Origin of the sequence: Lysinibacillus sp. FSL L8-0312, from assembly GCF_038003285.1 — a bacterium.
GTDB lineage: Bacteria > Bacillota > Bacilli > Bacillales_A > Planococcaceae > Lysinibacillus > Lysinibacillus fusiformis_D.
Window position 1 is genome coordinate 2,822,919 of record NZ_JBBOOV010000001.1, and the last position, 57,671, is coordinate 2,880,589.

Below are 57,671 nucleotides of genomic sequence, written 5' to 3' on the forward strand. Positions count from 1 at the left end.
TTACATATTCCTTAGAATAATCAAAATAATAGTGTAGCTTCACGCGTACTTCCATCACTTGATAGAGCAACCAGAAAAACACTAGTACTGCTAATCCTCGACTAATGACCGAAGAAATAGCCGCTCCTTTTACACCAAGCTCTGGTAAACCTAAATTCCCAAAAATCAGACCATAGTTTAGCACAACATGCAAGATATTCATGCCAAGTGATACATACATCGTTTGCTTCGTCCAACCATGTACACGAATAATTGCAGCAAGTGCATTAATAATAGCCTGTAGAAAAATAAAACTCCCGATGATAACTAAATAACTTTGTGCATAGTGAAGTACTTCTCCCTGCAAGTTCATCATAGTCATTAAATGTTTTGCAAAGAAGAAAAATAGAATACTCATTAACAGTCCAACAACCAAATTCATTGTGACAGCTAAAGCAGATATTTTCGCTGCTTCAAAAAAACGTCTTGAACCTAAATACTGTGAAACGACAATGGATGCACCATTCCCTACCACTTCAAGAATCAAGATCGCAATATGGATATATTGATTGGCTGCACCTACTCCGGATACAGCATTATCTGATAAAGCACTGAGCATAAAAGTATCGGCTAATCCCATTAACATAAATAGAAATACTTCTAAGAAAATAGGCCATGTTAAATGGAATAGACTTAACTTATTTGTCTCTTTCATTGTCTCTGCCAATACTTTCACTTCTCCTATATTTTTCTTAAAAATCTATTGTATCTTATCATAAATTTTCAGACTGTAAAGAGGTTTATAGGAAGACAGCGCTTCCACATAAAAAATCCCTCTCACACAGATATGTGAAAGGGGTCATTGTTATGTTAAGCAATAAGCTTGCAATTGCTCTCGTCTAGCAATAGTTAGGCCAAACTCCTGCTCTAAAAACTTAGTCTTTGAGCCATAATGGTAATCCATAGCATCCAATGCTGCTTGTAAATAGTCTTCTCGAGCAGACATTAATGCATAGAATTGCTGTAATTCTTGCTCATTATATTGATGTTGAATAGCCTGTGCCATTCTGTCTACCATTGGACGTAAATGGATATTCGTGTTTAAATAGTCTTCCATAATCGTCTCCTCAGGTACATCTAAGGCTAGCAAAATAAGAGCTCCCCCTATACCTGTGCGATCCTTACCAACTGCACAATGGTGGACAAGACCCAAATTGTCAGGATTTTGTATGGTTTTCATTAACTCTTTAAAAGAAGGATTATTAAACGGCATCTGTGCATAAAAATCTCGGAACATTTCGGGGCTTACTGCTTTATAAAAATCTCTACCACCAGCATTTGTAGGCATTTCAAATGTATGATTGCCCTTCGCTGGTATTTGAATATATTGAGCGTGTGAGAACATAGGGTTAGGATTATGGTGTGCCTCATTATTATCACGATAATCAAAAATGGTTTTAATCCCTAATGTTTCAAATAGCTCTTTATCCGCCAACGTCATTTTCCCAAGAGCCGCTGAGCGGTAAAATAAACCGTTCTTGACAATGCGCCCATCCCTTGTCCTATATCCCCCCATATCTCGAAAATTATAAACTGCCTCAAATGGAATTATCTTTGTCTCTAACTGTTCCAATTACTACACCTCCTAAAATTATCGAGCACTCTTACTTTTATTTTATAGAACTAACTCAATTAATTCCAATTTTCACACTAGGAAATAACAACCCACATAAAAATGGCTAGCTGTCAGTATACAGCTAGCCTTGAATGGTTTCTTATTTAAATAACTCTGGATAGACAGCCTTTGCTACTAGTTCTACGGCTTCCCCAATACGTGGGCCAGGTCGATTAGAGATATCTGTATCAAGAGTCTGTACTGCTTTATTTTGAACTGCTGTCACTGTATTCCATCCATCACGTGCAAGTATTTCACCTATTGGATCCTCTGTGTAGTTTACTGTCGTTAAAATAACATCTGGGTTTTTCACTATGACATCTTCCTCAGAAACTTGTGCCCAGCTGCTCAAGTCAGAAAAAACATTCTTAACATTGGCTGCATCTAGTATTTCTTGCTGGAAAGTACCAGAGCCTGCTGTATAAATATCGGGTTTAGGACTAATTTCTAAATAAACATTTTTCGGTGCTTTTACTTCCTTCACCTTTGCTTTAACGTCAGCTAATTTCGCTTTAATCTCTTCGTTTACTTCACTTCCTTTATCTGCAACACCCATTACAGCTGCGATCTGTTCGATGTCACCATAAACATCATCGAATGTAGCTGCTGATTGAATAACAAACACTTTGATTCCAGCATCTTCAAGTGGTTTCATTGCTTCCTTATCACCAATCGTATAAGCTATAACAACATCTGGCTTCAACGCTATGATTCGTTCACTGTTAAAATTCACAGAATCAGAAACCCGTTCAATTTTCTGTGCTTCCTCTGGGTAAGTATCATACTCAGTTGCTCCTACGATTTTATCACCAACACCTAGAGCAAATAAAATTTCTGTATTACTTGGTTGCAATGATACAACTGTTTTTGGTACTTCTTTAAACTCTATTTCTACACCGCGATCATCTGTCACTTTGTAGTTTGTTTGCTCTGTTTGTTGTGTATCCTGTGAAGCGTCTTTATTTTTAGTATCTACCGAAGTACCACAACCTGCTAAAATCATTGCAAGGAAGAGTACTGTTAGCCATTGAACATTAAATAATTTCTTCATTATTATTCTCCTTTTTCTTTTTCATCGGATATGATTTACTAATAAATGGTATTTCAGCTATCCCTGCTTGTTGATTCATAAAGACAGCCATAACGAAGCAGACATTGGCTAATAGGCCTAAATAATCAAAAAGAATAGCTGGAACCTCTCGTTCATCCGATACTTTGTGTAATGTACGATATGATTTTTTTGCTTCACTACGGCAAAGATGTAGAGCAGCGGCAGCCTCTGTACCTTGAGGTAAGACAAAGTTTTGTATCTCTTCCTTCACATGACGAACATAAAAATCATAGCGCTCACTTAACCAAGCAAGATCCTCTTCTGTTACAGCTAGTTTTCCACGAACCGAGCCATTGACATGGTAGGCCATAGGTAAAATAATTATTAAATCTTCTACAACAGCTTGTACATCCTCTTTCTTAACTGCAGCTAAAGCAACTCCCAAATGCGTAGTCAGACTGTCTGTTCGAATCTCAAAATCAACCGTCGAAGCTTTTTCACGCATAAATGGATAACAAGAATAACGTGCATCTTTTTTCACTTGCGATCCCCCCACTTTTCATTATGAAAATTCTTGCATAAAAAAACGCCGCTCCTTTACGCAAAGGAACGACGAAAATAACATAATAATGGCCAAATTAACATGACATAGCCTATGTATTTGCCGTATATCCTCCTAGCTTCCGAGAAGTTTTTATACGTTCAAACAAAGGTCGGTCTCCTGGCTTGTACAGTTCATTACATAAAAAACGAATGTGTGATAAAGTACCTTCCCATCTCTGTTAAGACAGTGGTAAACCTTTATACTAGCTGTACTTACAGTTGCGGAAACAGCTTCGGTTTTTCACCGAATTCCCGATTATGCTTGTTAGCACCTTTATTCTGCAAGAATAATTCACTTGTAAAGCAGTTTATCATATATTAATAGGAAAAAATAGCTGTGCTTTGAATGGATCGTCACCATTTCTAAAGAATAAGATAAACAAAACTATTTTATAGTATAGTTTCAATTGCCTGTTCAATATCAAGTTGTGAATCTGTTGGTTCAAAGCGTGCAACGGTCTTGCCGTTAGCATCTACTAAAAACTTTGTAAAGTTCCAGCGAATATTACGACCATCTAAAAAGTTAGGGGCAAGTTGAACAATTGCCTCAGCAAGCATTTTTTCCTGCATGCTCGCCTTGCCAAACTCTCGAAAATCCACTTCATGTTTTAAATAATTGAATAATGGGTGGGTAGTCTCTCCATTTACTTGTACAAGCTCAAAAATTGGGAAGGTAACGCCATAATTCACTTTACAAAGATGCGTAGTCTCCTCGCCATCTTCAGGATTTTGATGACCAAATTGATCGCAAGGAAATCCTAGAACGACAAAATTATCTTTCCCATATTTATCATACATTTTTTGTAAGTCATCAAATTGATATGTAAATCGGCATTGATTCGCCGTATTGACAATTAGCATCGTTTTTCCACGATATGTTTCCATGGATAAAATTTCACCATTAGGTTTTCGTACTAAATAATTATAAATGCTCATGTCTTAACCCCTTTTATTTTTTCATTTATTATAGTTGACTATTCAATAATTTACCAAATAATTTGCACAAAAAACACCATCTCGTTACGTTGAACGGATGGCTGACTTATACTTCTGTTTAGATTTAACGTCCTGCTCTTCATTAATTAAACGATGGGCAATGTCTAATAACTTTATGTCACTTGTCTCGTCATATAGCTTTTTAAAAGATACAATAATATCATGGCGAATGTGAGTCGGATGCTTCTCATCTAAACAAGTTTGAAATCTCTTTGCTAAATAAGACACCACTAAGTCACTTTGTACTTGACCTGCTAGCCCAATTTTCCAAATAGCTTGTAATGCATTTCGAGCTGTAACGGATCGTTCATCATAAGTCACAGCCCAAATCTTTAAAAAATCCTCCAATACCCTTTCTTCTGGGTCACTTTTTGCGGCTAAGGCGCATAAAATTTGTGCAGCACGTGCACGTGCATGACCATCTTTGTATGTAAGTGCTTGTACAAGCTGTTCCCAGACTGCATATGTCCAATCTACGGGTTCCTGCAGAATTTTTATTAGTTCCTCGTAAGATTCAATATCGCGGTCATGCTCTGTTAGATTATTAAAAAGTTGCAAAATCTCTTTCTCCATAATTTATCCCTACCTTTATTGTTTCAGAACGTAATAAAATTTGATTTATGGTACACTTAACTTAATTTTTTTCTCAAAGAAGGTGAGTTTATGAATAAATTTAATGCTAGGAAAATGATTTTCCGATTGATTGTGATTCTTTCTCTACTTGTAGCTGCCTATTTTGTAATCCCTGTATCCATGCCTATAATACTTGCTGGTGTCAGTGCATTTTTCTTAGAACCCATTGTTATGTTCTTTAAAAGGCGATGGAAAATGTCAAGGAAAATTGTAGTTGCTTTTATATACATAGTGAGTGTTATTGTTATCTCTATTATTTGCTATATATCCATTACACAAATTATGTCGCAAATAATTATATTGTCAAAGCAAGCTCCCTATTATATTTCCAAGCTATCAGATATGTGGCTTCATATGCAAGAAAATATTTCTAAATACACAGAGGACTTTCCACCTGAAGTAAGTGCTTCGCTTCAAAAAACCACTATGGATTTCATAAAGAAAGTTGAAGAATCCTTTTTAAGCTTCTTTAATTATAACAAAGTTTCAGCATTCTTTTCAGAGATTCCAAGCCTATTTATCAGTCTTCTCGTTTATATGATTGCTTTATTCCTATTTATGCTTGATTTGCCCAAATTAAAGGAAATCACTTATAAATATTTAAAGCCTAACACAGCAAAGAAAATAAAAATCATCTTAAATCGTTTAAAAGATGCAACATTCGGTTATATGAAGGCACACTTATTTGTAAGCTTTATCATAGGTGGCGTCACACTTATTGGATTACTATTAATCCAACCGAAATATGCAGTTACGATGACCATTATTATTTGGTTAATAGATATCGTTCCTTTCCTAGGGTCCATTATTATATTAGCCCCATGGGGACTATACCATCTATTAATGGGAAACACAGCTATCGCTGTAAAATTATTCATCTTAGCTGCTATTTTACTTATTATTCGTCGTGTCGTCGAGCCTAAACTAATGGGCGACCACATTGGCTTATCCACTTTGCCAACATTAATTGCCATGTTCATTGGTCTACAGTTATTTGGTATCATCGGTTTACTCGTTGGCCCATTTGTTATCATTTTCTTTATTGCCTTAAAAGAGACAGGTGTCATTAAGCTAAATTTTAAAATTTAATGCAAAGTCATTACGCTTCGAGCTTACCTCTAATGCTCCTCTTAAACCACTGGAAATGCAAAATAAGTGTTCATCTCTCCTCGACAAAGGAGGTAGATGAACACTAAAGCAAAATAAAAAAGGTCATCTTTGTATATTTTTTCTCTACAAAGATGACCTTTTCATCATGTCAATCGTCTATTAAATATAGAGGCTTATTGAATACGACCAAAGCCTACTAAGTATTGATTCCACCAATCAAGTGATTCAATTACGATACCATTGTTTTGAGCATCGATCATTGTGTTGTTCCCTAAGTAAATACCTACGTGAGCTACACCAGAACCATAGCTGAAGAATACTAAGTCTCCAACACGTGCTTCACTTGCTGAGATACGTTGAGTTGCTAAATACTGCTGTGATGCTGTACGTGGTAAAGAAACACCTGCTTGTTTGTATGACCACTGTACAAGACCTGAACAGTCAAAGCCTGTCGATGGGTTACTACCACCCCAGACATATGGACGTCCTAGGAATTGTTTAGCTGTTGAAATAGCATCTCCTGAAGAAGCCGTACCAGCTCCTGAGCCCATAACAATTTTTTGTGGCACGCCGCCATCATTATTTTGAGTTGCTTGTACAACTGGAGTTGCTGCTTGTAGCGCACGTAAACGGGCTGCTTCTTCTTCAGCTGCTTTACGCTCTGCCTCTAAACGTTCTTCTTCTTGTTTCGTTGCAATTTGAGCTTTTAATGCAAGTGATTTCGCTTCATTTTCAGCCTTTTTCACTTCCATTTCGCTTTCCTTTTGTTGAAGCTCTTGGAATTGCTTTTGAAGCTCTTTTTGTTTTTCATCTAATGTAGCTTTTTGTTGCTCTAAGCTTGCTTTATCTGCTTCCTGTTGATCTACCAATTCTTGGTCAGCATCCATTAATGTTTTGACCGCTACGACACGATCCATTAAATCGGCAAAGCTTTTTGCTTCAAGAACGACATTTAAATAAACGCCTACAGTATTATCTTGTGCTTGGTATGCAGCCATACGCTCACTTAAAATTTTAGAACGTTGCTCGATACGTTTTTGTGTTTCAACAATACTAGCATCCACTTCTTTAATATCAGCTTGTACCTGTTTAAATATTTTCACCTTTGCGTCGATCTCTTGTTGTAACTTTGTTAATTCTTCTTGTAATTTTTTAACTTGTGCATCAATTTCAGCCTTTTTCTCAATCATTTGTTGAGAAGTTTCTTCGGCATGTACTTCTGTTGGTTGAATTGTATTAAATAATAAGCCGCCAGCTAGTGCTAATGCTAGCACCATCGACTTACGCCATTTATTGCGCTTACCCACTGATCTTCATTCCCCTTCATCTGTCAATTTCGCTCTAGATATTCTATGTAATCACTTGAACGATTCTATTTTAATCAAATGTTCTTATATTTATTTTAGCCTTTTAAAGTTTAGCATTTTCAGCATAACTTTTATACTATTTCATGTCTATTTAATACATTAGTAAAACTCGAAATATTTCTGTAATATTTGCAAGAAAGCTACTTTATTCTACAAAACGCCACTTTATTCTGCCTATCGCTACTATTAGCTGATTCGACATTAGACCTACACATCACTTTGTAATGTTTTTGTAATATTTTATTCAAATATTTCAATGAAAAAGGTAGGGAATCAATCCCTACCTACTAATGTTTGAAAAACAAAACCACCAATAGAATTTTCGCGAAAAGTGAAAATGGATTTCCGTTGCAGGCTACTTGCTTTCCTGTGGGCGAGCGCCGAGCCGCTTCCTCCGCTATCACTCTGTGCAGGGGCTCGCCTGACTCGCTATCCCACGGGAGTCAAGTAGCCTTCCACTCCAACCCATAAATTTAGTAAAGGTTTTCCAATAAAGTGAAGGGTATTCACTACTCTTTATGGAGGGGTGTTGTCACTCAGCACTTCTCCACATTGAAAATAAGAGCCTCTCCTTTCTCTAAGAAGACAAATAATGGGCTAATTTGTTCACTACGGCTCGTATGAAAGATAAGGAAAAGAAACTTTTGAACATGGTTAATTAGAGCGAACGCAGTGAGTAAAGCGGCTCATAAGACGCCCCCTGGAAAAGGCGCTGGCGGAACCCCCCACCCGTCTCTGCCGTTGACATCACCTTTTTCAACAACATGAGGTAGGGAATCAATCCCTACCTACTGCTTCATCGATCTCAGTGCTTGTATAGATAATCTCACTAACAAAATTGCACATAAAAATAAACCTAAATAAGCGGCTGTGTTTAAATATACCGCATACGAATCATGAATAAATTGTGAGATGGCTAAAAGAGCGACAGATATAATGCCAAATGTTATCCCTACTAGAAGCAGAACAAATCGAGAAAACAGATGTGTGATAAAACGTGCATTATGTTCATCCGAGAATATATCATGATGTAAAATGATTTTCCCACTTTCAACCCGTTGAATGAGTTGATCTACCCTTCTTGGCATTTTTCGCAAAGTGGGAATCAGCATGGATAGTTCCTCCTGCAGTCGCTCTTTTGTTGCCATCGGTTCTTTAAATGGCTTTAGGAAAGACGCACGCATATATGTAGCAGAAAAATCCTTTGCCTCTGTAAATATATCGAAACGTTGATCAATGACCCGTAATGTGCCATCTAGCGTCACCAAGGACCGGAGAGCCAATCCTACAGCAGGATAAAATGCAAGTCCAAAATCTCTTACCACTGTAAAGAGCGCATGGATCAATTCTTCAGTTGGTATGCGATCAACATAGGAGATTTTTAATAAAATTTGATCGATGGCCTGCTCCATTCTTGCGCGTTCTGCATGATCAGCATTTTCCACTAATAATGTTAGGCCATCATATAACACGCTTGAATCATTAAGCTGAATGCCCATCAAAAATAGCTTTAAGCCTTCTTGCTGTGTAGCTCCTAATCGTCCAACGGCTCCAAAATCGAGCAAAACGGGTGTGCCATCCGATTCATCGATATGAATATTACCTGGATGTGGGTCTGCATGAAAAATACCTGAGAATAGCATTTGCTCAAAGAAAGAATATAATACCGTTTTGGCAAAGTGCCTACGATCAATAGATAAACGTTTGAATTCTGATGCCCCATCCGCCACACTTTGTCCACGAATATATTCCATCACAATGATATTCTCATTACTATACGCTGTATAAATTTTAGGAATTCGCACCTTATAATCACTTTTGGCTAGCGCATTCTTTACCTGTAATGTGTTACGCACTTCAATATCTAAATGAATTTCCTCACGTAGTCCATCGGCAAACCCACCCGCTAACTCCCGAAAGCCTAATGACTCTGCCCAAGTCGATTTTGTTGAAAGCCAATTAGCAAATTCCTCTAAAATTTCAAGATCATCACGCATAATCCCTTTTACTTCTGGGCGCAATAGCTTGACGACAACCTCTTCATAATTTTTGAGTCGTGCCTTATGCACTTGGCCAATTGACGCTGCTGCAATGGGCTCCATTTGAAAATGACTAAAGATTTCATCCATAGGTTGTGGAAGTGAACTCTCTAAAATTTGTGTAACTTGCTCTGCTGGTAAAGGCTTCACACTATGTTGCAATCTTTCTAACTCATCAATAAAAATAGGTGAAAATAATTCTTTACGTGTAGAGAGGACCTGTCCAAATTTAATAAAAATCCCACCACACTGCTCTAAAGTTGCTCGTAGTGCAATCGCAAGCTCTTTTTCATTTTCCCGCTGCCTTGCATATTTAATTGTTTGCACAACACCGTTTGTAACAGCAATTTTTAACACCTGTCGCAAACGTTTCTGCTGTCGCCAATAGCTTCGCAGACGCAATAGCAAGGACTTTTGACCGTTACGACGATCTCCAGCCGTAATACCGCTTGGATCAAATAACTCAAAAACCAAATAAAGCAACATCGAGATAAGTAGCATACTACCAATCCAAATAAGTGTGCTAACCTCTGTCACTGTCTGCATCATCGTTTCAGACAAAAAATCTGTATGGCGTAAATAAGAATACCAGTAAACAAAAGAGGTTAGTGTCACACTAATGACGACCGATAGCACTCTGCGAACAAAATTAATATTTGAACCAATTAATCGTCCGCTCACAATATAAATCAAACCCGATACAATGAGGATTTGAATTAAAAATTTCAAAAAAATCAACAGTGTCACCCCCTGTGTCATTTCCAATTCCTACTACCGCTAGTATAGCAAATTTATGCCCTAACTTTCTTTTACAAGGAATATCTCTGAAATTTTATAATATGTACTGCTTGATAATATACCCTTATAGGTATATTATTGATTTATAGTATTCATCCTATATAAATTATCAATCATTAGAAATTAAACCCTTATTTAATAGTATCCAAATACCCTAATATGTATTTTGAAAAGGAGTGTTTACTTTGAGTAAAAAATTTATAGTAGTTGGTGGCGTTGCAGGTGGTGCATCAACAGCGGCACGTATACGTCGTCTTGATGAAAAAGCAGAAATTATTATGTTTGAGAAAGGTCCGAATGTTTCTTTCTCTAATTGTTCCCTACCGTTCCATTTGAGCGGGATTGTTGACAATAGCGATAAATTAATCTTAATGACACCTCAAGCCTTTCAAACAAAATACAATATTGAAGCTCGTGTTCAACAAGAAGTTATACGTATTAACCGCATGCAAAAAACCGTCACGATTACGGATTTGAAAACTGGTGCTGATTATGAGGAAAGTTACGATACGTTAGTTCTGTCGCCTGGTGCAAGTCCTATCGTTCCAAACTTAGAAGGTATTCATTCTGAACATGTCTTTACTATTCGAAATGTGGTGGATATTGACCGTTTAAACCGTTATCTACAAACGGATAATGTGCAAGATATTGCTGTAATTGGCGGAGGCTTCATTGGTGTAGAGGTAGCAGAAAATCTAAAGCTTGCAGGCTTTAATGTATCACTAGTCGAATTCGGTCAACAAATTATGGCACCGTTCGATTATGACATGGCTCAAATATTACACAAGGAAATGGCTGACAAAGGGGTTCAAGTCATTGTGAACGACGGCCTCGCACAAGTTGCACCCGATTATGTGGTATTAAATTCAGGCAAGCAATTAAAAGCACAAGCAGTTGTATTAGCCATTGGTGTTCGCCCTGAAACCAAATTAGCTAAAGAAGCTGGGCTAGCTATTGGTGAACTAGGGGGTATCCGAGTGGACGCTAATTATGTGACATCTGACCCTTCCATCTATGCTGTAGGAGATGCTATTGAAGTATTCCATCAGCTTACTCATAAACAAACGCGTCTAGCTTTAGCTGGTCCTGCTCAACGACAAGCACGCGCCGCAGCTAACCATATGTATAGTATCCCACAGCATAACAAAGGGGTTATTGGTTCTTCGAGCGTACAAATCTTCGACCTTGTATGTGCTGCAACAGGTTTGAACGAAAAAACAGCTCTAGCAAATGGCTTTCAAGCAAAAAGTGTTTATTTAATTGCACCAGACAAAGTAGGATTAATGCCAAATAGTAATCCGCTTCACTTTAAACTCATTTACGAAACACCAACTGGAAAGGTTCTTGGTGCACAGGCGGTTGGTAAAGGGAATGCAGATAAACGAATAGACGTTATAGCCACTCTTATCACAATGGGCGGTACTTTAGAAGATTTGAAGGAACTAGAATTATCCTATTCTCCAATGTTTAGCACTGCACGTGATATTGTAAATTTGGCAGCACTTGTAGCACAAAACCAATTACACGGGAACTTCAAACAAATAAAAGTGGATGAAGTTAGGCCACTCATTGAAAAGCAAGCCTTTTTCTTAGATGTACGTGAAAAGAACGAATTCGAATCTGGTCATCTCATTGGCGCCCACCATATACCTTTAAGCGAACTTCGAGAACGAATGAATGAGATACCAAAGGATCAGCCTGTTTATGTACATTGCCGATCTGGTCAACGAAGTTATAACGCGGTTATGACTCTACAAAATAATGGCTATTCTAATGTCATGAATGTCAGTGGATCATTCCTTGGTATTTGCTTATATGAATACTTTACAGATATAACAACTAACAGGGAAAAAATTGTAACTACCTATAACTTTAACTAATCTAAAAGGGATGCGGTGATGTCAATGGGAGAAGCAGCTATTTTGAAAGGTAAGGGGTTGATTTCCGTTCCGTCAGTGTCCTTTCCAAGGGGGGCGTCCGATGAGCCGCTTCACTCACTGCATTCGCTCCAAGGTCTCATCTGTGACGCTGGCTCCACTCCAATCAACCATGTGCAAAAGTGTCTTTTCCTTATCTTTCATACGAGCCGTAGTGAACAAATTAACCCATTATTTGTCTGATTAGAGAAAGGAAAGACTCCTATTTTCAATATAGAGAAGTGATGAGTGACAACACCTCTCCATAAAGAGTAGTGAATACCCTTCACTTTATTGGAAAACCTTTACTAAATTTATGGGTTGGAGTGGAAGGCTACTTGACTCCCGTGGGATAGCGAGACAGGCGAGCCTCTAAAAGAGGAAGCGGCTCGGCGCTCGCCCACAGGAAAGCAAGTAGCCTGCAACGGAAATCCATTTTCACCTTTCGCAAAAATTCTATGGATGGTTTTGTTTTACAACACAATAAGGGATGCTGTTTAACAGCATCCCTTATTGTTAATTTGTTGACAGTACTTTTTCCCAATCAATCGTACCGTTTTTAATTTGTTCACGTTTTTCTTTATCCATAATGTCATTTGGACGTCCGCCTTTTGGCCAGTCTTTATCATGGTTTGCCCATTCTGGACGATCTTGCGACAAAATAAAGGCAGCTAAATCAGAAGCTTCCTGGTCAGTTAAAGTACCCGCCGCACCTATCGGCATATTATTTTGAATATAACCTGCCATCTTCGACATACGCGCCATGCCAGCTCCATCATTAAAGGAATTTCCCCCCCATAACGCTGGACCAGTATTGGCATCAGTACCAGATCCGTCAGCAGCATGACAAGCAATACAAGACTGTGCATAAAGCTCCTCGCCATCAGCAACATTTGGAATCGGAACATTCTTCATATCACTAGTGCCTGCCCATTCACGTTTTGCACCGATAGGTACACCTTCAGAAATATAAGCAAAATACGCCACCATAGCCTCTAGCTCATCACTATTCATTTCAAATTTTTTACCATTCATACTACGAACCATACAACCATTAATACGTTCTTCAATCGTAACTATACTACCTGAGCGCCCGATATATTGTGGATAATTTGCCATTACTCCCACTAACGACGATGTTTGCTCATCATAGCCTGCACCTGCGTGGCAACTTGTGCAAGATAATTGGTTTCCTACATATTCATCTGCCGCTACATGCGTGTTATTGACAAGCTCATAACCGTATAAGATTGCCTCTTTCATAGGTCCATCTGGTACTTCTTCAATACTTGGCGGAGCATAGACCACTGACTGAGCAGCTGCTGTTGTTGGTAATTGCGTCTGCACTGTCGCTTCTTGCTCGCCAACATTCGAATCAACTGATATTTTATCGCTGACAATTGTTCCAACAAAAATTGCGCCTGCTAACAGTACTGTCCCTGCTACTCCTGCTACTATAGGTTTCATCTATAATACCCCCCTTTGTATCCTCTCTTATATTTTAGCAACATAGCAATTAATTGGATGTGATTTTTCTCACATCTCTTTAAAATAGCACCGTTAAGATGATAAAAATGGATATATTATACATTTATTTTTGTTCTATAACACAAAAAACTAGACTTAATACCTCTTGTAGTATATTGCTCATTCTGAATAAAAAAATGTCGAGCACCCAAGTACTCGACACTTTTTTATAGTTTACATACGTCATCATTACAGGCAGCTCCATCATTTCCCACCAACTTTATCGTCGGTTGATTTCCTGCTAATGCTGCCGCCTGATGTAAAGTTCGCACAAACACTTCATTTGGCTCTGCCCCTTTAATGCCATAACGGTTTTCAAACACGAAGAACGGGACACTTTGCACACCAAGTTGCTGTGCATCATAACGATCTCGATCTAAGGCCTCGCTAAAATCATTCGTTGCTAAAATAACCTTTGCCTCTTCTATATCTAAATCTAATTGTGCTATCACTTTTAATAAAAAAGCATCTTCGTTGACATCTTCTCCAGCTGTAAAATACCCTGCCATGAGAGCTTCAGTATAAGCCGCCGCCTTGCCAAACTGCTGAGTCCACTTCGCTAAACGATGAGCCTTTTCTGTATGGGCTGTTGTCATCTTATCAAAATCATAATGCAATCCAATCTCTGCTGCTCTCACGGCGATGCCCTTCGTCATGTCTTTCGCAGCTTCTAGCGAGATATCATATTTTTTAGCCATCCCCTCGTAAAAAGAGGGGGCATTCACTTTCGGCGTATCTGGCCCTATTTGGTATGCTTTATATTCTATTTCTACTTGCTCTGTATAGCCCGCAACATCAATAGCTCGCTCCAATTCACGCTTACCAATATAACAAAATGGACATGTGAAATCAGAAAAAACTTCAATTTTCATCGCTACACTCCCCCTATTATATCCGCCCAAATTTTAATAGCCGTTGCAACGATCAGCACCGCTAAAATGGCTTGTAACACTTTTGTATTCAATTTTTTCCCCGCTCTTGCACCAAGAGGAGCCGCTAGCAGACTAGCTACAATTAAGATGAAAGCTGGATAATATTCAACTTGTCCCGTTATTAATTTCCCAATGGTGCCTCCTATTGAAGAGAGAAAAGTAATGGCAAGGCTTGTCGCTATGGTCATACGTGTTGGAATTCCTAAGACAACTAGCATAATCGGTACTAATAAAAAGCCACCTGCTGCCCCCACAATTCCTGAACCAATACCAACAATCCAGGCCAAAATGATCGCCAGTGGTTTACGAAATGTCACTTCCTCCATCGGCTTATCATCAATTTGCTTTTTCGGGATAAACATCATGACAGCTGCAATCAATGCCAGGATACCATAGACAATGTTAATGCCTGATTCTGATAAGAACTTTGAACCGAAGCTCCCTACAAAGCTACCGATTAAAATAGCACTACCCATGTAGATAATAAGTGATTTATTTAAATACCCACCTTTCCGATATACCCATACACCAGCAAAGGAAGCAAAAAGCACTTGAATTGCGCTAATTCCTGAAACTGCATGCGCTGAAAAAGCCACAAAGCCTAATAATGACGGAACATACAGTAGCATCGGGAAATTAATAATAGCACCACCAATGCCGAGCATCCCCGAAACAAACGAACCGACAAAACCAATCAAAAATATGGTGAAAATCCATGCAATATCCATTTATTTTTCCTTCTTTCTAGCTCCCATCTATCAAGATAAAGAGAAAGAAGGTTGTGCTACGTTAATAGACAACCCTCAATAAGCTCTATGCTTTCTGAATTAAAAATGTAATGACACCAGCAACCTCGGATTGATCTAAAATCACATGCCCTCCCGCTTTAGCCCAAGCAGGAATATCCGCTAAAGCTCCTTTATCTGTTACTTGAACTTCTAAGATTTCCCCCGTAACTAATGTATCCATTGCCTTCTTTGTTTTCACAATAGGCATGGGACATGACAAGCCTTTTGCATCTAGTTGTAAATTTGACATCATAGTAATCTCCTTTGATCCGACAAAGGGTGTAAGCGATTTTGCCGGTTCCACTTTATTAACTTCAGGAAGGAAGAGTGCCTTCCATTCACGGAATTTACACGCTACAAGCATGCATGCGTACTCATTGCACTTTAGCATACGCTATCGGACAGCACAGCGATTTGGTCCAATTTCCATTTCTGTCTGTTCATCTGGTGCAGGTGTTATTTTCCCCATATTTACCTGACGAATCTCTTGATATGCATTTGGCTGTGGAGGTAATTGATCCGTGACAACACGTCTAAATTCCTCGTCACTTTGAATATTTAAACCATGGTTCTGCGCCAATAACTCTCCTAATCGTTTCGCAACCGTTCCATCTGCATTAAGCTCATCAATAATCATGAAATGTGCTGGTAGCACTATTAATTCTTCAGACAATTTGCGATAACGCTTATAAAGTGTTTCTCGTAAATCTCCAACCCAATCTTCAGCAAGTCCAGCTAAATCAGGTCGACCAATTGAATCAATAAATAAAATATCACCCGTTAATAAATAGCTGCCGTCGATGACAAAAGATGTAGAGCCAATTGTATGACCAGGTGAATAGATAGCACCTACATCTATTTTAGAAGCACCGATTTGAACAGTGGCTCCATCAACTAGAGGTGTATAAGGAAAGACAACCTCTTCAGCATCTTTTGGTGGTAAGTAGTAAGCTGCACCAGTTTCTTCTGCTATATGGCGTCCACCTGAAATATGGTCGGCATGTAAATGTGTATCAAAAACATATTTAATTGTAACGTTCTTCTGTTCAGCGAAGCTTGTAAATACATCTGTAAATCTCACAGCATCAATAATCGCTGCCTCACCTTCAGAAATGACCATATATGAAAGGCAGCCCTTTCCTAAACGGACGAATTGATACAGCTCTCCACCACCTGTTAAATCACCAACTTTAATCGGCTCTAAATATTCACTCCAAGATTTCATGCCTCCTGCTAAATAGGCAACATCACGACCTGCCTCAGACAACATTTCAGCGACCATCAATGATGAGCCTTCTTTGGCACAGACAACTAATACTGTTTGTTCAGCCGGAATTTTAGGTAAAATATCTTCAATCCCATCTAACAACTCAAAGTACGGGATATTTAGGTACTCAAATCGATGTCCCTCCATTTTCCAATCTTCAAATGCCTCTGCATTACGAACATCTAAAATAAACAGCGCTTCATTATTAATGACCTTTTTAGCAACTTGTGATGCACTCCACTTTTGAATAGACATACATTTTACCCCCATAGGTATGATTTCAATGTTTTTTATAGCGGAGAGCTATAGTCACTCCCCACTCTCAAGAACAAATTACTAGAAAGTTAGTGATGGCGCTGCATCTTTGGCAAACTCAAGGAAAGTTACAGCTCCACCTACTTCAATACCGTCAATAAAATCATCTGTTGATAAACCCATGACATCCATAGTCATTTGACAAGCAATAAATTTCACCCCTAGTTCTTGTGCCATTTCCACCAGTTGTGGGATGGCTGGTACATTTGCTTTTGAAAAACCTTTTGCATAATGCTCCGCGCCAGCAGGCATCGGTAGTACATGCATCCCTTGTTTATGAATGAGATTCAGCCCTTCAAACGTAAAGAAGATGGCTACCTCCTTCTCAGAAGCTGCCGCAGCCGTTGCGATATTAAACACTTTATATGCATCAAATAAACCACCATTACTTGCAATGATTGCTACCTTGTTTGACATCTTAAATTCCTCCTAATTAAATGCTTTTTGTTAAATTGCCCGTCCAGGATGTCATCCCCGGCAAGACATTAAATACCTTTGTAAAACCATGTGAAGCAAGCTTTTGTGCAGCCATATCACTGCGTGTTCCTGTACGACAGATGACATAAATCTCCTGCTCTTTATCAAGCTCCGTAAGTCGTGCCATTAGTTCACCCATCGGAATAGATTTTGCTCCCTCAATATGTCCAAAAGCGAATTCTGCCTCCTCACGTACATCAAGAATCAATCCCTCACGATTGGTAATCTGCTCTAGATCAATTATTTGACCAAATGTCATCTCTACTATTTGTTCATTTGTACATTTGCGAATATAATGCTTTAGCACACCATCTGCCTCTAACGTACCAATGTATTGATGACCGACCGTTTCAGCCCATGCAGCAATATCCGCTTTTAATCCTTTATCTGTCGCAGAAACTTCTAAAATTTGACCATCCAGTAAATCAGCCATCATCTTCTTCGTTTTCACTATCGGCATTGGACAAGATAGTCCTTTAGCATCTAGCTGAAAATCAGACTTCATACACCTAACAACCTCCATATACCTACATGGGTATTATTTTTACTAAAAAAATATAGCTATGCTCTATATTTTTACTGCACCCTCCCAAGCAAGCATACCACCAGCCATGTTGGATACAATAAAGCCATTACTTTCTAGTATTTGAGTAGCACGACCACTACGTCCACCTGATCGACAAACCATAATATACGGCTCATTCTTATTTAATTCATGTAGTCGAAACTCTAATAATCCGAGCGGGATATGAATAACACCTGGAATATGACCAGTCTCTACCTCATCTACCTCTCGTACATCAATAAGATTCAACTTGCTTCCCTGCTCCATAGCTTGTTGAACTTCTTTTGCTGTAATTTCCTTCATTTTTCCTCCTCCTAGTATGCACTCATTCCGCCACGAACATTGGTAACATGCTTAAAGCCTTGTTTTTTTAGTTTCTTACAAGCCTGGCTACTTCGCATTCCACTTTGACAAATGACAATAATTTCTTTGTCCTTTGGTAGTTTGTCAAAGCTTGATCCAAGCGGAACATTTTTAAATTGCGGAATGTTACGTCCCTTATACTCAGCTGGTGTACGCACATCAATAAATACCTTATCTTTATCATTAAGCATATTTTTTAATTGTGCAGCAGAAATTGAATGAACACCTTTAGTAGGCTTCATTCGCCAAATGAAAAACGCTGCGATAAGCGCAATAACAATCCATGTTTCCATGTGATCACTCTCCTTCTTTATACATTTTGGGGTATATCAAAACTATCGACTTTTCACAACTAAATCCATTGCCTCTTGAATAGCGAAATTCATTTTTTCTGTATCACCTTTAGCTGTTGATACACATTCCAATAAATTTTCACTAACAATAACACCTATCGTCTTATCAACCGCGGAACGTACGGCAGATAGCTGCGTTATCACATCCTTACAGTTTTGACCGTCTTCCATCATACGTAAAATACCCCGTAATTGGCCTTCCATACGTTTCACACGATTTGCTGTGTTAGAACCATAAGCCATGCTGTTTGCGCCCCCCTCCATAACGATTGATTGAACTTGCTTACGTGATTTATAATATACCCCATAAGGTATATTGTCAACGGGAAAGTCCCTACTTTTTTTCATAGTTTCGCTCTTTCCGTCATACCGCTTCACTCATCTCGTTTCAGATTTAATCCATCTCTCAGGATTGTCCGCAAAAAATCCCTGTTACGAGTTGTAACTCATAACAGGGACCTACACATTATATTATTTAGCTAATTGCATGGCTGGTCCGAAGAATTCATAGTGAATTTTTTCATCTTTCACGCCAATTTCCTGTAAGTTTTTAATAACAGCTTCCATAAAGCCTACAGGCCCACATACATAAACATCTGCATTATTAGCAACTTTTTCTGCTAATAACTCTTTTGTAATAAGCTTATCTTCTTCAGAGAATAAAGCTGTATAGGATGCATTCGGTAGTACCTTTACTTTCTCCTGAATGTCATCGCTGAACGCTACAACTTTCTCATTACGAGCACATTGGATAAAGTTTACTTCATTCACTGCATCATCATGTAAAGATTGCAACATACTGTTTAAAGGTGTTACACCGATACCACCACTTACAAATGTAATTGGTGCAGCCGTTTCTTCTAAAACAAATAACCCAGCTGGAGCACTTACATCAACTAAATCTCCTACTTGTAAGTCATCATGAATATAGTTTGAAACTTTACCATTTGGCGTATGATCGCTTTCTCGTTTTACAGAAATACGATAGCCGTCTTCTGCATTCGCTTGTGAAAGTGTGTATTGACGGTTCATCAAATACTCTTCGCCTGGCACTTTCACACGGATGCTAATATATTGACCTGGTTCATAAGCTGGCAGTGGTGAGCCATCTTCATTCACAAAGTAAACGGATGTAACTAAGTCACTTTCAACAACTTTCTTCGCCACTTTTAATGGTTTAAATAAACGCCATCCACCGTTATTCTCAGTTTTCTGGTATAACTCTTCTTCTACTTGAATGAAAATATCTGCTATAACGCCATATGCCTCAGCCCATGCATTAATAATGTCATCGGTTGCTGCGTCACCAAGTACTTCCTTAATAGCTTTTAATAAGTTTTCCCCAACGATTGGGTAATGTTCAGGTAAAATACCTAAACTACGGTGTTTATGTGCTATAAGCATTACTGCTGGTAAAATTGCTTCTAAATTTTCAATATGAACTGCAGCAGCATAAACAGTGTTAGCTAATGCTGTTTGCTGACGACCTTGTTCTTGGTTCGTGTGATTAAAAATATTTAATAATTCTGGATGAGCTTGAAACATATTTTTGTAAAACGTCTTCGTGATCTCAACACCGTGAACTTCTAATACAGGTACTGTTGCTTTAATAATTTGAATTGTTTCTTGTTTTAACATATCGCTTACCATCCTTTCGTGATTACAATATAACCCTTTCATTTTCTTAAAGCAATATTTTAAATACATCTTTAACAAAATGGACATAATTAATGTATTTTAAATACATCTTTAAAAATGGTTTGAAAATATTATACTTCAATGTAAAAATGCTATAATTATTTTGAATTATAGAAAGTAGGGTGTTCTGATGCGCTTAACTTTATACACAGACTACTCTCTGCGTACTCTTATTTATCTAGGTGCGAAGGAAGATGGTCAATTATCAACTATTCAAGAGATTTCAGATGCTTATAATATATCGAAAAACCATTTAATGAAGGTGACACATCAGCTTGGATTATTAGGGTATATCGAAACGATTCGTGGACGTGGTGGTGGCATTCGCTTAGCCATCGATCCAAAAACCATTACTATCGGTGAAATTGTTCGTCATACAGAAGAAGATTTTCATCTTGTAGAATGTTTCGATAAAGAAAATAATCTATGTAAAATAGCCCCAGAATGTCAGCTGAAAGGTGTTCTGTATGAAGCTTTACAAGCCTATTTGAACGTATTAGATCGCTATACATTAGACGATTTCTTACATTCCAAAGAAAAGTTAATGGCTCTTCTGCTTGGGAAATAAAAATACCCGCTCAACCTTTGTTGAACGGGTATTTCTTTATGAAGATACTTATAATGCCTTTGAAAAGAAAATCATATCTAATGCGCGAATGCCGTTTTCATAAATAGGCTCTGGATAATGGCGGAAGAAATCTTTTTCAATAGCCTCCATGCGAAAGCCTGCTTTTTGATAAAAGGCAATATTATCAATACTTGAGTTGGCTGTTCCAACAAGCACTGTTTGATAGCCTTCCTTCTGGCATATTTCAGTGAGTTGTCGTAATACCTCTTTGCCCATTCCCTTCCCCTGGTACTTTGGCACAATAGCAATATTCTTCAACTCGATCGTTGTATCAGATTGCGCAATGACTAACGCCACCCCCACCAGCAGCTCCCCACACTTAATTTCAAATAAAGTGCCTTTATCTAAGTATTCTCGAACTACCATTTCACTTTCATCAGCTAGCATTAATTGTGGTAAAAAATCTTCACGATTGCCATCTACCTTCTGTAGGGATATTCGATAACGGACAAAATCTTCACGTTCAAAGACATTTAACACACACGGTTGTTTTTCCTTCACCTCCAACCATGAATGCTCCTCTGGATATTTACTTTCCACACCTAATCGAATAAAAGGCAGTTTTTCTTGTGCTTTTTGTGATCGGATATTTACCTTCCGAGCCCCAGCAAAAACCCGTGCTAGTCCTAGCTCGAAAAATGCAATGTCTAAGATAGCTGTTTTGGCTTCAAGATTATAGTCTTTCCCCCAAAATTGGTGACCTAGCCAAGAGCCAATATGACAGCTCTTTTTATCATGATCTATAAACATTAGGGATGTTACACCAATCAGTTGCCCTTCCTCATTCAAAACTACACGAGGAACCGTCTTCCCCTCTTCCTCGTCCACACATTCACGTTTGATAAAATTAATGGTATCTTCTACCTTACCAGCAGGTAACCCGAGGGCATCTCGCACCTGCGGCATAGAAGATAACTCATGCATCGCCTCAGCATATTTAATATCATGCTTCACTAAAGTTACCGCCATCCTCAATTCCCCTTTTACTACTATTTTTTGTTTTCTTTTCATTATTTATATTCCTAATTCATCAATCATACGATAATTGCCAGGACATGCCAAAACGATCTTGAATCCATGCAAACTGTTTAGAAAAACCATAATGATTAAGTGGCATTAATGCTTGGCCGCCTTCTAGCATTTGGGCAACAAAACAGTTTATTTCCTCCTCCGAATCACACTCTATAAAGACTGATGTTGATGGAGTAAACGTAAACTCGTGTTGAATGGCACTATCATTCACCAGCAATTTTAATCCCTTTAAATGGAGGACTGCCATTGCTACCTGTTGTGAATTATCCATATACGCTAAGCTAACAACTTCTAAATCTGGAAACCACTTCTTATATTGTTCAATCGCCTCATTGGCCTGCCCTTGAAACATTAAAAATGGAGTCGCGCTTTTCATCTATTTTTTCACTCCTTCATAATGTGAAATCCATTGCGCAGGGGTTATTTTTGACACAAGCTCACTGATTAAATCAAATGGAATATTTTTGGCATTTGTAAATCGAATACAGCTTTTCCCCATATTTAATTTTGTGGGCACTCGCTTTGCATACTCCTCTTGGAACCAAGAAAGCAATGCTGGATCTGCATAAATACCCATGTGGTAGAGTGCAATATGACGCTTCTGTACAGCTAGGCTAATAAAAGGTAATGGCGTATTCGGTGTCACATGGTAACCCTCAGGATAGGATGTTAATGGTACCACATAACTGACCATTCCATATTGCATTGTTTGTTCAAATCCATCTGGTACATTCGTTTCTACGGCAGCAACAAGCTCACTAAAAGCATCACGCCATTTTTCTTCGACTTGCTCCATATATACATTTTTCATATTTTGCCTCACTTTTATCATGTAGTTTACTACCTTCACTCCTAGCGTAGTCCTCTTTAACACTTTTTGTAAATAATTTACCATCTCATCACTAGAGAACACAAATGAAATAATTCGATTAAATGGTGCTTTACCAGAACTTCTAACTAACAAATCACGAGGTTTATTGATTATAACAACTGCTAATTCAGCCTTCAGTTTAAATTCCTTTTGCCTAGCTTTAACACCATTTTACTGTACCTTTATCTCCTTTTTGGCAGCTAATAATGTACTGATACATTTTCATCTTAGTTTTGTTAGTATACTGAATTATTGAAAACTTGGGTATAAAAAATAAACGCCTGAAAAATTTCAAGCGTTTACGTTATTACCTATTATTTTATTTTGGCAGTCGCAATTATCCCTTTAATAATCGGAATAGCAGTTCCTAATAGGATGACAGGTAAGACCCACCAACCTAACGAATTTGTTTCACCAAGACCAATACGAACCATTTGGAATGATATAAATGCGAAGAAAATAAGACAGAGGTTTTTCACTTCATTTAGTATTTTTCTGCTATTTAAATAGAATGCTTCTACATTGTTTTCATTCAAGCGTGCTGGATAGTTATGCATATGTGGGGCCCTTTCTAGTAGTCCCATGACAATCCATAAAAATAAACCAATGAATGGAAGAATAAATAACTCTACCTTTGAGCCCCATCGATCTACCTCGCCTACACCATTAAAGTGCGCAGGAATTTCATTAGGTAATTCGAACCATGCAAATATAATATAGATGATGGATACAACAAATATACCTCCGCCAATATAATTCCATATTTTCTCTGATTTTGTTTTGGGTAATTTTAAAATTGGTCTATACATTTCCTTCACCCCTATTCATTTCCATTACTCCTTCTACGTAACTACTATAAATAAAGTTTCAAAATTTATGAAAATTGGCTTAATATTCAATAGATATCATTAACCATCTCTATTATTATTAATATTTTATCTATAAAATCTCCTTTTTTTATCACATCACATATAAATTGATATTATCTTCAAACTATTAATTACAGTAAAAATACTCATAATACTTTGTAAAATCCGTATAATCTGATATAAATGATATATATACATATTTCATTATTTTGTAACATTTCTACTAATTACTGAGAAAGGACATTTCAACTATGCGATTTACTATCTACAAGAAATTATTACTCGGTTTTTTTATAGTGATTTTAGTGCTTGTTACGACAATTGGTTTAAATATAAAACAGCTAGATTCTGTAAATAAGACCTATCGTACATTACTGGAGGAACAAACAACTAAATCAATCAGTATTCAGGAATTACGAGTTATTGCAAAACAAGAAATTGTTAGTATGCGTGGCTATTTACTGCTTGGAGACAAGCAAAATTATCAAAGCAATCAGGACTCTCGCGAGGAATTTAAGCAAAAATCTGAAGAGTTGATGGCTACTTTAGATTCTGATGAATCAATAAAATTCTTAGAGGCTATTAACAAAAGTGAGCAAAGTGTCCAACAATTCGCTGACCGTATGTTTGCGTTAAAGGCTGAAGGAGAAACTGAAAAGTATGAAAAACTTGATAGTACTCAAGGACGCCTAATCATTAAACAGTTTGATGAACGCGTTGAAAACCTTTCAAATTATCAAAGTGACTATATTGATAAAAAAATGGCTGCTACATCAAAACAAATTCAAGATATTAAACTCCAAATGCTTCTACTTGGGGTCTTTGCTGTTGTCATAAGTCTGATAATTGCAATGGTTGTAGGAAGCCTAATGGCCCGCCCTATTAATGGCATGGCTAAAGCTGCTAAAAAAATAGCGGAAGGCGACTTAACAGCCGAACAAATTCGTATTAAAAACCGTGATGAGGTGGGTGACTTAGCCCTTGCCTTTAATCAAATGGCTGCAAATTTAAAGGATTTAATTACAAATGTCCGTCAAAACACAGTGCAAGTTAGTGGCTCTGCTGCTGAGTTAACAGCAAGTGCAGACCAAACTATACAGGCTACAGAACAAATCACTTCTTCTATTCAAGAGGTTGCTAGTGGCTCTGAAGCCCAAGGAAAAAATGCCTCAGAAAGCTCTGAAGCGATGAAAAATATGACAAAGGGCATACAGCAATTAGCTTCTACGACGGCTGCGGTTTCTGAACTGGCAATCGAAACGAATTCAGAAGCTAAGAAAGGCAATGATTCATTACATCGTGTCATTTCTCAGATGACAACAATTAATACAGCCGTCTTAGAGTCGGCAAGTGTTGTGAAAAATTTAGATGAACATTCTATTGAAATTGGCAATATTATTGGGATTATTACGGATATTGCTGAACAAACAAATTTATTAGCACTTAATGCTGCAATTGAAGCGGCTCGTGCAGGCGATCATGGGCGTGGTTTTGCCGTTGTTGCTGATGAAGTGAAAAAGTTAGCAGAGCAATCGAAAAAATCCGCGGAGCAAATTGCTACTTTAATTTCTGAAATTCAGCAAGATACAAATCGTGCTGTGACCGTGATGGATACCGGTACGCAAGAGGTTCAAATTGGTATGAAAGTTGTAAAAGTAGCAGAAGAAGGCTTCTCTAAAATTGTCGAGCTTATTGAACAAGTTTCCATGCAAATCCAAGAAGCTACAACCGTGTCGGAGGAGATGTCATCTAGTGCAGAGCAAATTTATGCTTCCTTTGATGAAATAGCAACGATTGCACAAATGTCCTCATCTAATTTACAAAATGTCGCTTCTGCCTCAGAAGAACAATTGGCTACTATTGAAGAAGTGGCAGCTTCAGCAGCTACCCTTTCAAATATGGCAGAAGAGCTTCACACGCAAGTTTCTCGTTTTAAATTAGATTAAATAAAAACTGCTCATTTTCTGAAGGTTTAGGTAGTGACCCCTTAAAGTTAGAGTTTTTATTTATGCAGCTAATTGGCTGGCATGAGTTCGGTATTTTACCGGACTCATGCCGGCCAATTTTTGTTTAATACGTTCGTTGTTATAGTAGTGGATATATTTTTCAATTTTCTTTTTTAACACGTCATATGAGACTAATTCTTCCCCGTGATACATTTCTTGTTTGAGTAAGCCAAAGAAGTTTTCCATTGCTGCATTGTCTGCACACGTTGCTTTGCGAGACATGCTTTGGAAAATCTTGTTCTGCTTTAATGTTTTCACCCATTTATTATGTTGATAGTGCCAGCCTTGATCTGAATGGATTGTTGTTCGATATTCTGCACGTTCTCGAATGACTGGAAGGGCTTGTTTCAATGAGTCCAGCACAAAATCCATTGTAGGCCGTTTAGACATACTGAACCCAATAACCTCTCCGTTATATAAGTCCATAATTGGGCTCAGATATAGTTTTTCATCATCTGTACATTTGAATTCAGTTACGTCTGTCACCACTTTTTGTACGGCGTAATGCGTATAGAAACGGCGATTTAAACGATTTTTCGCCACTTTTCCAACCGTACCTTTATACGATTTATAGCGCGACTTGCGGACGAATTTCTCACATTTCAAATCTAATTCCTGCATAATGCGCTGTACTTTTTTGTGATTAATGATGTAGCCTTGCGCTTTTAACTCCGTATGTATACGACGATAGCCATATCGTCCTTCATGTTTCTTAAACGTCTCTAAAATCAACGTTTGCCATCCCTTATCTGGATCTTCCTGATGCAGTTGCTTGATGTGATAATGATACGTAGCTTCTGGAATATCTACACGCATTAAAATGTCTTTTAATCGGAATCCTTCTTCTTTGAGTTCAAAGGCAATGACTGCTTGTGCTTTCCGAGGAATGCTTCCGGGTTCTCTCGAAAAGCCTTCAACTTTTTTAAGTATGCCACCTCTAGACGAAGCAGTTCATTTTCACGTTCTAACTGCTCCTCACGTGACATTTCTTTTTCTTGTTTAGTTGGTTTTGATTTTTTCGACATAGATGGGCGCCCCTTTGCTTTTTCTTGCAGGCCCTCTATCCCTTCTTCCAGAAATTTTTGGTTCCATTTAGCGATTAAACGTGGATTGTTCATCTTAAATTGAATCGCTGTCTCTTGATAGGAAGCACCTGTTTGTTTCATAAAGTGTAATACATCTACTTTAAATTGAACAGAATAGACTTCCTTACTTCTTTTTCGTTTAATACCATTATTCCCATATGCTTTGTAGGCAGCTACCCATGTTCTAATTGCTGTATTAGATGGAATGGAATATTTTTTAGCTAATCGTTTAAGACCTATTTTTCCTGTTAAATACTCTTTCACAACCTTTAACTTAAATTCATCGCTATATTTTGCCATAAAAAAACACCCCAAAAGTTTTTTACTCTAACTTTTGGGGTGCAGCACCTTATTGCCTCTAGAAAATGAGCAGTTTTTTAGTTATATATTTCTATGTACTGTACTTTACACTTAGCATAAGAAGCATTTCAATGACGGCAGCTTCCTCGCTAGGAACTTGTAATGTAGCCATTTCACGTACCTGGTGCTCTCCTACACAGATACTTTCCTTCGCCTTCAAAAACATAGAAGCATCATTTGCATCATTTCCAAATGCAATAAACTCTCCTGCAGCAACACCCAATTTAGATAAGCCGTTCCATTTATCAATACCATTAGGACTTATATCCACAATATTTTCTGAAGCATGCTCATACAGACTCACCGGAAGCTTTTGTAGTTCAGACAATACAGCTTCTCGCTGTTCCCCTGGAAATAACACTACCTTTACAATGTCATGAATATCCTGCAATGCTACTTTTTTTGCCGCTTTTAAAGGATCTAGATTTCGATAAATTGGATGATCCTCACTTCCTGTATAAGCATAATCCCAATGACTATCTACTAGATATGGTAATTGAAAAGCGGTAATAATCTGCCGAATACCCTCCACTATTTTTGAAGCAAAAGCTGTCACCTCAATTGTTTCTCCATCACGAGCAACAAATGCCCCGTTACCACCTACCATTGGATATACTCTCATTGATTCTGGTAATACCGGTAATAGATCACGTATTGGTCTTGCAGAGGCAAACATCACTTCATGTCCATGCCGTCTACATGCTTCTAAAGCATTGATGATTCTTTCACTTAACGGTTTCCCTTTAAAACAAATAGTCCCATCTAAATCAAAGACAAATTTCATGGTGTTTCCTTCCTTTCATGGTGTTCAATTACTCCATTATTATCTCACAGAAATTACTATTTTTAGTGGTTTCCTATACATTTCACTAAATATCAAATGATTAATAAGATACACATCGTTTAAGACAGAATTAAAAAAATTTTTAGAATATTATTGACAGGAAGTTAATATCCAAGTATTATTGCTTTCAACAACACATTGCAGGCCAAGATTGGAAATAGTAAAAGTGATTGTGTACTTGTAGAGAGCCGATGGTTGGTGTAAATCGGTAGACACACATTTTGAACTCGTCCATGAGCTACTCCCTGAACATAGTAGTAAGGGATGTCGGTTTCCCCCGTTAACAGGATAGACAGTGATAGCTGTCGATAAGTGGACTTTTTCTGTAATGAGAAGGTCAATTAGAGTGGTACCGCGAGCATAAACTCGTCTCTATTTTTATATAGAGATGGGTTTTTTTATTTTTTTAATGACTTTGGCCTACGTGTAGATTTTAGATACTAATTACGACAAAAGGAGTGTTTGAGAATGGGAAGAAAAATTTGGGTGTTTGATACAACTTTACGTGATGGCGAGCAAGTGCCTGGTGCAAAGCTAAATCTATATGAAAAAGTAGAGATTGCACAGCAACTGAAAAAACTAGGGGTCGATATTATCGAAGCTGGATTCCCCGCTTCATCACAAGGTGATTTTGATGCTGTCAGGGCCGTAGCTGAAAAGGTCGGCAACACGAACGACATCATGATTACAGCATTAGCACGTGCAGTGAAGGCAGATATTAATGCCGTCTATAACGCTGTAAAATATGCAGAAAATCCAATGATTCACATGGTACTTGGAACATCCGACATTCATGTGGAGAAAAAATTCAGCAAATCAAAGGATCAAATTCTACAAATTGGTGTAGATGCTGTGAAGTACGCTAAATCATTATTGCCGCAAGTTCAATATTCCACAGAGGATGCGTCTCGTTCAGATTTTGAATATCTTTGGAAAACAATCGAAGCTGTTATGAAAGCTGGCGCAACTATGATTAATGTTCCTGATACGGTTGGCTTTGCAGAACCAGAAGAATTTGGAGAGATGATTTTTAAATTAAATGACCGTATGAAAAATTTAAACGATAGCGTTCTTCTAAGCGTTCATTGTCACAATGACCTAGGGATGGCAACGGCTAATACACTTGCTGCCATTAAAAATGGGGCGGATAAAGTGGAATGTACAATCAATGGTATCGGTGAACGTGCAGGTAATGCTGCATTAGAGGAAGTTGTCATGGCGCTAAAAACTCGTAGCTCCGTCTACAACGCTGAGACACGTATCAATACAAAAGAGATTATGAATACTTCACGCCTTGTTTCTAGCTTTATGGGTCTAGATGTCCAGGTCAATAAAGCTATTACGGGAGATAATGCGTTTGCGCATTCTTCTGGTATTCATCAGGATGGTTTGCTAAAATCTCGTGATGCTTATGAAATTGTTCACCCTGAAGACGTAGGTCTTGATGATATGGAGCTAGTACTAACAGCTCGCTCTGGTCGCCATGCAGTAAAAAATGCCCTTGAAAAATTAGGGTTTACTAATCTTTCTACAGATGAATTTGAAGGCATTTTTGAAGGCTTCTTAAAGCTAGCGGATGCGAAAAAGGAAGTATATGATCACGACTTATACGTTATTGTGGAAAGCTATTATGAAAAACATGATGCCAATAATAAAAATGCCACACATTATAGTGACCAATTCTTTGATATCGACGATCTACAAGTCGTCAGCAATACTAGCTTCCCTTCTGCAAGTGTGAAAGTTCGTAAAGGCGGCGAAGTATTTAAAGCAAGTGCAGTAGGCTCTGGCCCAATCGATGCCTTATATTCAGCCATTGCAGAAATTACAAACATAGATATAAAACTAGTGGAATACAATATCAATAGTGTTTCACGAGGCAAAGAGGCTTTAGGTAAGGTGAAAATTACGATTGAGTATGATGGCGAAAAGTATATTGCCAAAGCAGCTGATACAGATATTCTAAAGGCCAGTGCCTTAGCCTATATTAATGCTATCAATAGCATTGTTGTAGCAAAATTAACACCTGTGATGAATTAAATTGAATTGAAAAAAGCAGTATGTCGTATGTGAACTACCCCGTAAAAATTAGACATCAATCTATCTTTTTGGGGTTAGATCATATGAGTCATACTGCTTTTTCAAATCTAACGACTGTCCCTCACTAATTTTTGATACTCTTCTTCAATTCGTTCAATGTCAAGACGTTCAAACAAAGGAGCTACTGCTTGAATCATTTGAGGCAATTCTACTTGTTCATGCCACATCATTTCCTGTATGCCTAACATATTCCTTACCTTCTCTGCTGAAAATGGTAAGAAAGGATGCAGTAGCTGTCCTAAATTAGCAATAATATAGACACAGGTTGCTAGTGTACGATTACTAGCCTCCACATTTTCTTTTACTTGTTGCCATGGCTGTTGTACGTCAAAATAGCGATTAGCCCCTCGAATATACTCAAAAATGGCTTCTAACGCTTGTTTAAAATGCCCTCCTTCAATCAGCCTGCCCGCTTCATTAAACAGTTGAATGGTTTGTTTACGAATATTGCTATCTACTTCAGCCTGTGGCACCTGGCTGGCAAAGGATTTCTCAATAAACTTCAATGTACGATTGACAAAATTACCATAGGCACCGAGTAATTCACTATTATGACTGTAAATAAATTCTCGCCATGAAAAATCAGTATCACGGTTTTCTGGCGCATTCATCGTTAAGAAGTAGCGAATGGCGTCTGCGTCATAACGACTTAAAATATACGGAACCCACACAGCCCAATTTTGACTAGTTGATAATTTTCGTTTTTCTAATGTTAAATATTCGTTCGATACGATATGTGTTGGTAATGCTTGCGCCCCGATTCCCATTAAAATAGCTGGCCAAATAACCGTATGGAAAGGAATATTATCCTTCCCATGGACATAATACGAAATGGTCTCTTCATTCCATAAATCTTCAATCGCTATTTGATGCTCTTTTGCCCACTCTAGACTTGCTGATAGATAACCAGCTACTGCTTCAATCCATACATATATTTTTTTCCCTTCAAAGCCTGGCACTGGGACATCTATGCCGTTTGGTAAATCTCTTGTTACTGCTCGGTCAGGAACCCCTTCTGCCAAGTAACGCTCCGTTAAACCTAAAGCATTATCTCGCCAACGTTTATGGGCCTTCGCTTCTGCCACATAAGACTCCAATCTACCTTGAAATTGACTAAAGGTAAAATAAAAATGCTCTGTCTCACGAATAACAGGCTCATTGCCACATATTTTGCAACGTTTATCTATTAAATCCAGTGGGTCTAAGATTTCTGAGCAGTTATCACATTGATCTCCCCTTGCCTTTGCACCACAATTTGGGCAAATTCCCTCAACAAATCGATCGGGTAGAAATTGTTGATCTGTCTCACAGTAAGCCTGTTCAATTTTCTTTTTGTATAAAAGATTGTTAGCTAGTAGCTGTAAAAATAGGCCCTTTACGGATTCATGATGGTGTTCTGCATCTGTTCTAGTGTATAAATCATAGGTAAATCCTAAATCACGAAAGCACTGCGTAAATTCAGCATGATAGTGATTGGCAATGGCCTCTGTTGTTGTATTTTCTTGTGCTGCACGAATAGAAATAGGTGTACCATTACAATCACTGCCTGATACATATAAAACCTGCTCACCTTTTTGTCGGTAATATCTAGCCAAAATATCACCTGGTAATAGTGCGGCAACATGCCCTAAATGCAAAGAACCATTTGCATATGGCCAAGCGCCTCCAATAACAATTGTCATTCTAGTTTGCTCCCCTCACTAAAAAAATGGTAAAAAAAAAATCGTCCTAATCAAATCTGATTAGGACGAGTATACCCGTGTTACCACCTATATTTACAAATAGCTCACACTATTTGTCTCCATCAGTACGTCTCCATTCAAAATGAGAGATACTGCCGCTGTTGTAACGAGTGCCCATCTCGTCGTAATCTACTTGCTAAAAAGCTTTCGGTACGAAGCTCAAAGGTCATTTTCAAAAGGGTTCATTTACCTCATTTCCACCAACAGAGGCTCTCTACAAAATGCTGATCCAATTTACTTTTCCTTTTCAATGCTTTTCCTATAGGATTGGCACTATTTTACGCTTTCTAGTGATGAAATGCAATGATTGTCGTTAAATCAACTCTATTTTTCGATAAAGATTAAAATTTAAGCAATTAATTGAATGTGATGTTTAATAACGCTGTTAAATCATCTATTATAATGTCTGCCTTTTGCAATTCGTTATCCTGTGCAAAGCCAAAACGAACGCCTATCGACTGTAGTTGATTGTCATGTGCAGCCTGAATATCCGACGAACGATCTCCCACCACTACCCCGTTCTGGATTTCATTTTCTTCTACAACTCGTTTTACTAGATCTGATTTATGCCCACTTACAATAGATTGAATGCTGTAGATTCCCTTTATAAAACGCTCTAATTGATAGGTTTCAACAATCGCCTGTAAATAGTCAACCTGTCCATTACTCGCTATGTATAACGGATAATTCTCTGATAATGCTGCAAGAGTTTGTTCAGCATATGGATATAAAGCTCCCTGATGATTGCGTATTTGCTCAATCAGCTTTACATGGAATAAAACATTGCTCTCTTCACGTATCTCTATTGTATGCATAGGACATAATGTTTCCCACACAACAGGTAAAGGAACGCCCATTATTTCTCTGTATTTTTCTATCGGTGTTTCTCCTTGCCACAAGCCACTTGTCCGTAGCACATCAAATGTTGCGTCGAGCGCAGGCTCTAATATAAGATTTGTTTGAAATAACGTGCCATCCATATCAAAAATAAAAGCTTTATTCATAGAATCACTCCCTGATTAATTATCAAAAAACGTCATGTGAGGCTTTTCCTGCTGATAATAAGCCAAACGATCTTGCAAAGTTCCTGTATGAAATTCAAATTTATGACCATCTGGGTCTGTAAAGTAAATCGATTTTTTGTCCTTCTCATCTCTTTGACGCCCTGTTAAAATATTGACCTTTAATTGTAGCAATTTATCATACATTTTATTATAGTCATCCTCACAAATAGTAAAGGCGATGTGGGTATAGGAATGATGGATTTCATTCCGTGGTATATCCCTCTCTACATTCAGGGCGAGCCACAGCCCATTTACATCAAAATAGGCTGTGCTTTTCCCCTTTACTAGCAATTTAGCATCGAAAACATTTTCATAGAATGCGATGGATTCCTCTAAATTGGATACAGAAAATAGTAAATGATTAATATGTTGAATGGTCATAACTAAGCTCCTAATGCTTATTTTTTACCTTTTTTTATTCCTTTAGAAATCTGCTTCCATTTACGTTGCTCCTCAAGTTTCGCCTGTGCATTGGTTTTGCGTTCCATATAAGCTAATTCTCTTTGGAGCTTAAAGTAGCTTTGGAGGCGATATTGATCCAACTCTCCATCAACAATAGCTTGCTGGACAGCACAATAAGGCTCTTTTTGATGAGTACAATCACGATAACGACAAGCTGTTGCTAGTTCCTCAATATCTTGAAAGCTTGAAGCTAAACTATCACCTTGATCCCATAATTGAAGCTCACGCATCCCTGGTGTATCGATTAAACAGCCCCCATCTGGTAATATGACTAACTCTCGATGAGTAGTTGTATGACGACCCTTAGCATCTTCCTCACGAATACCAGCAACCTTCATCAGCATCTCCCCACACAAAGCATTTGTTAAGGTCGACTTCCCTGCCCCTGAAGAGCCTAGCAATGCCCCTGTCACTCCCTCCGTGAACAATGTCTTAATTTCCATTAAGCCTTCGCCCGATAAAGCACTCGTCACAAAAATATCTACACCAAATGCTACAGACTCAACTTCTTGTACCAAGCTTGCAGTATCCTCACATAAATCTGCCTTCGTCAGGACAATCACTGGCCTTGCCCCTGAATCCCAGGCAGCTACTAAATATCGCTCCAAACGTCGAATATTAAAATCAGCGTTCAAGCTCATAACAAGTAACACAATATCCACATTCGATGCCACAATTTGTTCTTGAATTTCCAGACCTGCAACTTTGCGTGAAAAGACAGATTTTCGTTGGAATAGCTGATGAATAATTGCTCGTTCCTCACCGGGCATTTTCTCTACTAGCACCCAATCACCAACTGCTGGATAGTCCTCCCGAGCTAAAGACGTATACGCATAATGACCAGCAATTGTCGCAAGCCATTCGCCCTCTTCAGCTAACACTCGGTAAGAATGCTTATGCTCCAATGTAACCCTCGCTGGCACACAATTCTTCAATTTAGGCTGTTTTTTCATTTCCATCATTTGCTCTTCAAAATACGTTGTAAAACCTACTGTTGTTAAATTCAATTTATTTTCCTCCTAAACGTACATATCCTTGACGCCTCAGCGCAATGTCTGTAATATCCGCCAGAGACTCTATCGTCATTCAGCATTTTTTGAACCACGAAAAAAACCTTGTAGCTGCAATTCGGCAGTTACAAGGTTTCACAGGCACGTTTAAAAGATACACAAATACCCCGAGTTATAGCACGGCGTCACTTTGTATATTTTAGGCGTGTGAAATGGAACAAACCGAATTGCAGTTCGCTAAAAATAGATCTATTCATCATGTCACATCACCTTCTTTCCATTTAGTTGTTATCAATATAGCTAAATTTTCAGAAATTGTCAATTATAATCTTATAAGCATTTATTCTAATCCTTGACGCATAGAATGAACAAGACCACTAAATGCGAGGAGATGTTGAATTGCCTAAAATCATTTCTATTAGCACACATCAACCACCTTACACATTACAGCAATCAAATGCAGAGGAACTAACGAAAGAGCTTTTCTATGCAAAAATCCCAAAACTAGAGCGCTACTTAAAGGTTTTTGAAAATGGTGGCATCGACACCCGCCATTTTTGTGTTCCATCAGAATGGCATCGTACGAATCACTCCTTTGAGGAACGCAATGATTTATATATTGAATTAGCTACACAATACAGCGTGAACGTCATCCAGGCATGTTTAGAAAATGATGCTTTTTTATCTTCACCCATTTCTCCCGAAGAGATTGATGCTATCATTTTTGTCAGTAGTACTGGCATTTCAACACCAAGCATTGATGCGCGTGTGATGAATAAACTTCCCTTTTCAGATCGACTGAAACGTATTCCACTATGGGGGTTAGGATGTGCTGGCGGAGCAGCAGGTGTAAGTAGAGCCTTTGATTTTTGTAAAGCCCATCCACATGCGAAGGTGCTTGTCGTTTGTGTCGAGTTATGTAGCCTCACTTTTCAGCCAAATGATTTTTCTAAAAGTAATTTAATCGGTGCTTCTCTTTTTGCAGATGGTGCTGCTTGTATTCTCGTTTGCGGAGACGATTTAACCATCGATACAAAAAAAACAACACCTTCTATTTTGGCAACAGGCTCTAAATGGATGCCAGATTCAGAAAATGTGATGGGTTGGAATGTAAAAAACAATGGACTTCATGTTATTTTTCAAAAAAGTATTCCTGCCATTATTACTAATTGGCTCGGACCATTCATTGAAAAATTTTTAATGGAACAAGGACTGTATAGTGAGCAACTTACTCATTTCATCGCTCATCCTGGAGGAAAAAAGGTTTTAAAAGCTTATGAAGATACACTTTATTTGTCTCCCCAAAAAACCGACATTTCTCGGGAAATATTGCGCCAACATGGCAATATGTCATCACCAACTGTGTTATATGTATTAGAGCAATTTATGCTACATGAAGGACAAGTGGAGGATACAGGTTTACTCGTCGCTCTTGGCCCTGGTTTTTGTGCAGAAGCTGTATTATTAAACTGGAGGGAGTAACATGATCTTCTATCTTATTTTAACTATTGTCATTCTACAAAGACTGACAGAGGTTGTCATTGCCAAACGCAATGAGAAATGGATGTTTTCACAAGGGGCCTATGAAGTAGGTGCCTCTCATTATCCCTATATGGTCACAATGCATGTTAGTTTTTTTCTGTTTTTAATTGTAGAAATCGTCACTAATAACAATGGTATCTCGCCCTTATTCCCATTATTTTTTATATTATTTATAGCTGTGCAAGCCTTAAGGATTTGGTGTATTCGCTCTTTGGGCTCCTTTTGGAATACAAAAATTCTTATATTACCTGATGCTCAAGTTGTCCGTAAAGGGCCATATGAATATATGCGTCATCCCAATTATGCGGTAGTTTGTTTGGAAATCCTTTTACTACCTCTCATGTTTCAGGCTTACTTTACAGCATTTTGTTTTACATTATTAAATATTACAATGCTTTCTGTACGAATTCCTATAGAAGAAAAAGCATTACGAGATGCTACTAATTATAATCGTGTATTTCAAAAGAAGATTTCGGAGTCTTAACCGAAATCTTCTTTTCTTCTTAATGCCATTCCCAGTTGAATGGGTCCTGTAGACGCTCCCAAGGATTATGGAACTCTTCATCCGTTAATAAACAGCTGTCCAATTGTTTGATTATATCTTCTCGATTTAAATCAATCCCAATAATAACAAGCTGTGTCATTCGATCTCCAAATTCCTCATCCCAATCCTCCAATACTTCAGGACTTTGCTGAAATACATCCTGCTGCTGTGCTTTAGGTAGGGCTGCTATCCAATAAGAAACAGGTTCAATTTTTGCAGATGACCCAGCCTGAGATAATAATAGTGCAACATCCTGATGTCTTGCACTCCAAACAATTCCCTTTGCTCGTACAATCGATTCTGGCATTTGATCACACCACTCAACAAAACGCATCGGATGGAAGGGTCTTTTGCTTTTATAGGTGAATGAAGATATTCCATACTCTTCTGTCTCTGGTGTATGATTTTCATGACCAAGCTCTAATTCCTTTAGCCAACCAGCCGACTCTGAAACCCGTTCAAAGTCAAAGCGACCTGTATTTAAAATATCTGCTGGATCAATCACACCGTTTGTTGTACGAATAAGTTTCGCTTCTGGTTGCAATGCACGCAAAATACGTTCTAACCGTTCAAGCTCCTCTGCCGATACTAAATCACACTTATTTAAGACCAGGACGTCACAAAATTCAATTTGATCAATGAGCAGATCCGCAACATCACGTTCATCTAATTCACCAACCGCTTCCTTACGCTCTAATAAGCTTTCTCCCGACTGAAAATCATGCCAAAAGCGATGTGCATCCACGACAGTAACCATTGTATCTAATTGGCAAAACTTCGTTAAATCGATGCCAAGCTCCTCATCTAAATAACTAAATGTTTGTGCAACTGGAATTGGCTCACTAATCCCCGTCGATTCAATCAAAATATAATCAATATTGCCAAGCTTCGCAAGACGTTCCACCTCCTGCAATAAATCCTCTCTTAATGTACAACAAATACAGCCATTGGATAGCTCTACAAATTTTTCCTCTGTACGCGATATACCGCTGCCATTAGCAATCAGCTCCGCATCAATATTAATTTCACTCATATCATTCACAATAACCGCGACACGTAAATCCTTGTTGTTTTGCAATACATGATTCATCATAGTTGTTTTACCAGAACCTAAATAACCACTCAATACTGTAACGGGAATTCTCTTTGTCATTATTACAACTCCTTAAATCGTAATCATTACTATTTACAATTTGTAATTAAATCATACAATATTGGAAAATGCAAAGCTTTTTATTACTTACAAAAATAAACTTGACAATATTCGGTGAGAAATATATCGTTTAAATCGTAACGATTACTATTTAAAAGGAGGGTCATACATGCGTGTTCAAATAACACTAGCCTGCACTGAAACAGGTGATAAAAACTATATAACGACTAAAAATAAACGCAATCACCCAGAAAGATTGGAGCTTAAAAAATACTCCCCTCGCCTGAAACGCGTAACAGTCCATAGAGAAACAAAATAATTTTGCAATGGGATAAATTTGGAGTAGTGCTGATGCATTTATTGAGTGGATTTCTCTATTGTTGGAGCAGGGGCAACATCGTATGTGCGAGGTTATCTAATCTTGGAGCAGATGGGGCTTTCTTTAACACCAGTTTCCACACTTTGAGAGCGCTGTTGGCAAACCTTTGAGCGACCTACTCTATTTTGAGAACGAAGTTTAGCTCTTCTCGAGCGGAGCTCAAGCAGCTTTCCCTTCCATCAAACGTAGCACCTCCAACATCCCTTCCAATCGAGCAACTAAAAAATGACTGTTTCAAAGGTATACATTTTGAAACAGTCATTATAAAATTTTCAGCTATACTTGCTTTCTATTGATTTCTAAAGCTAGCTCGTTCAATTTTTGATCTAATTCATCGAGCACCCTTAATCTGAAATTTATTTGTTCATCTATCTGGACTTGTTGCTTTATCGATGAGCTACTATCATCAGTTTGATTTTTGAATTCAACTAATTCATGGGTTAATCTTTCAATTTCTAAATTTTTCATCTCCAACTCTCTTAATAGTTGCTGTTGAAGGCTGTCCGCTTCTACTTTATCCCTATGATATGTTTCTAGCGCCTCTATAATATGCTTCATTTGTTTACCTGTTACTGTTGTATAGTCGCTTATTTTTTTATCTAGACCTTCAATAATAGCTTTATCATTTGTCTCAATCGAAGCTTTATGTGAGACTTGAACACTGTTCTTCAATGACTTATTTTCAGCTCGCAATTCGGCAACTTCCTTTAATAATGCTTCTATGGATGCAATTTGTTTTTTTCTTTGTCCTTCTCGTTTTTGAATTTCTTCATCGTAGGCTTGAAGCTCTTTGTCAAAGTCTCTTTTCAACTTTAATAGCTCCATCGAAAGATCTTTTCTTAGTCTTGTTAATTGTATATTTTCTCGTTCGAGCCGCAGAACTAAAGCATAATAATCACTATCTCTAAGCCTTTTCACTTCATTTTTATACTTGGCTAATTCGGCCCTTAAAAAAATAATCATTTGTTGGAGCTGTATCGGATCATTGTTTTTTACAATATCATTGTCCATCATCACACCCCCTAGCCAGAATACCTTTTTAGTAAATCAACCACCTCTTCAAACTGCATTCTACTTTCCTCTAGTATTTCATCCAACTGCTTTATCCACTCCGCTTCTTGTTGTGGATGTTGTGATTGTTCAGCATCACTCTTTTCGTCTAAGACAAGAGAGGCGATTAATAAATGTAATGTACTTTTTTCAAGAAATGCAAAGCTATTATCCTGTTCATTACGGCGACTTAGTTGCTCCTTCAATAATTGATGGAGCACACTACCAAACTCTTGTTTTTCATTTTCACTCATTGTCTTCCTCCTGTGTTTGGCCCATTCCATTGAGATTAATCGGATTTAAAACGACAATACCATCTGTAAGCTGATCGCAATATGTAAAACCCATAATAGTGCCTGAATATGGTAAATTATGTGACCATTTTATTTGAAAATTAGTAAATGAAATGGTTTCATTCGGTTCGATTATTGATTTTCCTACGGGTTTCAGCCAGTACTCCTCTTTGCTTAATTTATCGTTAAAACGTTCCCAGTTGCTCTGTCCCTGTGTCTTAAAATTTGGCGTAAAATTTTCATGAACATATCTCCCAGAAAAGTAAAATGGCGATTCCTTCGGTAATGTTATACACAGATAGGGGTTTGTAATGGCTGTACTACCGATATTGTGAATATGATAGGAGCCTAAACATAAACTTTCTTGTTCAGGGTCATAAGAAATATTGAACGAGGTTGTAAAATAACTAATGAGGTTGACTCTGTTTGGAATGGTCAGCCCCTCGACCAGCTGTTTAATTTCATAAACATAAGCGTTTGTTTGTTCTTTTAATTCCTGTATCTTGTCTTCTACACGATTTTTCACTCCGTACCTCCTTACTATTTTCCATCAATTGTGCCTAGGCGTAATGGTATCCAGATTATTTTGGAAATCTGCGACATCCGCTGACTTAAAATAAAAAAAAGAGAGGATTATCCTCTCTTCATGATATGACTTTCCTCTATTTGTTAGCACCGTTAACCTAAAGTTGGGAAAATAATAGGGCACTGTTGTGGACGAACTGCAGTTGGACATGAGAATGGTAAGTCTGCTCTTGGTTCGCAGAAAGTTGCTAAGAATTCCACAGTAACTGGGAATGTAGACTGAATGCTTTGACAAACGGCAACAGTAATTGTTAACGCAGAAAACGTAATTGTACCTGTTCCAGCTGCAAGTGTTCCAGTTGTACATACGAAGCAATCTAAATCTGTGTATAAGATTTCAACATCTGTACCTTTAGGAGCACATAATGTCACTTGCTCACAGCGAGAAACTGGAATTTCAGCACTTGTGAAAACAGTACCATTAGGTAAAGTAACGACAATCGTTAGAATGAAGTTCTTTTGAATATTTAAATGTTGCAGACAAACAGTTGATCCATCAATAGAGAATTGACGATTCTCACGGTTCAGGATCACAATTGGGTTTGTAGCAGCTGGAATTACTCTACATGTAACAATTGCACCAGTTAAGTCAGTCGTTGGTGTTACGCCTGGGAATGTAATTGCTCCAGTAGGAGAAATATCAAATGACATTTCTTTTACAATCCAGTCATATACCTTATCGACATTTATACAAATTAGTTCCTGCGCCTGGGATGGCATATGCTCTTGCATCCTTTTGACACCTCCATAAAATTTTTATCTTTCGTTTGTAGCATATGTTTTTCAGCTATAAGTGCATGGGCTAACAAATAGTTCCTTATGATATTTGTTAAAATCAGCAAAGGATCATTTTTTCACACACTTTCTTCTTTATAGGAAGACTAAAATGTTGAAAGGACCGGTATATTTGTAACAGAAAGTCAATATTTTTAATAAACTAATAATGGACTGAAAGGGGTGAACTACAATGGAAGAGTCAAAATTGTATACCACTCAAGAAATTGAAAAATTAAAGCAAAAAATTGAAACCTACAGAGAATCGTTAACTTCATTAAAGATGGGAACGTCAATTGAAGATTTCCTTTATATGCAGCAGGAGTTTGATGGACTGAAAACACAAATGGCCCATTTAGAAGGGATCACAGAGACATTAGATAGTAAACAAAATTCGTATATAAAAGGCTATGATGACCAAATAAAGCTTCTTTCAACACAGATTGAATCTTTGAATCAAACCATTGAAGGGATGAATCAAGAGATTTTAGCGGTTTTAAACAAATTATTAACAGTTGAAGAAAATGATACAACAACCATTCCTTCCTCCATTGAATTGCCTTCTCAAACTTCGGCTACTCTTTTACCTAGACAACCTAGAATGGCTCAGACAACAGATCAAACGACGATTACATCAGCACAGCCCTCTTATAGACTACTGCAAAGTTTGGCAGGTAAAGCTACAAACCACCAACTAAATGTAAATAATAGCGCTCCTTCTCCTGGCAATGATCTACAGGCAACTAAGCCTGAAGAGCGACATTTTAATCAACAATATTTTCAATCAATTAATACGCACCCAAGCCAAATATACAATGGTTTATACAGAAACACGACAGTTGAATCCACCTTCCATTTTAAAAATGCCACGGATGCAAAGGAAGTTCCAGTAAGTATTTATGACCCATCTGCTGTACAGCCTACTTCAAGTGATGAAAACATCGAGAATAATTCTTCTATTGTTCATGAATCGGTTAGCATTGGAACGGAAATAGTAGACGATCCTAGCGAGGTTATGCATTCTGAAAAAGAGGATAACAATCTTGAGTTTTCCCAAATATCTAAAGAATCGTTTGAACAAGTTATTTCGGAATTGCCTAGCGAGCCTGTTAGTCAAGATATTACAGCAATAGTTAGCGAACCTCTCGACCAAGTCATTTCAGAAACAATAGCTGACCCTGCTGACATTTATCATTCTCCTTCTTTAGAAACAGAGGAGTTTGTTGAAGTGTATCAAACCGGAGCAGCTTATGAGGTTCATTCGTCCCTTGAAGAGGAGAATACGCATCCTGAATCTGTAAATAAGCCGATTGAAGAAAATAAGAAGGGAAAGAACTCATTTTTCGATTTCTTTAAAAGATGGAGTTAACTTATTTATTTTTTACATCCACTATGTATTTACACACATAGTGGATGTCTTTTTGTTTCCAATAAAAACTGTCTTTTAAGAATTCATCGAATTTGTAGGTTTAGAAGATAATTGCCCTTAACCCCCAATCTGAACTGAATAGAATAATGAAGAAAGGGGGTGTAAAAATGTGTTTTAATAACTCAATGTGTGGCTGTTCAGGTAACGGTCATGGAAATGGTGAATGTAGTGCACTTGGACCTTTTGTAGCGATTGATGCAGCATGTATTACTCCACCAGTAGCAACAGGCTCACTCATCCCATTCGCTTCTGGAACAGTTCCGGTTATACTAGTATCACTTGCTACAGGTTTAGTGGATACAGTAAGCCTTGTGGGATTCGGTACATCTATTCCAGGCGTATCCCTTGCAGGTACTAATATCGATTTATCAGCATTAGTTGGAACAGAAGCTTTTTCTGTTTCTAGAGCAGGTTCCATTACATCTATTTCAGCTACATTCTCTGCAACTATTGGTGTAACTATAATAGGCTCGGCAACAGTTAGAGCACAAGTTTATCACGCGGTAGCAGGAAGCAATGTCTTCACTCCTACAACAGCATTTGTTGACTTAGCACCAGCTCTTTCAACAGTAGTTCTAGGTACTCTAGCAAGTGGTACAGCAAATGTTACTCCAGTACCAGTATCTGCAGGTGACCGTTTATTAATGGTGTTCTCCGCTACTTCGACAGGAGTAATTGCAACTCTTACTGGTAACGCTAGTGCAGGCATTACTATCGTATAAAATATACTATAAAGTTAAGCAAGCAAATAAGTGATTTCCAGTAACTAGGAAATCACTTATTTCTTTCACAAAATACTATTCTTTAGTTCGTCAAAGCATGCTGAATATGAGCCAAATGATGCTTACCGTGCCATGCATAGAGACCAATTGCATGTTCCAATGTTGTTAGCCCTGAATCAGGATGATGAAAGGCTCTTTGTAATTGTTCCTCCGTTAAGCTTGTCAGTAAATAAACCCAACGTTCATGTAAATTTTCAATTAAATTAAAAGAAGTTGCTACTGGCATTTCAGAATCTGGTAATTGTGCCCATTCCGCTTCATTATATGGCTTAATGGTTGGGACATCCTCTGTTAGCGCTAGCTTAAAACGGATATAGCTATTCATATGACTATCGGCAATATGATGGACTAGCTGTGTAACTGTCCAGCCATTTTCACGATAGGATTTAGCCAATGCATGCTCGCTTGCACCACTTAATGCTTCCGCCAGTTGTTTTGGTAATAAACGAATGTCTACAATCCATTCCTGTACTCGCTGTGGAGTCATTTCTTTTGGGAATTGAAATTGTCCAATAGGGTATCGTAGATCTGTCATAGTGCTATCTCCTCCGTTTCTATTCTCTTACTTTTCCATGGTACCATTAACAGTATTGCCTATTAAAATAGAAATTGTTTTATAACGTTACTTCCATTTGCTTCTTTACGACCTCAACCAAAGCCCTTAGTGGATGAATAATTGTTTGAGCGGTCTGCTCTTCAAATTGTCTTGCCGCATCCATCATTGAGAGCTGAGCTACGGAGATGGCCTTTTGCTCACTCATTAACTTATGTAGAGCTTGTGAAATAGCATCATTATAAGCTTTCTTTTTCCCTTGCATAATGAGATCAAATGTCCCCTTGATGATTTTTGCCTCAACATTTACTGATTTCCCCTGCTGCCTAGCATATTGGTGAAGTCTTGCCATCGTTCCTTCTACTGTCGCAGGATTTGTAAAAAGAATAATTTGAGGCTGTTGCACATTACATATGCTTTCAAAAAAAGGCTCGTCAATCTTTATAATGGGTATCGAGGCATTGAACACAGCCTCATTCTCTAATAAAGCAATATAATTTGTACACGTTATTAACATCGCATCCACATCACAGCTAATAATCCATTCTATTTGCTCCTTAACCTTATATGCTACACCATCACTACCTTTCGACACATGCTGTAAAACGCCAGGATCTACAAAATGAAGCAGCTCTAAATCTTCCTCACTTTGAAAAGCTTGCTCTATGTACTCTATATTTGAATGATGAGCATGCAAGCAGCCAAGTTTTTTCATCAATTGTCCCCCCTCTTTCCATTGCAGCTATAGCTAGCTGCTCTCCCATTTCTTCATTCGTTACAACATTACCCAACGAGCAGTATAATTCAATATTTCGTAGAACACTTATACATACTTTACACTAAATTCTTTTTTTGATTATATTAGTGCATATTCAATTGACTCTGTCGTTGCACTCAGTGTACTAGAGCTTTTTCGTACTCTTGCAAAGCCTGTAGCATCAACTTATATATTCATTGGTGCATCCTTTATCTCTGCTAAAATTACCTTCATAGCTCAACAACTCTTCAATCACCTTTCTTCATATATTTAAACAAAAAGAAACCGTATTATGCACGAATACGGTTTACTGCTTTAATTTTTTTCTTTATTTTTTTGTTTCCTTTTCAATATGCTTTCTTGCTATTTTTAAACGTTGAATGTCCTTTTTCTTCAGAGGAATAACTTCATCCTTCATCATTTTAATGTATGAAAACATGAGTAACAGTAAAATCACGGTAAAGGGCAATGCGGCAATTAACGAGGCGGTTTGCAATGCTTCAAGCCCTCCTGTGTACAATAAAACACCTGAAATTGCAGCCATTAAAATACCCCATACTAGCTTCGATAATATTGTCGGATTTAAAGAACCTTTTGTTGTCATACTTGCCATAATGAATGTGGCGGAATCGGCAGAGGTAATTAAAAATATAACGATTAACAGTATTCCAATTACAGAGGCAAGCGTTGAAACTGGCAAGTGTTCTAACAACTGGAATAGGGCAACAGTTACATCATTATGAACAGATTGAGCGATTTCTGCATCTTGATGTAAATCAAACCACATAGCTGTTCCACCGAATGTGGCAATCCAAAAGCAAGCAATAATAGGCGGAATAATTAATACCCCTATAATGAATTCTCGAATGGTTCTCCCCTTGGATACACGAGCAATAAAGGAGCCAACAAAGGGTGACCAAGCGATTGCCCATGCCCAGTAAAAGATTGTCCAATCCTTCACCCAAGTTCCCCCAACATATGGCTGCATTCTTAAACTGTATTGAATAAAGTTAGAAATGTAATCACCTATCGCTAATGTAAACGTCTCAAGTATGAAAATCGTTGGACCTGTAATAAAAACGAATAACAGTAAGACAATCGCTAAGGTCATATTGACATTACTCAGAATCTTCATGCCCTTTTGAAGTCCTGTCGTTGCAGACAACATATAGCCAATAAACATGATAAGAATAATGGCTACTTGCAAGATAAATGTATCCGGCAAACCAAAGACGAAAGTCAAACCTCCGTTCGTTTGTAGCACGCCAAGCCCTATGGATGTGGCTACCCCCATAACTGTAGCAATGACCGCAAGAATATCGATCGTTCCTTTAACAACTCGATTTGTTCCCGTTATAGGCTCTAAAGCGGTAGAGATGAGCATATTTCTTTTTTTATTGAATTGAACATAGGCCATAACAAGCCCCAATATGGCATAAACAGACCATTGGCTTAATCCCCAATGAAAGAAGGAATAACCCATTGCCAATCTGGCTGCATCCGTTGAAAGAGGTTCTGTGTCACTAAAGGGTGGTGAAAAGTAATGACTCATAGGCTCAGCCACGCCCCAAAAAACCAGTCCGACACCTAGTCCAGCTGAAAAGAGCATGGAAATCCATGTTAGAAAACTAAATTCTGGACGACCATCTTCAGATCCTAAGCGAATGGTGCCATATTTGCTAATCGCCAAGCTAAATAGAAAAATAACGATAATAAAGACTGCCATTAAATAAAACCAACCAAAATAATCCGTTGTCATATGAAATACGCTGTTTGCTACGTTCTTAAATTTTTCCGGTATCGTTGCTCCGATAATGACTAAGAGTAAAATTGCCCCACTAGAAATAAGAAATACTGGGTTCTTTAAAATTTTATTTTGCATACAGCGCCTCCATTTATCCCAGACAGATGACCAAATTTCCTTTATTATGCGTACAATTCAAGTATTTTATTAATGAAAAAAGAAACCGCATTATCAAAAGACAATGCGGTCTACCTATTATTGTGTTTTCTGCATAAAACGAATTGCTCTACTCATAACAGTTGGTACGATAGAGGCATGATTTTCATCTAAGGCCTCATAAAAATCAACTTCCATTATTTTTTCTAACACCGTTGCCATTTGTCGTGCATCATCCACCATAAAGGTTTCAAGTTCACCTGCGCTAATAAACAATGTTTCATTCATATCTTGATGCTCGTTCAAAAATACTGACGCACATTGTACTAATTCGTGCTCATTCCACCAAATAGAAGGGCTAATAGCTAGATAGCGTTGGAAGCTAGATTGATGGTGAAATAGTTGCCAAAGCGTAAAATAACCGCCTAAGGAGTGACCAAATAATGCTTGCTGAGTTTTATTTACTGGATAATGAGCCTCAATTATTGGCTTTAACTCTTCCTCTATAAAGCGGCTAAAATCTACTGCTCCTCCAAGCTTTTCATGACCTTTTCCTTTAAATCGTGCGGGATAGATATACGTCTCTGCTGGCGCTGTAAAATCGTAAAACCTTCTTTCACGCATATCATCACCATGTTCAATGCCCACAACAATGGCTGGTTGAACTCCTGTTTTCGGTGCATTACGACTTTGTAGACGCACGGCTTCCTTTACAAGATTAAAATAAGATGAGCCATCTAGTACATACAACACTGGAAAACCTTCTTCTGGTGCTTCCTCATTTGGTACAAAGATATTAATCGTATACGTATAATCTGTCAATTTTGAAGTTATTTGTTGTGTAGCATACTCTATTTTAGCTGTACTCATTTGTTGTCCTCCTTCAAAATGTCATAGCCATAGCACACAGGTGTATTCGTTACAGGATCTTCCATAATGCGAGCATCAATATTAAATACTTTGCGCATCACCTCTGCACTTAAAATTTCCTGTGGCGTTCCAGATTGCATAATAACACCTTTGCGCATCGCAATAAGATGATCTGAATATCTGGCAGCGTGGTTAATATCATGTAGAACCATCACAATTGTACAGTTGTGCTGCTCATTTAAACTTTTGACAATATCCAATACTTCTAACTGATGTGCCATATCTAAATAAGTAGTAGGTTCGTCCAACAACAAAATATTTGTTTCTTGTGCTAATGCCATCGCTAGCCATACACGCTGACGCTGTCCCCCAGAAAGCTGTGCAAGCTCCCGATTGCGATACTCCATCGTATTCGTGACCGTTAACGCCCACTCAATCATTTCCTCATCCTTATTCGTTAAACGATTGACGTTGTTTCGATGTGGATAGCGACCATACGCAATTAACTCCTCCACTTTTAACTGACCTGGAGCAACAGGTGTTTGAGATAATATGGCTAATTTCTTGGCTATATCTTTCGTCGATAAATTTTGCATGTTTTGCTCCTGCAAATAAACCGTCCCTTGTTGCTTTTTTAAAATACGTCCAATCGTCTTAAGGAGGGTTGATTTACCGCAGCCATTCGGGCCAATGATTGTTGTCACTTTGCCCTCCTCTATCGTTAAATTTAATCCCTCAAAGACACGAACCTGCTCATAACCAGAAGCCAAGTTTTCCATTCTAAATGCAGTTTGCACATCTTTTCCTCCTATGCCTTAGATTTCACCAGTAAATACAAGAAATATGGAATCCCAATAATTGAAACAACAATTCCAACAGCTAGCTCCGATGGTGCAAATACGGTTTTGCCGATAAAATCAGCTAAAATTAACAAACCTGCACCAATTAACGCACTCACGGGCATGACATAACGATGCTGAATACCAACAAGTTGCTTCGCAATATGTGGTGCCATTAAACCGATGAAACCAATACTTCCTGATACGGATACACAAGCACTAACAAGACCGACACTGGCTAATAAAAGCTTCATTTTCTCCTTTTCAACCGCAATCCCTAAACTCGTGATGCTATCCTCTTCAAGCTGAAAATAATCCAGTAAATACGATTTCCTATGCACATAAATGCCTAAGATGACAAGCCAAGGAATCATCGTTAGTACAAAAATCCAATTCGCATTATAAATTGAACCTGCCATCCAAATGGCTGCTGATTCAAAATCTTGTGCACTCATTTTTAAGGATAAGAACAGGGATAAAGCTCCGAACCCACTGTTAATGGCTATACCCGTTAATATTAATCGTTGCATATCGAGATGACCATTTTTCAAAGCAAAAGAAAAAATCAGGATAGCCGCAATCGTTCCACCGATAAAACCGAACAATGGCATCATTAAAATAGACAGCCAGCTGCTCATATCTGCACTCACTAGCTTTAATTGAAAGAAGAACATAAATATGACGACTGCCGCACCTGCTCCTGCATTTATCCCTAAAATACCTGGGTCTGCTAGTCCATTACGTGTAATACCTTGTAAAACTACTCCTGCCATTCCTAAGCCAATGCCAACGAGTCCGGCAATGACGATTCGAGGTAAGCGAAATTCAAAAATAACAAGGTCAAATTTAGAATTTGGCTCAATACGCAATAGTGTTTTGATAACATCCATTACAGACATATCGAAAACACCATTTGTAATATGTAGATAGCTCGCAACTAAAATCAGTAAAACAAGCATCGACATAGTCAAAAAGAATACACTTGAGGTATTTTTACGCACGTTTTTCACCTCCGTGCTTACGAACTAGATATAAGAAGAATGGTACACCAACCAATGCTGTTAGGACACCAATTGGCGTTTCAAATGGATAATTGACAACACGACTTAAAACGTCACAGAGCGCTAAGAAAAAGGCACCAATGACAGCCGCGCAAGGAATAATATAGCGATAATCAACACCAACAAGGAAGCGTGTAATATGTGGTATGACTAACCCTACAAAGGCAATTTTTCCTACTAGGGCTACTGCTGTCCCTGTCAAACATACTACAGCTAGCATGCTAATAATACGCACTGCTTTTGTTTTCTGCCCTAGTCCCATGGCAATATCTTCACCTAGTGAAGTAATGGTAATTGCTTTTGCAGATAATAGAGCCAAGACTAATCCTGTCAAACCAAACGGAATAGAAAGGACGAGCATATCCATATCTACCATATGTACCTTTGTGTTATACCAAGCACTTACTGTTTGTGATACTTGGAAATACATAGCAATCGCTGTAGCAATACTACTTAAAAATGTACCAATGACCGTTCCTATAATGGCTAGCCTTACTGGTGATAGACCATTGCGAATTAACGAGCCAAAACCAAAGACAATCCCTGCCCCTAATGCAGAGCCTAGCATTGACAATAAAATCATTTGATAATTTGGTAGCCCTGGAAAAAAGACGATAGCTAATGTGATGACAAATGCAGAGCCATCATTGACCCCCATTAACGAAGGAGATGCTAAATAATTTCGTGTAATCCCCTGCATGACTGCTCCAGCTACTGCTAAAAATCCTCCAACTAGCAATACAGCGGCTACTCTAGGAATACGTCCTGTCCGTATAATTTGATGATCAACATTAGATGGATCGAATGCTGTCATTGACTGCCACACTGTCATTGCACTAATATCTTTAGTTCCATACAGAACGGAAACGAGTGCTATAAGGGCAATCAGGAAAGGAGATACCGCTAATATTGAAAATGACACGATGTTTGTTTTTTTCAACTTTCACACCTTTTTCTTTATCCATTTCGCGAAACACAATGTCGATTACTCAGGTGATATACCCTTTGGAAAACAACTACCTTCAATGAAAAAATACGATATCTTACAAAAGGCTGGTAATAGCCCGGTGATATCACCAAATCTACTACCAGCCTGTTTATCTTATTTAAGTAATTTTTCAGCTGCGGCATCTAAAAATTTCACCTTAGACCAAGCAGTACCACCTTGTGCTAATGGCTCAATTGTGTTGACGAAAACTTGATTATTTTGTGCTGCCTTTAAGCTAGTGAAAATTGGATTCTTTTGTAACTCCTCTAACGCTTTTGGAGAATCCGTATTTTCTGATTCCTCAAATTGAAGGAAAATGGCATCTGGGTTTACTTGCGCTAATGTTTCAAGTGATAATTCAGCTTGTGCTTTTGCAGTTGTTAAAATTTCTGGAACTGGTGCTCCTAAATCTTCATATAGTACAGGGTTTAAATACACACCTGCTGGATAGATGTACATTACGCCACCGCGAACACGAATGATTAACACTTGCTTATCTGCTAATTGCTCTTTGGATTTCACTTGTGCATCAGCAACTTTTGCTTCATAGTCTGAGATGATTTTCTTAGCATCCTCTTCTTTATCAGCTAACTGTGCAAGCAATGTTAAATTTTCCTTCCAGTTTGTTGAAATATGTGAGTATGGAATCATTGTTTGAATTTTATTCAACTTTTCAGCCGTTTCTTCAGGGAATTTCGAAGTACCCACGATTACATCAGGGTCCAGATTAAGAATGGCTTCTGCATTTGGCTCCATTTTATTTCCTACAAGTGTAGCACCTTCAAAATCTGATGCTAGATAAGCAGGAATTTTGCCACCAACTTCAAGTACACCGGCTGGCTTAATACCAAGCATTGCAGCATCTTCCATAGATTCAAGACTTGCAGCGATAATATTGTTCACTTCTGCTGGAAGCTCATATTTCTCACCTAAGTACGTGATTGTCTGTGTTTTAGATTGTTCAGTTTGTGATTCCGTTGCACTTGTTTCTGCTGTATTAGTAGTTGACGTAGACTCCTCTGCCTTATCTGTTCCACATGCAGCCAAAGATAATGCTAAAAGTGCTGGAGCACACATTTTAAAATATTTATTCATAGATATTCTCTCCTAACGAGCTCATATTGATAATGATAATCGTTTTCATATGTATGTCAATACATAATTGATACTCATTATCATTTACGGATACTATCCTAACAAAGTGAAAAAAGATTGTGAATGGACGATTTCGAAAATGACATGGATTTTTGCCGATTTCATCAAAAAAAAACTGCTTCTTTTTTATGAAGAAACAGTTTTTATATATAGTTAGCTTCCTCCATTTTTTCCTTTCGGTATGCTGAAGGTGACAAGCCCGTACATTTTTTAAAAACTCGGCTGAAATAAAAACAATCTACATATCCGACACATTCAGCTACTTCTGCTACAGGAATCACATCATACTCGAGCAATTCCTTTGCACGTCGTATACGATATTCTGTTATATATGTGCTCGGATTCATGCCTGTATGCTGCTCAAACAAATAAGCAAAGCGGCGACGCTCAATACCAAATTCCTTAGAAATATTTGATACGGAAAGTTGCTCCACATAATTTTCATGTATATACTGTAATGCCTGTTCCATTAACTCACTGGCACTATCTAGAACCTTCATTTTTGCCGCTAAAAGAATATTCTCCAGCAAATTCATAAATAAAGTCTTAGACTTAAATATAGCCATATTCCCCGGAAAGGAATAGCTTTCTATCAATTGCTGAACATGACTAATAATTTGCGTATTAAACCCTGTATTAATTAAAAAATGTTGCTCTGAAAGTGGAAAAAGAGCTACTTCCTCTGTTGGTAGACTGTAGTGAACGACTGCATACTCCCAACCCTTGTGGCCCGTCGCTTTCACTTCGATTGGCATTTGAGGCCCTGCGTGGACAATCATTCCAGGCTCCATCACATAGGGAGTTCCATTAAAGCTAAAGATTGCACTACCTGCAAGGGGAACAACTAATCCACACTTTTCTGGTGCTGTTGTTCTGCCTCTATCAACTTCACCAGGTTCCATTTTTTTAGTAAACACATCTGTAAATTTTACAGAAGCATGTGCAAAATAATCAATTAAATATTTGATATCCATAGGCAAACTCCTATACCTGTATAGCTTTCTGAAGCTGTGAAAAATGATGTACATCGTGATTGATTAATCCTACAAAATAGTCCACAATTGTCAGCTCCGACTGCCCAATTGTAAACGACTGCTGCCATTGCTCATCTGTCAATTGTTGTATGGCCTGAAGTAAAGGACTCCTCGTGGAAAATAAAATCTGTCAATGTTGCAAGCATAGGCTGTTCACGACTTTTTTTAGCTGCCATCTTATTCAACTGTGCTGCATCAGGTCCTGTTGGTAAAGGTTCCTCTGTAAAAAGAAAAGGAAGTCGATGATTCAAGACAAATTCATCCCATGACGGAAGATGTCCGATGACCTCAGCAACTGACCATTTTTCAGGTTCGATCGCCATACGCCATTGATTCTCCGATAGTCTCCTCAAATCATTTATCCAGTCAATTGATCTTTCATCATGTTTGATGATATAGATTTTATCTCGTTGCAATGGACTCCCCTCCTTTTTTTACTGAAGATTAATTTCTAATTTTGGCCAACTTACATGCCATTTCTTTTGAAGAATTCTTTGGCGATAAATTGTATAACAATCCTTATTTTCGAGGAAGAATGGTGTCGGCTCTACAATGACAGCTCCTAAATGCCTAATGCCATATGGTGCAGCAATTTCTAGTGAATCATCTATTAATTTTATCCCAATTGCCGTTGGGATTTCAGGAAAATGAGCGATTCCATCGACAGCAGATTGATACGGCTTACTACCATTTAGCACATGCATTCTTGCCTGATTTTTCACAGACCACGGCTCATTTGGAGATATCTTTCTAAGTTTCTGTTCATACTGTTTTTCTATGTCTTCTGCTAAATTGATTTTATCAAAATATATCACATCAATATCAGCAATTGGTGTTCTTTCTTCTTTTTCATGAAGATAATCCCATACCATGGAACGAATGACCCCAGCACATACCCACCAATCGGGGAGTTGCAATGTATTGATTGTTGATAAAATATTCATCATCCAATCATCTGCTACTATTAAATTTCTTAGTTCTTCCTCCGTTTGTAGTAATCTCACTTCATTAGCCTCCAATTTATATACCACAGTTATATAAGGGCTGTTCAGCTCACATGTGTCCTCATCTTTGGAAGCTGTACAGGTGCATTTATTGGCTCCCAGTTAGGTTTCCTAGCACTGCCAAATATTCCGTTAAAAGTAGCTAAAATACTACTAACACTCATTATTTCATTGTTGTTTGTCCAAGTCGCATTGAAAATAATTTAATAGGCACCACTCAAATGTTCATGAATTAACTTCCATTCATCGTTCACCCAAGTAAAAATATTTGTTGCTCTACCACTACCTGATACAAATTTTTCGTTATGATAACCTTCATAGTGATATGTATAAAGACAGGTAGCCGTCTTTTCATCAATTGTTAACCATTTTACATTACTAGCCGAGTAAACCTCTTCTTTAATGACATGCCACGCATGCTTGAAGTATGCCTCAATCTCTTCTATAGTTGTGCATGTTTTATCAGAAAACCAATAAACCGCTTGTGGATGCAAAATTGCCTTTACTTCTTTAAAATCATGCGTATTTGTTGCTTGTATATAACGTTCTAATGCCTGTTGATGTGTCATTATTTCTCCCCTTTTTTAACAATATTATCCTAAAATTTCATGATTGTCGTGTGATTTTTTGCTCTAACAGCCTATAATGAAGATAAAACTCTAAAGGCGAAGAATTGAGGAGGAAGCTGATGTTAGCAACTATTGAAAAACAATCTAATCGTCATGTCGTAAAGTACAAACGACCGTTACCACATTCAGTAAACGCCGTTTGGGAAGTGATTACTACCAATGAAAAATTGCAAAAATGGATGAGTAATCTTGAAATCATTGATCTACGTAAGAATGGTAAAATGCGTTTTAATATGAACGATGGAACAAATACCTATGAGGAAATAGCTATAACAGATTATATAGAGAAAAAGGTACTCGAATTTGATTGGGGAACAGATTCAGTGAGATTTGAATTGTCTTCTACAGACAATGGCTCATTATTGCTTTTTGCAGAGACTTTGCACGAGCTAACGCAGCACACTTCAAGGGATTTAGCAGGGTGGCATATATGTCTTGATCTGTTAACAGATTTGTTGGATGGCATTGAACATCATAGCTTTCCAATGGAGGAGTGGCAACAACGATTCAACGAATACAAAGAACTGCTGGATAGCTATAAAAAATCCTAGAGTAACCATTACTCTAGGATCACTATTATGGATAAAAGGCAGTGGCTATTTCCAATGCTTTTAAAGGATCTTTGATCGAATCGAGTGTGTAGACAAGCTTTTCATCCTGCCACACGATTAAATTGCCTGATTGATAAACATCCAGCTGAGCCATGCCATATTGCTTAGGAATAGGCAGCATATGACTCTCTAAATATTCTACTGCCTGCTTAGCAAGTTTTACTCCTGCTTCAGGATTATCAGTTCGTGTATGCGAGGCAATGGACCATCGTCCCTCATTCCAACCAGTCCATAATGAGCCAGCACCCGCATCTTGATAACCTTTTATATTATACCCAAGGTCAATTTCTTGCCCACCATTTTGACTAAAGTTATCAAATGCAATCTGTGTGCTTGCCCCTTCTGCGCTTTTATATTGTTTGACCAACAATCTTCCAATGACAGTCGCTGAATTCTTTAATCGAATATCATTAATTGGCATATTCTCTTTGCTTTCATAAAAGATAATTTCAACTAGGTCATCATCAGTCCTTGTTGTAGCTGTTAAAAAGCTTCCTTTAGCAATGGGTAAAGCGGTTGGCATTTTTATTGGTACATTCACATGTATTTGCTCCTTTATTTGTTGAAGAGCCTCAGTCTGTGTCATCGATGTATCAGTATTAGATTGTCTTACAGATGTATCGTTCTTATTGTCATGTGCTTGATGATTAGTAGCTTGATCAGCACAAGCACCTGCTATAGTCATACTTAACAACAAAAAGAGAAATATTATTTTTTTCATCGCTTAAACCTCCATTTACCAGTTTACCTATAATCCATATTTTTCCCTGGCAACAGTTTATTTAAACGCTTAGCTATTTAAGCTCATTGATTTGCTTCGTCAGCTCGTTAAACTTTTGGTCAAGCATTGGGTAATCCTTATCCTTAGCTGTCAAAAAGCTCAGTTTACCTAATATCTCTTGTCGTTCTGTTTCAAGCTTTAAACGAAGTGCGACTGTGTCGTCTACTTGCTTCGGAGCATCTTTTCTCCATTTTTTCTTGATGTGCTGATTGTCAATCTCCCAAACGCTATTCGTTACTTTTTCTAGAAAGTATCGATCATGAGAGACGACAAGTAATGTCCCATTATATTGCGCAAGTGTTCGCTCTAACTGTTCACGCGAAGGTAGGTCAAGATGATTCGTTGGTTCATCTAAAAGAAGAACGTTTTTGTCCTCTAAAATATAAGCCATCAGTTTACACTTGACACGCTCGCCCATGCTCATCTTGCCTATAGCAGATGTCCAATGTGTTGGTGTAAATCCTAGATTCTTCATCAGATTGCGGACTTTCCCACGCTCTTCAAATGTTTCTTGATAAAAATATTGCTCTGGTGTCTGATCTAGTGGTAAATCAAATACTTCCTGTGTTAAATAACCTATGGTTGCTGCAGGGGATAGCCACACCTCTCCCTCAGCTTCTAGCTTCCCTAAAAGAACTTTTAAAAAGCTTGTTTTTCCGCTACCATTCTTTCCTGTAATAGCAATTTTATCTCCAAATTGAGCAGTGATGCTGACATCTTTCAATAACGTACGATCACCAAAAGATAAAGATAAATGCTTGCTCTCCAATAATCGCTTGCCAACACGTTGATTCGTGTTTAAAGAAAAACGAATGTCTGCTTCAGGCTCCACCGCTTCCACCCTTGCCTTCGCAAGCTCTGCCTCTAATCGCCTCTTCTTAGATTTCACTTGTGCGTCTAGCCGCTTTGCCTTCACACGATGATACTCCTTAAAGCCTTCTAGTTTTGTTGACTGTGCATGACCCTTTTGTGACCAAGATGTGAGTTCCTGCATTTGGGCCTCAATCCGATCAATGTTTTTTTGCTGTTTCTCGTAGGCACGTTGCTGCGTCAATCTTCGGTGCTCTCTTTCAGCCATATAGCTTGTATAATTGCCATAATGTTCAATTAAGCTCTGTTCCTCAATAGACCAAATTTTTGTAGCAACCCTATCTAAAAAATAACGGTCATGTGAGACCACAATAATCGTTCCCTTATAGTTTTGTACTTGTTTTATAAGAAAAGCGGTACTTTGCTCATCTAAATGATTCGTCGGTTCATCAAGCAATAGAATTTGAGCATTCTGAGCAAAACCTTCTGCAAGACGCATTTTAAGTTTCTCTCCACCGCTTAAAGCTGCAAATGATCTATTGGGTACCTGCCATTTTGCCAGCAAATCAGCCTCTCTTGCAGATATTGCTGGTTTGTCAAAATGAGCTAGCTCCTGTTCAACGATTGTGATTTTTACAGCTGATAACCCTTGTATTACTCCCGCAGTTGGCAATAATGCACCTTGAATCAACTGTAACAATGTCGATTTCCCAGCACCATTTCTTCCAATAATGCCGATAACCTCACCTTGTTTTACGGTGCCTGTCACATGTTCAAATAGTAAAGTATCCTTTATTTCATAACGTACATCCTGTAATTTTAAAAGTTCCTTCATACTATCCACCCTCTCCAGTTGGAGGGACAAAAAAAATCCCTCCAATTATTTTGGAAGGATTAGTCGCTACAATATCATGCACAAATAAGCTATTGTAATAGCTATATTTATCACTCCAAAAGCAAGTTTTGGATGAGCTAAATATTAGCAACTATGGGCCAATATTTAGCTATTATTATGGAAAATGGGCAGACTAATCCTATTTTTGTTTTTCGTGAAATATAAATTTCATGTGCAAAAAATAAGATTAGTTATTCATTAGCCACCCATCTTCCCTTCATTTTTAGTTACCGTCATTGTAACACCTTTTATTAAAAAATAAAAATCTCTACTCTAGAGTAGGTTTATCTAAAACATTCATAGGAGCGAATTTGATTTCTTGAAATGGTACGGAAATACCAGCCATATCTGCGGCTCCAGCGGAAACCCGCAATGATTTCCCTTCCTATAGCAGTTGGGAAAAACCAAAAACTCCGACCAGTGTTCATCCAAATATACGTATTTCTAAACAAACAAGAACGTATACCACTTGATCCTACTCGCCATGCAGGAATCGGTGGCGAAAAACCTGGTGGTGTGCTCATGGGCATTTGTCCTGCCGGAGGAGGTCCGAAATGAGTTGGCCCAAATGACGTTGTTTCAAAATCATCATAATCTCCCCAGCCAGGTCTTCTAAAATTATCTTCTCTAAATGGATTATTGTACACACAAACCCTCCTTTTACATTACTCAATATATGTAAAAGGGCGATTAACCGTTGAGCCATTGCCCATCTATCGAAGGTAATC

The 57,671-nt window shown here is 38.0% G+C and carries 62 protein-coding genes, 1 riboswitch and 2 other annotated features (1 of these 65 only partly in view); of the genes, 11 read left to right on the top strand and 51 right to left on the bottom strand.

The window, feature by feature from the left end; all coding sequences use genetic code 11:
• The 6 genes from MHI22_RS14195 to MHI22_RS14220 all read right to left on the bottom strand — a co-directional run.
• On the bottom strand, positions 1-694 hold the 5' portion of the coding sequence (locus MHI22_RS14195; RefSeq protein ID WP_101966905.1) for an MATE family efflux transporter. Its footprint begins 662 nt before the window's first position; 694 of the gene's 1,356 nt are visible here — the first part of the coding sequence; the start codon lies at positions 692-694; its stop codon lies beyond the left edge, outside the window.
• A 150-nt stretch (positions 695-844) separates the two neighbouring features.
• Positions 845-1,612, bottom strand: coding sequence for a tyrosine-protein phosphatase (locus MHI22_RS14200; protein ID WP_036128509.1), 768 nt, complete (start codon positions 1,610-1,612; stop codon positions 845-847).
• A gap of 142 nt (positions 1,613-1,754) precedes the next feature.
• The gene (locus MHI22_RS14205) at positions 1,755-2,705 is read right to left on the bottom strand and encodes an ABC transporter substrate-binding protein (RefSeq protein WP_340812275.1); all 951 of its coding nucleotides are present in this window, start codon (positions 2,703-2,705) and stop codon (positions 1,755-1,757) included.
• Entirely contained in the window at positions 2,689-3,246 is a 558-nt protein-coding gene (locus MHI22_RS14210) for a hypothetical protein (protein WP_089933771.1), read from the bottom strand. The genes MHI22_RS14205 and MHI22_RS14210 overlap by 17 nt, the downstream gene beginning before the upstream one ends.
• Positions 3,247-3,399: 153 nt before the next feature.
• Positions 3,400-3,599, bottom strand: a riboswitch (cobalamin riboswitch).
• 99 nt (positions 3,600-3,698) lie between these two features.
• Positions 3,699-4,244, bottom strand: a complete 546-nt coding sequence (locus MHI22_RS14215; RefSeq protein WP_036128514.1) for a glutathione peroxidase — start codon at positions 4,242-4,244, stop codon at positions 3,699-3,701.
• 84 nt (positions 4,245-4,328) lie between these two features.
• Positions 4,329-4,877 (bottom strand): hypothetical protein, encoded by a 549-nt coding sequence (locus MHI22_RS14220; protein WP_036128516.1) that lies wholly within the window; start codon positions 4,875-4,877, stop codon positions 4,329-4,331.
• Positions 4,878-4,967: 90 nt separating this feature from the next.
• On the opposite strand from MHI22_RS14220, the gene ytvI reads away from it, so the two are divergent.
• On the top strand, positions 4,968-6,026 hold the full coding sequence (gene ytvI / locus MHI22_RS14225) for a sporulation integral membrane protein YtvI (protein WP_036128518.1): 1,059 nt from the start codon (positions 4,968-4,970) through the stop codon (positions 6,024-6,026).
• 194 nt (positions 6,027-6,220) lie between these two features.
• Here the strand turns inward: ytvI and MHI22_RS14230 are convergent, their stop codons facing one another.
• Together MHI22_RS14230 and MHI22_RS14235 are read right to left on the bottom strand one after the other, a co-directional pair.
• A complete protein-coding gene (locus tag MHI22_RS14230) occupies positions 6,221-7,354 on the bottom strand; it encodes a C40 family peptidase (RefSeq protein ID WP_280139373.1) in 1,134 nt (377 codons plus the stop codon).
• 848 nt (positions 7,355-8,202) lie between these two features.
• Positions 8,203-10,191, bottom strand: a complete 1,989-nt coding sequence (locus tag MHI22_RS14235) for an ABC1 kinase family protein (RefSeq protein WP_101966896.1) — start codon at positions 10,189-10,191, stop codon at positions 8,203-8,205.
• Between the two features lie 245 nt (positions 10,192-10,436).
• Between MHI22_RS14235 and MHI22_RS14240 the strand changes: the two genes are divergently transcribed.
• Positions 10,437-12,131 carry an FAD-dependent oxidoreductase gene (locus tag MHI22_RS14240; RefSeq protein ID WP_101966895.1) on the top strand — a complete coding sequence of 565 codons (1,695 nt, stop codon included), beginning with the start codon at positions 10,437-10,439 and terminating at the stop codon, positions 12,129-12,131.
• Positions 12,132-12,683: 552 nt separating this feature from the next.
• Here the strand turns inward: MHI22_RS14240 and MHI22_RS14245 are convergent.
• The 11 genes from MHI22_RS14245 to hmpA all read right to left on the bottom strand — a co-directional run bounded on the left by MHI22_RS14245 (position 12,684) and on the right by hmpA (position 20,392).
• Positions 12,684-13,634 (bottom strand): c-type cytochrome, encoded by a 951-nt coding sequence (locus MHI22_RS14245; RefSeq protein ID WP_101966894.1) that lies wholly within the window; start codon positions 13,632-13,634, stop codon positions 12,684-12,686.
• 227 nt (positions 13,635-13,861) lie between these two features.
• Positions 13,862-14,566, bottom strand: coding sequence for a DsbA family oxidoreductase (locus tag MHI22_RS14250; RefSeq protein ID WP_058843909.1), 705 nt, complete (start codon positions 14,564-14,566; stop codon positions 13,862-13,864).
• A gap of 2 nt (positions 14,567-14,568) precedes the next feature.
• The gene (locus MHI22_RS14255) at positions 14,569-15,354 is read right to left on the bottom strand and encodes a sulfite exporter TauE/SafE family protein (RefSeq protein ID WP_036128563.1); all 786 of its coding nucleotides are present in this window, start codon (positions 15,352-15,354) and stop codon (positions 14,569-14,571) included.
• 85 nt (positions 15,355-15,439) lie between these two features.
• The gene (locus tag MHI22_RS14260; RefSeq protein WP_036128590.1) at positions 15,440-15,667 is read right to left on the bottom strand and encodes a sulfurtransferase TusA family protein; all 228 of its coding nucleotides are present in this window, start codon (positions 15,665-15,667) and stop codon (positions 15,440-15,442) included.
• 141 nt (positions 15,668-15,808) lie between these two features.
• A complete protein-coding gene (locus MHI22_RS14265; RefSeq protein WP_036128565.1) occupies positions 15,809-16,936 on the bottom strand; it encodes an MBL fold metallo-hydrolase in 1,128 nt (375 codons plus the stop codon).
• Positions 16,937-17,017: 81 nt separating this feature from the next.
• A complete protein-coding gene (locus MHI22_RS14270; RefSeq protein WP_036128567.1) occupies positions 17,018-17,413 on the bottom strand; it encodes a DsrE/DsrF/DrsH-like family protein in 396 nt (131 codons plus the stop codon).
• Between the two features lie 16 nt (positions 17,414-17,429).
• A complete protein-coding gene (locus MHI22_RS14275) occupies positions 17,430-17,978 on the bottom strand; it encodes a sulfurtransferase TusA family protein (RefSeq protein WP_340812280.1) in 549 nt (182 codons plus the stop codon).
• A gap of 63 nt (positions 17,979-18,041) precedes the next feature.
• Complete coding sequence (locus MHI22_RS14280) at positions 18,042-18,341, bottom strand: rhodanese-like domain-containing protein (RefSeq protein WP_036128571.1); 300 nt, start codon at positions 18,339-18,341, stop codon at positions 18,042-18,044.
• Positions 18,342-18,352: 11 nt separating this feature from the next.
• Positions 18,353-18,694 (bottom strand): rhodanese-like domain-containing protein, encoded by a 342-nt coding sequence (locus MHI22_RS14285; protein ID WP_058843907.1) that lies wholly within the window; start codon positions 18,692-18,694, stop codon positions 18,353-18,355.
• 42 nt (positions 18,695-18,736) lie between these two features.
• Positions 18,737-18,997, bottom strand: a complete 261-nt coding sequence (locus tag MHI22_RS14290; protein ID WP_101966893.1) for a metal-sensitive transcriptional regulator — start codon at positions 18,995-18,997, stop codon at positions 18,737-18,739.
• A gap of 228 nt (positions 18,998-19,225) precedes the next feature.
• A complete protein-coding gene (hmpA, locus tag MHI22_RS14295; protein WP_036128577.1) occupies positions 19,226-20,392 on the bottom strand; it encodes an NO-inducible flavohemoprotein in 1,167 nt (388 codons plus the stop codon).
• 190 nt (positions 20,393-20,582) lie between these two features.
• Between hmpA and MHI22_RS14300 the strand changes: the two genes are divergently transcribed.
• Positions 20,583-21,020, top strand: a complete 438-nt coding sequence (locus MHI22_RS14300; protein ID WP_036128579.1) for an Rrf2 family transcriptional regulator — start codon at positions 20,583-20,585, stop codon at positions 21,018-21,020.
• Between the two features lie 48 nt (positions 21,021-21,068).
• Here MHI22_RS14300 and MHI22_RS14305 read toward each other — a convergent pair whose 3' ends face one another.
• From MHI22_RS14305 to MHI22_RS14320, 4 genes are all read right to left on the bottom strand, one after another.
• On the bottom strand, positions 21,069-22,049 hold the full coding sequence (locus MHI22_RS14305; protein ID WP_058843905.1) for a GNAT family N-acetyltransferase: 981 nt from the start codon (positions 22,047-22,049) through the stop codon (positions 21,069-21,071).
• A 61-nt stretch (positions 22,050-22,110) separates the two neighbouring features.
• Positions 22,111-22,488 (bottom strand): VOC family protein, encoded by a 378-nt coding sequence (locus MHI22_RS14310; RefSeq protein WP_340812284.1) that lies wholly within the window; start codon positions 22,486-22,488, stop codon positions 22,111-22,113.
• Entirely contained in the window at positions 22,489-22,923 is a 435-nt protein-coding gene (locus MHI22_RS14315; protein ID WP_340812286.1) for a DUF1801 domain-containing protein, read from the bottom strand.
• Positions 22,924-23,297: 374 nt separating this feature from the next.
• Entirely contained in the window at positions 23,298-23,792 is a 495-nt protein-coding gene (locus MHI22_RS14320) for a DUF1648 domain-containing protein (RefSeq protein ID WP_036128585.1), read from the bottom strand.
• A gap of 311 nt (positions 23,793-24,103) precedes the next feature.
• On the opposite strand from MHI22_RS14320, the gene MHI22_RS14325 reads away from it, so the two are divergent.
• Positions 24,104-25,798 carry a methyl-accepting chemotaxis protein gene (locus MHI22_RS14325; protein WP_340812288.1) on the top strand — a complete coding sequence of 565 codons (1,695 nt, stop codon included), beginning with the start codon at positions 24,104-24,106 and terminating at the stop codon, positions 25,796-25,798.
• Positions 25,799-25,858: 60 nt separating this feature from the next.
• Here MHI22_RS14325 and MHI22_RS14330 read toward each other — a convergent pair whose 3' ends face one another.
• The 3 genes from MHI22_RS14330 to MHI22_RS14340 form a co-directional block, all read right to left on the bottom strand.
• Positions 25,859-26,788 carry an IS3 family transposase gene (locus MHI22_RS14330; RefSeq protein ID WP_340812689.1) on the bottom strand — a complete coding sequence of 310 codons (930 nt, stop codon included), beginning with the start codon at positions 26,786-26,788 and terminating at the stop codon, positions 25,859-25,861.
• Complete coding sequence (locus tag MHI22_RS14335; protein ID WP_141903571.1) at positions 26,686-27,243, bottom strand: helix-turn-helix domain-containing protein; 558 nt, start codon at positions 27,241-27,243, stop codon at positions 26,686-26,688. The genes MHI22_RS14330 and MHI22_RS14335 overlap by 103 nt, the downstream gene beginning before the upstream one ends.
• A gap of 91 nt (positions 27,244-27,334) precedes the next feature.
• Positions 27,335-28,087 (bottom strand): HAD-IIB family hydrolase, encoded by a 753-nt coding sequence (locus MHI22_RS14340; protein ID WP_340812290.1) that lies wholly within the window; start codon positions 28,085-28,087, stop codon positions 27,335-27,337.
• A 198-nt stretch (positions 28,088-28,285) separates the two neighbouring features.
• Positions 28,286-28,524: a binding site (T-box leader), on the top strand.
• A gap of 91 nt (positions 28,525-28,615) precedes the next feature.
• Between MHI22_RS14340 and MHI22_RS14345 the strand changes: the two genes are divergently transcribed.
• The gene (locus tag MHI22_RS14345) at positions 28,616-30,187 is read left to right on the top strand and encodes a 2-isopropylmalate synthase (protein WP_058843902.1); all 1,572 of its coding nucleotides are present in this window, start codon (positions 28,616-28,618) and stop codon (positions 30,185-30,187) included.
• Positions 30,188-30,294: 107 nt separating this feature from the next.
• Here MHI22_RS14345 and metG read toward each other — a convergent pair whose 3' ends face one another.
• The 4 genes from metG to rsgA form a co-directional block, all read right to left on the bottom strand.
• Positions 30,295-31,929 (bottom strand): methionine--tRNA ligase, encoded by a 1,635-nt coding sequence (metG, locus tag MHI22_RS14350; protein ID WP_058843901.1) that lies wholly within the window; start codon positions 31,927-31,929, stop codon positions 30,295-30,297.
• Between the two features lie 58 nt (positions 31,930-31,987).
• Positions 31,988-32,249: a binding site (T-box leader), on the bottom strand.
• 96 nt (positions 32,250-32,345) lie between these two features.
• On the bottom strand, positions 32,346-32,993 hold the full coding sequence (locus tag MHI22_RS14355; RefSeq protein ID WP_058843900.1) for an NIF family HAD-type phosphatase: 648 nt from the start codon (positions 32,991-32,993) through the stop codon (positions 32,346-32,348).
• A gap of 15 nt (positions 32,994-33,008) precedes the next feature.
• A complete protein-coding gene (gene fosM, locus MHI22_RS14360; RefSeq protein WP_330493689.1) occupies positions 33,009-33,434 on the bottom strand; it encodes a FosM family fosfomycin resistance protein in 426 nt (141 codons plus the stop codon).
• 17 nt (positions 33,435-33,451) lie between these two features.
• Entirely contained in the window at positions 33,452-34,522 is a 1,071-nt protein-coding gene (gene rsgA, locus MHI22_RS14365) for a ribosome small subunit-dependent GTPase A (protein ID WP_058843898.1), read from the bottom strand.
• A 402-nt stretch (positions 34,523-34,924) separates the two neighbouring features.
• Here rsgA and MHI22_RS14370 point away from each other — a divergent pair, with 402 nt between their 5' ends.
• Together MHI22_RS14370 and MHI22_RS14375 are read left to right on the top strand one after the other, a co-directional pair.
• Entirely contained in the window at positions 34,925-36,007 is a 1,083-nt protein-coding gene (locus tag MHI22_RS14370) for a type III polyketide synthase (protein ID WP_036128609.1), read from the top strand.
• 1 nt (position 36,008) lies between these two features.
• Positions 36,009-36,551 (top strand): isoprenylcysteine carboxyl methyltransferase family protein, encoded by a 543-nt coding sequence (locus MHI22_RS14375; RefSeq protein ID WP_058843897.1) that lies wholly within the window; start codon positions 36,009-36,011, stop codon positions 36,549-36,551.
• Positions 36,552-36,570: 19 nt separating this feature from the next.
• On the opposite strand, the gene MHI22_RS14380 is transcribed toward MHI22_RS14375, so the two are convergent.
• Positions 36,571-37,764, bottom strand: a complete 1,194-nt coding sequence (locus MHI22_RS14380) for a GTP-binding protein (RefSeq protein WP_058843896.1) — start codon at positions 37,762-37,764, stop codon at positions 36,571-36,573.
• Positions 37,765-37,933: 169 nt separating this feature from the next.
• Here MHI22_RS14380 and rpmG point away from each other — a divergent pair, with 169 nt between their 5' ends.
• Positions 37,934-38,083, top strand: a complete 150-nt coding sequence (gene rpmG, locus MHI22_RS14385; RefSeq protein ID WP_036128616.1) for a 50S ribosomal protein L33 — start codon at positions 37,934-37,936, stop codon at positions 38,081-38,083.
• Positions 38,084-38,419: 336 nt separating this feature from the next.
• Here the strand turns inward: rpmG and MHI22_RS14390 are convergent, their stop codons facing one another.
• The 4 genes from MHI22_RS14390 to MHI22_RS14405 all read right to left on the bottom strand — a co-directional run bounded on the left by MHI22_RS14390 (position 38,420) and on the right by MHI22_RS14405 (position 40,803).
• Complete coding sequence (locus MHI22_RS14390; RefSeq protein WP_058843895.1) at positions 38,420-39,154, bottom strand: hypothetical protein; 735 nt, start codon at positions 39,152-39,154, stop codon at positions 38,420-38,422.
• 11 nt (positions 39,155-39,165) lie between these two features.
• On the bottom strand, positions 39,166-39,447 hold the full coding sequence (locus MHI22_RS14395) for a hypothetical protein (protein WP_340812293.1): 282 nt from the start codon (positions 39,445-39,447) through the stop codon (positions 39,166-39,168).
• Positions 39,440-40,012, bottom strand: coding sequence for a hypothetical protein (locus tag MHI22_RS14400; RefSeq protein ID WP_036128622.1), 573 nt, complete (start codon positions 40,010-40,012; stop codon positions 39,440-39,442). Before MHI22_RS14400 ends, MHI22_RS14395 begins: the two co-directional genes overlap by 8 nt.
• A gap of 152 nt (positions 40,013-40,164) precedes the next feature.
• Entirely contained in the window at positions 40,165-40,803 is a 639-nt protein-coding gene (locus MHI22_RS14405; protein WP_036128625.1) for a hypothetical protein, read from the bottom strand.
• Positions 40,804-41,038: 235 nt separating this feature from the next.
• Between MHI22_RS14405 and MHI22_RS14410 the strand changes: the two genes are divergently transcribed.
• Positions 41,039-42,214, top strand: a complete 1,176-nt coding sequence (locus MHI22_RS14410) for a hypothetical protein (RefSeq protein WP_340812295.1) — start codon at positions 41,039-41,041, stop codon at positions 42,212-42,214.
• 167 nt (positions 42,215-42,381) lie between these two features.
• Positions 42,382-42,996, top strand: a complete 615-nt coding sequence (locus MHI22_RS14415; RefSeq protein WP_058843893.1) for an exosporium glycoprotein BclB-related protein — start codon at positions 42,382-42,384, stop codon at positions 42,994-42,996.
• Positions 42,997-43,078: 82 nt separating this feature from the next.
• Here MHI22_RS14415 and MHI22_RS14420 read toward each other — a convergent pair whose 3' ends face one another.
• The 13 genes from MHI22_RS14420 to MHI22_RS14485 form a co-directional block, all read right to left on the bottom strand.
• A complete protein-coding gene (locus MHI22_RS14420) occupies positions 43,079-43,591 on the bottom strand; it encodes a YfiT family bacillithiol transferase (protein ID WP_036128632.1) in 513 nt (170 codons plus the stop codon).
• A gap of 79 nt (positions 43,592-43,670) precedes the next feature.
• Positions 43,671-44,327, bottom strand: a complete 657-nt coding sequence (locus MHI22_RS14425; protein WP_340812297.1) for a hypothetical protein — start codon at positions 44,325-44,327, stop codon at positions 43,671-43,673.
• A 367-nt stretch (positions 44,328-44,694) separates the two neighbouring features.
• The gene (locus MHI22_RS14430; RefSeq protein WP_340812298.1) at positions 44,695-46,248 is read right to left on the bottom strand and encodes a BCCT family transporter; all 1,554 of its coding nucleotides are present in this window, start codon (positions 46,246-46,248) and stop codon (positions 44,695-44,697) included.
• Between the two features lie 117 nt (positions 46,249-46,365).
• Positions 46,366-47,136 (bottom strand): alpha/beta hydrolase, encoded by a 771-nt coding sequence (locus tag MHI22_RS14435; RefSeq protein ID WP_036128638.1) that lies wholly within the window; start codon positions 47,134-47,136, stop codon positions 46,366-46,368.
• Positions 47,133-47,915 (bottom strand): ABC transporter ATP-binding protein, encoded by a 783-nt coding sequence (locus MHI22_RS14440; protein WP_036128674.1) that lies wholly within the window; start codon positions 47,913-47,915, stop codon positions 47,133-47,135. Before MHI22_RS14440 ends, MHI22_RS14435 begins: the two co-directional genes overlap by 4 nt.
• A gap of 29 nt (positions 47,916-47,944) precedes the next feature.
• Positions 47,945-48,940 carry a FecCD family ABC transporter permease gene (locus MHI22_RS14445; protein WP_058843912.1) on the bottom strand — a complete coding sequence of 332 codons (996 nt, stop codon included), beginning with the start codon at positions 48,938-48,940 and terminating at the stop codon, positions 47,945-47,947.
• Between the two features lie 28 nt (positions 48,941-48,968).
• Positions 48,969-49,976: a FecCD family ABC transporter permease gene (locus MHI22_RS14450; RefSeq protein WP_058843890.1), complete on the bottom strand. Its 1,008-nt coding sequence runs from the start codon at positions 49,974-49,976 to the stop codon at positions 48,969-48,971.
• Between the two features lie 162 nt (positions 49,977-50,138).
• Positions 50,139-51,119: an ABC transporter substrate-binding protein gene (locus MHI22_RS14455; RefSeq protein ID WP_058843889.1), complete on the bottom strand. Its 981-nt coding sequence runs from the start codon at positions 51,117-51,119 to the stop codon at positions 50,139-50,141.
• Between the two features lie 203 nt (positions 51,120-51,322).
• On the bottom strand, positions 51,323-52,153 hold the full coding sequence (locus tag MHI22_RS14460; RefSeq protein ID WP_058843888.1) for a helix-turn-helix domain-containing protein: 831 nt from the start codon (positions 52,151-52,153) through the stop codon (positions 51,323-51,325).
• 10 nt (positions 52,154-52,163) lie between these two features.
• Positions 52,164-52,295: a hypothetical protein gene (locus MHI22_RS14465; RefSeq protein ID WP_255358797.1), complete on the bottom strand. Its 132-nt coding sequence runs from the start codon at positions 52,293-52,295 to the stop codon at positions 52,164-52,166.
• Entirely contained in the window at positions 52,285-52,629 is a 345-nt protein-coding gene (locus MHI22_RS14470; RefSeq protein WP_231745010.1) for a DinB family protein, read from the bottom strand. The genes MHI22_RS14465 and MHI22_RS14470 overlap by 11 nt, the downstream gene beginning before the upstream one ends.
• An 18-nt stretch (positions 52,630-52,647) precedes the next feature.
• Positions 52,648-53,217 (bottom strand): nucleotidyltransferase family protein, encoded by a 570-nt coding sequence (locus tag MHI22_RS14475; protein ID WP_058843887.1) that lies wholly within the window; start codon positions 53,215-53,217, stop codon positions 52,648-52,650.
• Positions 53,218-53,420: 203 nt separating this feature from the next.
• Positions 53,421-53,786, bottom strand: coding sequence for a nuclear transport factor 2 family protein (locus tag MHI22_RS14485; protein ID WP_036128648.1), 366 nt, complete (start codon positions 53,784-53,786; stop codon positions 53,421-53,423).
• Between the two features lie 119 nt (positions 53,787-53,905).
• Between MHI22_RS14485 and MHI22_RS14490 the strand changes: the two genes are divergently transcribed.
• On the top strand, positions 53,906-54,397 hold the full coding sequence (locus MHI22_RS14490) for an SRPBCC family protein (RefSeq protein ID WP_058843886.1): 492 nt from the start codon (positions 53,906-53,908) through the stop codon (positions 54,395-54,397).
• A 25-nt stretch (positions 54,398-54,422) separates the two neighbouring features.
• Here MHI22_RS14490 and MHI22_RS14495 read toward each other — a convergent pair whose 3' ends face one another.
• The 3 genes from MHI22_RS14495 to MHI22_RS14505 form a co-directional block, all read right to left on the bottom strand.
• On the bottom strand, positions 54,423-55,178 hold the full coding sequence (locus tag MHI22_RS14495) for a hypothetical protein (protein WP_058843885.1): 756 nt from the start codon (positions 55,176-55,178) through the stop codon (positions 54,423-54,425).
• A gap of 73 nt (positions 55,179-55,251) precedes the next feature.
• Entirely contained in the window at positions 55,252-56,883 is a 1,632-nt protein-coding gene (gene abc-f, locus MHI22_RS14500; RefSeq protein WP_058843884.1) for a ribosomal protection-like ABC-F family protein, read from the bottom strand.
• A 344-nt stretch (positions 56,884-57,227) separates the two neighbouring features.
• Positions 57,228-57,590 carry a hypothetical protein gene (locus MHI22_RS14505; protein WP_080717174.1) on the bottom strand — a complete coding sequence of 121 codons (363 nt, stop codon included), beginning with the start codon at positions 57,588-57,590 and terminating at the stop codon, positions 57,228-57,230.
• Between the last annotated feature and the right edge of the window lie 81 nt (positions 57,591-57,671).

What these genes read in the sequence shown, in the direction of transcription:
- MHI22_RS14205 (WP_340812275.1), bottom strand. Translation starts at nt 2,705, where the DNA reads ATGAAGAAATTATTTAATGTTCAATGGCTAACAGTACTCTTCCTTGCA.
- MHI22_RS14215 (WP_036128514.1), bottom strand. Translation starts at nt 4,244, where the DNA reads ATGAGCATTTATAATTATTTAGTACGAAAACCTAATGGTGAAATTTTA.
- MHI22_RS14220 (WP_036128516.1), bottom strand. Translation starts at nt 4,877, where the DNA reads ATGGAGAAAGAGATTTTGCAACTTTTTAATAATCTAACAGAGCATGAC.
- ytvI (WP_036128518.1), top strand. Translation starts at nt 4,968, where the DNA reads ATGAATAAATTTAATGCTAGGAAAATGATTTTCCGATTGATTGTGATT.
- MHI22_RS14245 (WP_101966894.1), bottom strand. Translation starts at nt 13,634, where the DNA reads ATGAAACCTATAGTAGCAGGAGTAGCAGGGACAGTACTGTTAGCAGGC.
- MHI22_RS14250 (WP_058843909.1), bottom strand. Translation starts at nt 14,566, where the DNA reads ATGAAAATTGAAGTTTTTTCTGATTTCACATGTCCATTTTGTTATATT.
- MHI22_RS14255 (WP_036128563.1), bottom strand. Translation starts at nt 15,354, where the DNA reads ATGGATATTGCATGGATTTTCACCATATTTTTGATTGGTTTTGTCGGT.
- MHI22_RS14260 (WP_036128590.1), bottom strand. Translation starts at nt 15,667, where the DNA reads ATGATGTCAAATTTACAACTAGATGCAAAAGGCTTGTCATGTCCCATG.
- MHI22_RS14265 (WP_036128565.1), bottom strand. Translation starts at nt 16,936, where the DNA reads ATGTCTATTCAAAAGTGGAGTGCATCACAAGTTGCTAAAAAGGTCATT.
- MHI22_RS14270 (WP_036128567.1), bottom strand. Translation starts at nt 17,413, where the DNA reads ATGTCAAACAAGGTAGCAATCATTGCAAGTAATGGTGGTTTATTTGAT.
- MHI22_RS14275 (WP_340812280.1), bottom strand. Translation starts at nt 17,978, where the DNA reads ATGAAGTCTGATTTTCAGCTAGATGCTAAAGGACTATCTTGTCCAATG.
- MHI22_RS14280 (WP_036128571.1), bottom strand. Translation starts at nt 18,341, where the DNA reads ATGAAGGAAATTACAGCAAAAGAAGTTCAACAAGCTATGGAGCAGGGA.
- MHI22_RS14285 (WP_058843907.1), bottom strand. Translation starts at nt 18,694, where the DNA reads ATGGAAACATGGATTGTTATTGCGCTTATCGCAGCGTTTTTCATTTGG.
- MHI22_RS14290 (WP_101966893.1), bottom strand. Translation starts at nt 18,997, where the DNA reads ATGGCTTATGGTTCTAACACAGCAAATCGTGTGAAACGTATGGAAGGC.
- hmpA (WP_036128577.1), bottom strand. Translation starts at nt 20,392, where the DNA reads ATGTTAAAACAAGAAACAATTCAAATTATTAAAGCAACAGTACCTGTA.
- MHI22_RS14300 (WP_036128579.1), top strand. Translation starts at nt 20,583, where the DNA reads ATGCGCTTAACTTTATACACAGACTACTCTCTGCGTACTCTTATTTAT.
- MHI22_RS14305 (WP_058843905.1), bottom strand. Translation starts at nt 22,049, where the DNA reads ATGGCGGTAACTTTAGTGAAGCATGATATTAAATATGCTGAGGCGATG.
- MHI22_RS14310 (WP_340812284.1), bottom strand. Translation starts at nt 22,488, where the DNA reads ATGAAAAGCGCGACTCCATTTTTAATGTTTCAAGGGCAGGCCAATGAG.
- MHI22_RS14315 (WP_340812286.1), bottom strand. Translation starts at nt 22,923, where the DNA reads ATGAAAAATGTATATATGGAGCAAGTCGAAGAAAAATGGCGTGATGCT.
- MHI22_RS14320 (WP_036128585.1), bottom strand. Translation starts at nt 23,792, where the DNA reads ATGTATAGACCAATTTTAAAATTACCCAAAACAAAATCAGAGAAAATA.
- MHI22_RS14325 (WP_340812288.1), top strand. Translation starts at nt 24,104, where the DNA reads ATGCGATTTACTATCTACAAGAAATTATTACTCGGTTTTTTTATAGTG.
- MHI22_RS14335 (WP_141903571.1), bottom strand. Translation starts at nt 27,243, where the DNA reads ATGGCAAAATATAGCGATGAATTTAAGTTAAAGGTTGTGAAAGAGTAT.
- MHI22_RS14340 (WP_340812290.1), bottom strand. Translation starts at nt 28,087, where the DNA reads ATGAAATTTGTCTTTGATTTAGATGGGACTATTTGTTTTAAAGGGAAA.
- MHI22_RS14345 (WP_058843902.1), top strand. Translation starts at nt 28,616, where the DNA reads ATGGGAAGAAAAATTTGGGTGTTTGATACAACTTTACGTGATGGCGAG.
- metG (WP_058843901.1), bottom strand. Translation starts at nt 31,929, where the DNA reads ATGACAATTGTTATTGGAGGCGCTTGGCCATATGCAAATGGTTCTTTG.
- MHI22_RS14355 (WP_058843900.1), bottom strand. Translation starts at nt 32,993, where the DNA reads ATGAATAAAGCTTTTATTTTTGATATGGATGGCACGTTATTTCAAACA.
- fosM (WP_330493689.1), bottom strand. Translation starts at nt 33,434, where the DNA reads ATGACCATTCAACATATTAATCATTTACTATTTTCTGTATCCAATTTA.
- MHI22_RS14375 (WP_058843897.1), top strand. Translation starts at nt 36,009, where the DNA reads ATGATCTTCTATCTTATTTTAACTATTGTCATTCTACAAAGACTGACA.
- MHI22_RS14380 (WP_058843896.1), bottom strand. Translation starts at nt 37,764, where the DNA reads ATGACAAAGAGAATTCCCGTTACAGTATTGAGTGGTTATTTAGGTTCT.
- rpmG (WP_036128616.1), top strand. Translation starts at nt 37,934, where the DNA reads ATGCGTGTTCAAATAACACTAGCCTGCACTGAAACAGGTGATAAAAAC.
- MHI22_RS14390 (WP_058843895.1), bottom strand. Translation starts at nt 39,154, where the DNA reads ATGGACAATGATATTGTAAAAAACAATGATCCGATACAGCTCCAACAA.
- MHI22_RS14395 (WP_340812293.1), bottom strand. Translation starts at nt 39,447, where the DNA reads ATGAGTGAAAATGAAAAACAAGAGTTTGGTAGTGTGCTCCATCAATTA.
- MHI22_RS14405 (WP_036128625.1), bottom strand. Translation starts at nt 40,803, where the DNA reads ATGCAAGAGCATATGCCATCCCAGGCGCAGGAACTAATTTGTATAAAT.
- MHI22_RS14410 (WP_340812295.1), top strand. Translation starts at nt 41,039, where the DNA reads ATGGAAGAGTCAAAATTGTATACCACTCAAGAAATTGAAAAATTAAAG.
- MHI22_RS14415 (WP_058843893.1), top strand. Translation starts at nt 42,382, where the DNA reads ATGTGTTTTAATAACTCAATGTGTGGCTGTTCAGGTAACGGTCATGGA.
- MHI22_RS14420 (WP_036128632.1), bottom strand. Translation starts at nt 43,591, where the DNA reads ATGACAGATCTACGATACCCTATTGGACAATTTCAATTCCCAAAAGAA.
- MHI22_RS14430 (WP_340812298.1), bottom strand. Translation starts at nt 46,248, where the DNA reads ATGCAAAATAAAATTTTAAAGAACCCAGTATTTCTTATTTCTAGTGGG.
- MHI22_RS14435 (WP_036128638.1), bottom strand. Translation starts at nt 47,136, where the DNA reads ATGAGTACAGCTAAAATAGAGTATGCTACACAACAAATAACTTCAAAA.
- MHI22_RS14440 (WP_036128674.1), bottom strand. Translation starts at nt 47,915, where the DNA reads ATGGAAAACTTGGCTTCTGGTTATGAGCAGGTTCGTGTCTTTGAGGGA.
- MHI22_RS14445 (WP_058843912.1), bottom strand. Translation starts at nt 48,940, where the DNA reads ATGTCGATGCTTGTTTTACTGATTTTAGTTGCGAGCTATCTACATATT.
- MHI22_RS14455 (WP_058843889.1), bottom strand. Translation starts at nt 51,119, where the DNA reads ATGAATAAATATTTTAAAATGTGTGCTCCAGCACTTTTAGCATTATCT.
- MHI22_RS14460 (WP_058843888.1), bottom strand. Translation starts at nt 52,153, where the DNA reads ATGGATATCAAATATTTAATTGATTATTTTGCACATGCTTCTGTAAAA.
- MHI22_RS14485 (WP_036128648.1), bottom strand. Translation starts at nt 53,786, where the DNA reads ATGACACATCAACAGGCATTAGAACGTTATATACAAGCAACAAATACG.
- MHI22_RS14490 (WP_058843886.1), top strand. Translation starts at nt 53,906, where the DNA reads ATGTTAGCAACTATTGAAAAACAATCTAATCGTCATGTCGTAAAGTAC.
- MHI22_RS14495 (WP_058843885.1), bottom strand. Translation starts at nt 55,178, where the DNA reads ATGAAAAAAATAATATTTCTCTTTTTGTTGTTAAGTATGACTATAGCA.
- abc-f (WP_058843884.1), bottom strand. Translation starts at nt 56,883, where the DNA reads ATGAAGGAACTTTTAAAATTACAGGATGTACGTTATGAAATAAAGGAT.